This window comes from Mycolicibacter sinensis, from assembly GCF_001667945.1.
Classification (GTDB): domain Bacteria; phylum Actinomycetota; class Actinomycetes; order Mycobacteriales; family Mycobacteriaceae; genus Mycobacterium; species Mycobacterium sinense_B.
Map to the genome: position 1 here is coordinate 1 of NZ_LZJK01000009.1, position 42,256 is coordinate 42,256.

36 protein-coding genes and 3 tRNA genes are annotated in these 42,256 nt (G+C 70.9%); 20 read left to right on the forward strand and 19 right to left on the reverse strand.

Annotation, left to right across the window (positions count from 1 at the left end; genetic code table 11):
- A partial coding sequence (locus A5694_RS24860; RefSeq protein ID WP_064919879.1) for a hypothetical protein occupies positions 1-7,377 on the forward strand: 7,377 nt, incomplete at its 5' end.
- 123 nt (positions 7,378-7,500) lie between these two features.
- On the opposite strand, the gene A5694_RS00355 is transcribed toward A5694_RS24860, so the two are convergent.
- Both A5694_RS00355 and A5694_RS00360 read right to left on the reverse strand, forming a co-directional pair.
- Positions 7,501-8,115, reverse strand: coding sequence for a GNAT family N-acetyltransferase (locus A5694_RS00355; protein ID WP_234786437.1), 615 nt, complete (start codon positions 8,113-8,115; stop codon positions 7,501-7,503).
- 182 nt (positions 8,116-8,297) lie between these two features.
- Positions 8,298-9,266, reverse strand: coding sequence for an NAD(P)H-quinone oxidoreductase (locus tag A5694_RS00360; protein WP_064919907.1), 969 nt, complete (start codon positions 9,264-9,266; stop codon positions 8,298-8,300).
- 43 nt (positions 9,267-9,309) lie between these two features.
- On the opposite strand from A5694_RS00360, the gene A5694_RS25130 reads away from it, so the two are divergent.
- The 8 genes from A5694_RS25130 (at position 9,310) to A5694_RS25030 (ending at position 22,213) form a co-directional block, all read left to right on the forward strand.
- Entirely contained in the window at positions 9,310-10,317 is a 1,008-nt protein-coding gene (locus tag A5694_RS25130) for a MarR family transcriptional regulator (RefSeq protein ID WP_165604321.1), read from the forward strand.
- A 449-nt stretch (positions 10,318-10,766) separates the two neighbouring features.
- Positions 10,767-11,861, forward strand: coding sequence for an outer membrane porin GjpA (gene gjpA / locus A5694_RS00370; protein ID WP_064919881.1), 1,095 nt, complete (start codon positions 10,767-10,769; stop codon positions 11,859-11,861).
- A 129-nt stretch (positions 11,862-11,990) separates the two neighbouring features.
- Positions 11,991-14,426, forward strand: coding sequence for a PGRS repeat-containing protein (locus A5694_RS24865; protein ID WP_064919882.1), 2,436 nt, complete (start codon positions 11,991-11,993; stop codon positions 14,424-14,426).
- A gap of 99 nt (positions 14,427-14,525) precedes the next feature.
- Positions 14,526-14,612, forward strand: a tRNA-Ser gene (locus A5694_RS00380).
- Positions 14,613-14,814: 202 nt separating this feature from the next.
- A complete protein-coding gene (locus tag A5694_RS00385; protein ID WP_064919883.1) occupies positions 14,815-15,333 on the forward strand; it encodes a MarR family winged helix-turn-helix transcriptional regulator in 519 nt (172 codons plus the stop codon).
- Between the two features lie 230 nt (positions 15,334-15,563).
- Positions 15,564-16,190, forward strand: a complete 627-nt coding sequence (locus tag A5694_RS00390) for a MarR family winged helix-turn-helix transcriptional regulator (protein WP_342707963.1) — start codon at positions 15,564-15,566, stop codon at positions 16,188-16,190.
- A 588-nt stretch (positions 16,191-16,778) separates the two neighbouring features.
- Complete coding sequence (gene gjpA / locus A5694_RS00395; RefSeq protein ID WP_064919885.1) at positions 16,779-17,927, forward strand: outer membrane porin GjpA; 1,149 nt, start codon at positions 16,779-16,781, stop codon at positions 17,925-17,927.
- A gap of 59 nt (positions 17,928-17,986) precedes the next feature.
- Positions 17,987-22,213 carry a PGRS repeat-containing protein gene (locus A5694_RS25030; RefSeq protein WP_064919886.1) on the forward strand — a complete coding sequence of 1,409 codons (4,227 nt, stop codon included), beginning with the start codon at positions 17,987-17,989 and terminating at the stop codon, positions 22,211-22,213.
- Between the two features lie 65 nt (positions 22,214-22,278).
- On the opposite strand, the gene lipE is transcribed toward A5694_RS25030, so the two are convergent.
- Genes lipE through A5694_RS00420 form a run of 4 tightly spaced genes read right to left on the reverse strand, consistent with a single transcriptional unit; the run spans position 22,279 to position 25,551 of the window.
- Positions 22,279-23,520, reverse strand: coding sequence for a lipase LipE (lipE, locus tag A5694_RS00405; RefSeq protein ID WP_064919909.1), 1,242 nt, complete (start codon positions 23,518-23,520; stop codon positions 22,279-22,281).
- A 14-nt stretch (positions 23,521-23,534) separates the two neighbouring features.
- Positions 23,535-24,407 (reverse strand): acyl-CoA thioesterase, encoded by an 873-nt coding sequence (locus tag A5694_RS00410; protein ID WP_064919887.1) that lies wholly within the window; start codon positions 24,405-24,407, stop codon positions 23,535-23,537.
- A complete protein-coding gene (locus A5694_RS00415) occupies positions 24,404-24,727 on the reverse strand; it encodes a DMT family transporter (RefSeq protein WP_064919888.1) in 324 nt (107 codons plus the stop codon). The genes A5694_RS00410 and A5694_RS00415 overlap by 4 nt, the downstream gene beginning before the upstream one ends.
- Entirely contained in the window at positions 24,727-25,551 is an 825-nt protein-coding gene (locus A5694_RS00420) for a crotonase/enoyl-CoA hydratase family protein (RefSeq protein ID WP_064919889.1), read from the reverse strand. Before A5694_RS00420 ends, A5694_RS00415 begins: the two co-directional genes overlap by 1 nt.
- Positions 25,552-25,573: 22 nt before the next feature.
- Between A5694_RS00420 and A5694_RS00425 the strand changes: the two genes are divergently transcribed.
- Positions 25,574-26,149, forward strand: coding sequence for a TIGR03086 family metal-binding protein (locus A5694_RS00425; RefSeq protein WP_064919890.1), 576 nt, complete (start codon positions 25,574-25,576; stop codon positions 26,147-26,149).
- Positions 26,150-26,205: 56 nt separating this feature from the next.
- Positions 26,206-27,120, forward strand: coding sequence for a TerC family protein (locus A5694_RS00430; protein WP_064919891.1), 915 nt, complete (start codon positions 26,206-26,208; stop codon positions 27,118-27,120).
- Here the strand turns inward: A5694_RS00430 and A5694_RS00435 are convergent.
- The 4 genes from A5694_RS00435 to hisC all read right to left on the reverse strand — a co-directional run bounded on the left by A5694_RS00435 (position 27,117) and on the right by hisC (position 29,375).
- Positions 27,117-27,305: a hypothetical protein gene (locus A5694_RS00435; RefSeq protein ID WP_064919892.1), complete on the reverse strand. Its 189-nt coding sequence runs from the start codon at positions 27,303-27,305 to the stop codon at positions 27,117-27,119. The genes A5694_RS00430 and A5694_RS00435 overlap by 4 nt on opposite strands.
- Before the next feature lie 30 nt (positions 27,306-27,335).
- Positions 27,336-27,815 (reverse strand): DUF4334 domain-containing protein, encoded by a 480-nt coding sequence (locus A5694_RS00440; protein WP_064919893.1) that lies wholly within the window; start codon positions 27,813-27,815, stop codon positions 27,336-27,338.
- 88 nt (positions 27,816-27,903) lie between these two features.
- Positions 27,904-28,317 (reverse strand): SRPBCC family protein, encoded by a 414-nt coding sequence (locus tag A5694_RS00445; RefSeq protein ID WP_064919894.1) that lies wholly within the window; start codon positions 28,315-28,317, stop codon positions 27,904-27,906.
- Between the two features lie 11 nt (positions 28,318-28,328).
- Positions 28,329-29,375 carry a histidinol-phosphate transaminase gene (gene hisC, locus A5694_RS00450; RefSeq protein ID WP_064919910.1) on the reverse strand — a complete coding sequence of 349 codons (1,047 nt, stop codon included), beginning with the start codon at positions 29,373-29,375 and terminating at the stop codon, positions 28,329-28,331.
- Positions 29,376-29,463: 88 nt separating this feature from the next.
- On the opposite strand from hisC, the gene A5694_RS00455 reads away from it, so the two are divergent.
- Both A5694_RS00455 and A5694_RS00460 read left to right on the forward strand, forming a co-directional pair.
- A tRNA-Ser gene (locus A5694_RS00455) sits at positions 29,464-29,554 on the forward strand.
- A 40-nt stretch (positions 29,555-29,594) separates the two neighbouring features.
- Positions 29,595-29,667: transfer RNA gene (locus tag A5694_RS00460), tRNA-Arg, on the forward strand.
- Positions 29,668-29,752: 85 nt separating this feature from the next.
- Here the strand turns inward: A5694_RS00460 and A5694_RS00465 are convergent.
- The 7 genes from A5694_RS00465 to A5694_RS00495 form a co-directional block, all read right to left on the reverse strand.
- On the reverse strand, positions 29,753-30,478 hold the full coding sequence (locus tag A5694_RS00465) for a hypothetical protein (RefSeq protein WP_064919895.1): 726 nt from the start codon (positions 30,476-30,478) through the stop codon (positions 29,753-29,755).
- A complete protein-coding gene (locus A5694_RS00470) occupies positions 30,475-31,212 on the reverse strand; it encodes a hypothetical protein (RefSeq protein ID WP_064919896.1) in 738 nt (245 codons plus the stop codon). Before A5694_RS00470 ends, A5694_RS00465 begins: the two co-directional genes overlap by 4 nt.
- Before the next feature lie 9 nt (positions 31,213-31,221).
- Positions 31,222-31,977, reverse strand: coding sequence for a hypothetical protein (locus A5694_RS00475; protein ID WP_064919897.1), 756 nt, complete (start codon positions 31,975-31,977; stop codon positions 31,222-31,224).
- A 28-nt stretch (positions 31,978-32,005) separates the two neighbouring features.
- Positions 32,006-32,314: a hypothetical protein gene (locus A5694_RS00480; protein WP_064919898.1), complete on the reverse strand. Its 309-nt coding sequence runs from the start codon at positions 32,312-32,314 to the stop codon at positions 32,006-32,008.
- 77 nt (positions 32,315-32,391) lie between these two features.
- Complete coding sequence (locus A5694_RS00485) at positions 32,392-33,765, reverse strand: amidohydrolase (protein WP_082952436.1); 1,374 nt, start codon at positions 33,763-33,765, stop codon at positions 32,392-32,394.
- 3 nt (positions 33,766-33,768) lie between these two features.
- A complete protein-coding gene (locus tag A5694_RS00490; RefSeq protein WP_064919899.1) occupies positions 33,769-34,788 on the reverse strand; it encodes a phosphotransferase family protein in 1,020 nt (339 codons plus the stop codon).
- A gap of 7 nt (positions 34,789-34,795) precedes the next feature.
- A complete protein-coding gene (locus tag A5694_RS00495) occupies positions 34,796-35,140 on the reverse strand; it encodes a nuclear transport factor 2 family protein (RefSeq protein WP_064919900.1) in 345 nt (114 codons plus the stop codon).
- Between the two features lie 115 nt (positions 35,141-35,255).
- Between A5694_RS00495 and A5694_RS00500 the strand changes: the two genes are divergently transcribed.
- Genes A5694_RS00500 through A5694_RS00515 form a run of 6 tightly spaced genes read left to right on the forward strand, consistent with a single transcriptional unit; the run spans position 35,256 to position 40,375 of the window.
- Complete coding sequence (locus A5694_RS00500; RefSeq protein WP_064919901.1) at positions 35,256-35,960, forward strand: response regulator transcription factor; 705 nt, start codon at positions 35,256-35,258, stop codon at positions 35,958-35,960.
- Positions 35,938-37,434 carry a sensor histidine kinase gene (locus A5694_RS00505; RefSeq protein ID WP_064919902.1) on the forward strand — a complete coding sequence of 499 codons (1,497 nt, stop codon included), beginning with the start codon at positions 35,938-35,940 and terminating at the stop codon, positions 37,432-37,434. Before A5694_RS00500 ends, A5694_RS00505 begins: the two co-directional genes overlap by 23 nt.
- 39 nt (positions 37,435-37,473) lie before the next feature.
- Positions 37,474-37,638, forward strand: a complete 165-nt coding sequence (locus tag A5694_RS23855) for a hypothetical protein (RefSeq protein WP_165604323.1) — start codon at positions 37,474-37,476, stop codon at positions 37,636-37,638.
- Between the two features lie 6 nt (positions 37,639-37,644).
- On the forward strand, positions 37,645-37,782 hold the full coding sequence (locus A5694_RS23860) for a hypothetical protein (RefSeq protein WP_165604324.1): 138 nt from the start codon (positions 37,645-37,647) through the stop codon (positions 37,780-37,782).
- A 49-nt stretch (positions 37,783-37,831) separates the two neighbouring features.
- Positions 37,832-39,700, forward strand: coding sequence for an alkyl/aryl-sulfatase (locus A5694_RS00510; protein ID WP_064919903.1), 1,869 nt, complete (start codon positions 37,832-37,834; stop codon positions 39,698-39,700).
- 33 nt (positions 39,701-39,733) lie between these two features.
- Entirely contained in the window at positions 39,734-40,375 is a 642-nt protein-coding gene (locus A5694_RS00515; protein WP_064919904.1) for a histidine phosphatase family protein, read from the forward strand.
- 9 nt (positions 40,376-40,384) lie between these two features.
- On the opposite strand, the gene A5694_RS00520 is transcribed toward A5694_RS00515, so the two are convergent.
- On the reverse strand, positions 40,385-40,708 hold the full coding sequence (locus tag A5694_RS00520) for a LapA family protein (RefSeq protein ID WP_064919905.1): 324 nt from the start codon (positions 40,706-40,708) through the stop codon (positions 40,385-40,387).
- A 106-nt stretch (positions 40,709-40,814) separates the two neighbouring features.
- Between A5694_RS00520 and A5694_RS00525 the strand changes: the two genes are divergently transcribed.
- Positions 40,815-41,405 carry a putative glycolipid-binding domain-containing protein gene (locus A5694_RS00525; RefSeq protein WP_064919906.1) on the forward strand — a complete coding sequence of 197 codons (591 nt, stop codon included), beginning with the start codon at positions 40,815-40,817 and terminating at the stop codon, positions 41,403-41,405.
- Here the strand turns inward: A5694_RS00525 and A5694_RS00530 are convergent.
- On the reverse strand, positions 41,371-42,256 hold an 886-nt coding region (locus A5694_RS00530), incomplete at its 5' end, for a prephenate dehydrogenase (RefSeq protein WP_064919912.1). The two genes, A5694_RS00525 and A5694_RS00530, sit on opposite strands and share 35 nt — an antisense overlap.

The window sequence follows — 42,256 nt, forward strand, 5'->3', positions numbered from 1 at the left end:
GGTGGTGTTGGTGGCGCGTCGGCGCACGGCATCGCCGGTGCGCACGGTGCCGGTGGCATCGGTGGCGACGGTGGCGCGGGCGGCAACGCGGGCAACGGCGGCAACGGCGGTGCCGGTGCCGGCGGTGGCAGCGCCGCGCAGGCCGGCGCCGGTGGCAAGGGTGGTGCCGGCGGTGCGGTCGGAACCGGCGGGGCCGGTGGCGCCGGTGGCTCCAGCGGTGATTCGCAAGCGGCTTCGGGTGCCACGGGTGCCGACGGCACAGGCGGCAACGGTGGCAACGGCGGCGTCGGCGGCAAGGGCGAGGTCCTCGGTGATGGCACCGTGCAGGCCGGTGGCCGCGGCGGCGACGGCGGGGATGCCGGCGCGGTCGGCAACGGCGGCACCGGCGGCACCGGCGGCCAAGGCGCCACCGGGGTTCACGGTGAAACCGATGCCAATGGCGACGGCACCGCGGGCGGCACCGGTGGCGCCGGTGGGGCCGGCGGTACCGGTGGTGCGGGCGGCACCACCTCGGGCAACGGCGGCGCCGGTGGCGCGGGCGGCGTAGGCGGCACCGGTGGGGCCGGCGGCGGCGGCCTCGACGGCCAGGCGGGCACCGATGCGGCGGCCGGTAGCGGCGGCGACGGCGGCACCGGTGTCGGCGGCGGCCACGGCGGCGATGGTGGTCAAGGTGGCGTCGGCGGCCAGGGCGGCGCCGGGGGCACCGCCTCCGCGGGCAACGCCGGCGCCGACGGTCTCGGTGGCCAAGGCGGCATCGGCGGTGCGGCCGGAGACGCCGGCAACGGCGGGCGCGGCGGCGACGGCGCGGGCGGTGGCAATAACGCCACGGCGGGGTCCGGCGGCCAGGGCGGTCAGGGTGGTAACCGCGGCACGGCCGGGGCCGGCGGTGCGGGTGGCTGGAACGCGGACAACACCGCCCAGGCTGACGACGGTGCGACCGGCGCGGAGGGCGCCGGCGGTCACGGCGGCGCTGGCGGCCGCGGCGGCGACGGTGAGCTCCTCGCGGGCAACATCCCCCAGGCGGGCGGCAACGGCGGTGCCGGTGGCGCCGCGGGCAACGATGGCGATGGTGGCGTCGGCGGTGCCGGCGGCAACGGCGTAGCGGGAGTCGACGGCACCACCGTCGGCCTCAACGGCACGACCGGTGGCGCCGGCTCGGCGGGCGGTAACGGTGGCCAGGGTGGCGCCGGCGGCACGAACTCCGGCAACGGCGGCGACGGTGGTGCCGGTGGGCACGGTGGCGCCGGGGGTAACGGTGGCGCGGCCCTGCAAGCCGACAACTTCGACACCGCCGGCGGCAACGGTGGCGGCGCCGGTGCCGGCGGCGCGGGCGGCGACGGTGGTGCCGGCGGGACGGCGGTCCACGGGACCGGCGGAACCGGCGGCGCGGCAGGCAACGGCGGCAATGCCGGCACCGCAGCCGAAGGCGGTCAGGGCGCGGGCGGCGGCGGTGGCGCCAATGCCGGTAGCGGCGGCAACGGCGGCGACGGCGCCGTCGGTGGCGCGGCAGGCAACGCCGGGGTCGGGGGCAACGGCGCCAGCCCGGGCGCCGACGGTGCTGCGGGCAGCGCCGGCATCAACGCCGACGGCGCCGACGGCGGTCGCGGCGGCGACGGCTACGGCTTCATCCTCAACACCGACATCGGGCAGGGCGGCGGCGCCGGTGGCCAGGGCGGCAACGCCGGCGCAGTCGGAAACGGCGGTGTCGGTGGTACCGGTGGCACCGGTGCAACCAACCACGGCTTCACCGACACCGACGGCAACGGCACCAACGGGTACGTCGGCGGTGCCGGTGGCGTCGGCGGCCAGGGCGGCGCCGGTGGCACCGTCTCCGGTGACGGTGGGGCGGGCGGCGTCGGCGGTATCGGCGGTAACGGTGGTAACGGCGGAGCCGGCGCGGACGCCACGGTCGCCGACACCGACGGTGGCAACGGCGGCAACGCCGGAGCCGGCGGCGTGGGCGGCAACGGTGGCCAGGGCGGCGCGGCAACCAACGGCACGGGCGGCGCCGGCGGCAACTCCGGCTACGGCGGCAACGGCGGCGTCGCCGGCACCGGCGGCAAGGGACTGGGTGGCGGCGGCGGCGAGACCGCCGGTAACGGCGGTGACGGCGGTGACGGCGCCGACGGTGGCCTGGCCGGCACCGTCGGGACCGGTGGAGCGGGCACCACTAACGGCGCCGACGGTCTCGCCGGTCAGGACGGCGTCGCCAGCGATGGCGGTGCCGGTGGCCAGGGCGGCGCCGGCGCGGGTCTGATCGACGACGGAACCAACACCGGCCAAGGCGGCGGCAACGGTGGTTCCGGCGGCAACGCGGCATCGGTTGGCAACGGTGGTACCGGTGGTAGCGGCGGTATCGGTGCGACCGTCGACGGCATTACCGGCGCTGACGGTAACGGCACCGCCGGCGCGGTCGGCGGTGCCGGCGGCGACGGCGGCGCCGGTGGCCTCGGTGGCGCCACCTCCGGTAACGGTGGCGCCGGCGGCAACGGCGGGGCCGGTGGTAAGGGCGGCGCCGGCGGCGCGGGCGCGGACGCGACCGTGGCGGACACCGCGGGCGGTAATGGCGGCAACGCCGGCGCGGGCGGCGCGGGCGGTAACGGTGGCCAGGGCGGTGCGGCCGGGGCCGGCATCGGCGGGGCCGGCGGTGACGCCGGCGATGGTGGCGCCGGTGGTGCGGCAGGGGCTGGCGGTACGGGCCTCGGCGGTGGCGGCGGCAGCAACGCGGGCGCCGGTGGCGCGGGCGGTAACGGTGCCGACGGCGCCGCGGCCGGCGTCGCGGGCCTCGGCGGCACCGGCACGGATGCAGACGGCGTGGCCGGCAACGACGGCGCCGCCGGTCTCGGCAGCGATGGTGGCGCCGGCGGCAACGGCGGGCTCGGCGCCGGCGTGATCAGCGGCACCGACACCGGCCAGGGCGGTGGTGCCGGCGGCGCCGGCGGCAACGCGGCATCGGCCGGCAACGGTGGTGTCGGTGGAACCGGTGGAGCCGGTGCGGCCGGCATAGCCGGGGTCACCGGCGCGGACGGCAACGGCACCGACGGCACCCACGGCGGCGCCGGCGGCGTCGGCGGTGTGGGCGGTGCCGGCGGAACCGAGTCCGGCAACGGTGGCGCGGGCGGTCAAGGCGGCGCCGGTGGTGCCGGTGGGAACGCCGGCCACGGCGCGGACGGCATCGGCGGCACCCCGGTCACTCCCGGGAGCGGCGCGTCCGGCGCCGACGGAACCGACGGTGGCAATGGCGGCATCGGCGGTAACGGCGGTGTAGGTGGCGACGGGGGTGCCGGTGGCACCGCCAGCCACGGCAGCGCGGGCGCGGAGGGAGCCGGCGGGGTCGGTGGCAACGCCGGCAACGCCGGAAACGCCGGAAACGGCGGCCGCGGCGCCGACGGTACCGGCGGCGGCACCGGTGCGGTCGCGGGCTCCGGCGGCAACGGCGGCGACGGCGGCAATCGCGGCGCCGCGGGCACGGCCGGCGCAGGCGGCTGGAACGCCGGTCACACCAGCCAGGCGGCCGGCGGGCACGCCGGTACCGCCGCGACCGGCGGCAACGGTGGCGCCGGCGGTAAGGGCGGCAACGGCGTGCTCCTCGAAGACGGCACGGCGCAGGCCGGCGGCGCGGGCGGCCACGGCGGTGACGCCGGAACGATCGGCAACGGTGGTGCGGGCGGCAACGGCGGCGCCGGCGCAGCCGGTGCGGTGGGATCGACGGCTACCGCCAACGGCGGCACCGGGGGCAACGGCGCCGCCGGTGGTAACGCCGGCAGCGGCGGCAAGGGCGGCTCGATCTCCGGTAACGGCGGTCAGGGCGGTGTCGGCGGGGCCGGCGGCAACGGTGGTGCGGGCGGCTCCGGCGTGCAGGGTCTGGCCGGGGCCGACGCGGCGGCCGGCAGCGGCGGCAACGGCGGCGATGGCACCGACGGCGGCAACGGCGGTAACGGTGGTGTCGGCGGTAACGGCGGTAACGGCGGCCAGGGCGGCAGCGCCACCAACGGCACCGCCGGCCTCAACGGCTCCGGTGGTATCGGCGGCACCGGTGGGGCAGGCGGAGACGCCGGCAACGGCGGCCGCGGCGGGGCCGGTGCCGGCGGGGGCGCCGACGACACGGCCGGGCACGGCGGCAATGGTGGTGCCGGTGGCGACCGTGGCACCGCCGGGGCCGGCGGCAAGGGCGGCCTGAACGGCGACGGCGTCACCTACCGCAACGACGGCGCGGCCGGCGCGGCCGCGGGCGGCGGCAATGGTGGCGCCGGTGGCGCCGGGGGTAATGGCGCGCTCCTGGCCGACGGGATGACCGGCCAGGCCGGTGGTTACGGCGGTAACGGTGGCGCGGCCGGCGCGATCGGCACCGGTGGCGTCGGTGGTGCCGGTGGCCACGGCGGTAACGGCGTGATCGGCGTGACCGGCGGCGACGGCAACGGAACCACCGGCGGCAGCGGTGGTGTCGGCGGTGCCGGCGGCAACGGTGGTGCCGGTGGCACCACGTCAGGCGCCGCAGGAGCCGGTGGTGCCGGTGGTAACGGCGGCAGCGGCGGCAACGGTGGCGACGGCGTCCTCGGGGCCGCGGGAAGCAGCGGCGGCAACGGAGGTCTGGGCGGCAACGCAGCCGCTGGCGGCGCCGGTGGCCTGGGTGGCGATGCCGCCCACGGTGCCGGTGGTGTCGGCGGTGCGGGCGGCAACGCCGGCAATGCCGGCAACGGTGGCGCCGGCGGCAATGGCGGCAACGGCGGCACCGGAGCCGCCGCCGGTAACGGTGGTGTCGGTGGCACCGGCGGCGACCGCAGTCTGGGCGGTGCCGGCGGGGCCGGCGGTACCGGCCAGGGTGGCGCCCAGGCTGCCAACGGCCAGGGCGGTAGCAACGGCGCGGGCGGCGACGGCGGCGCCGGCGGTAACGGCGGTCACGGCCAGGCCTTGGCGGACGGCACCGCTCAAGACGGTGGTGTCGGCGGCCAGGGCGGTAACGCCGGCGCGATCGGCAACGGTGGCGCGGGCGGTGACGGCGGCGTCGGTTCGGCCGGTCTCAACGGAATCACCGATGGTTCCGGCGACGGCACCCACGGCACCGCGGGCGGTAACGGCGGTAACGGCGGCCAGGGCGGCGCCGGCGGTACCACCTCGGGTAACGGTGGCGCCGGCGGTGTCGGTGGTACCGGTGGAGCCGGTGGCCACGGCGGTGCCGGCGTCAACGCCGCCGACGGTGCCAATGCCGCGGCCAACAGCGGCGGCAACGGCGGCAACGGTGGCGACGCCACCAGCACCAACGGCAACGGTGGCGCCGGTGGCCACGGTGGTAACGGCGGGGCCGGCGGTGAAGCCCTCAACGGCGACGCCGGGGTGTCCGGGGCCGGCGGTATCGGTGGTGCCGGCGGCAACACCGGTGACGGCGCCAATGGCGGCAATGGCGGTGCCGGGGCCGGCGGCGGCGCCAACGACACCGCCGGTAACGGCGGTAACGGCGGCCACGGCGGCACGGCGGGCACGGCCGGCCAGGGTGGTGCCGGCGGTCTCAGCGGTGCCGGTGTTGCGGCCGGAAACGGCCAGGACGGCGCCATACTCGGCGGCGCCGGCGGCGACGGCGGCGCCGGTGGCAACGGTCAGATCGTGGGTGGCGTGAGCCAGGCCGGCGGCAACGGTGGTTCCGGCGGCGCGGCCGGGACGATCGGCCACGGTGGCGCCGGCGGTGACGGTGGGGCCGGTGCGGCCGGCTTGGCCGGAACCACCGACGCCTCCGGCAACGGCACCGACGGCGCGGCCGGCGCCGCCGGCGGTAACGGCGGCCAGGGTGGTGCCGGCGGCACCGTCTCCGGCGACGGCGGTGCCGGCGGCAAGGGCGGTCTCGGTGGTGCCGGTGGTGTCGGCGGTAATGCCGCCAACGGCACCGCGGGAGCCAACGCGGCGGCCGGCAGCGGCGCCAACGGCGGCAACGGCGGTGACGCCACCGGCGCGGCCGGTAACGGCGGGGCCGGCGGTACCGGTGGTACGGGTGGCGCCGGCGGTGTGGCCAACGTCGGCAACAACGGTGCCGACGGTGACGGCGGCCATGGCGGCGACGGCGGCGCAGGCGGCAACGCCGGTGTCGGCGGCCGCGGCGGCGACGGCGCCGGTGGCGGCACCAATGCCATTGCCGGAAGCGGCGGCCGCGGCGGCAATAGCAGCAGCACCGCGGGTGCCGGCGGCGCGGCCGGGGCCGGCGGTCTCGCCGGCGACGGCGTCACCCAGGCCGACAGTGGCGCCACCGGTGCCGGCGGCGCGATCGCCGTCGGTGGCACCGGCGGCAACGGCGGCAACGGTGTGACGCTGGGCAGCGGCCTCGCGCAGGCCGGCGGCAACGGCGGCGTCGGCGGCAATGCCACCGGCGAGTTCGGTAACGGCGGCGCAGGTGGTAACGGCGGCAACGGCGCCGCCGGCACCTCCGGAACCAATGCCGCCAACGGCGCCGGCGCGGCCGGCGGCAACGGCGGCAACGGCGGTGCGGCCGCCCAGCACGGCACCGGCGGCAACGGCGGCAACGCCGGTAGCGGCGGGGCAGCCGGGGCGAACACCTCGGTCGGCGCAAACGGCGCGGCCGGCGTCAATGCCCCCAAGGACCCGCAGGGCCAGGTCATGGCCGGCGGGACCGGCGGCAATGGCGCCAAGGGTGCCACCGGGTTCGCCGGTGGCGCCGGCGGCACCGGCGGTGTCGGTGGTGCCGGCGGCACCGTCTCCGGCGACGGCGGCCAGGGCGGCCTCGGCGGCAACGGTGGTGCCGGCGGTAAGGGCGGCACTGGCGGCAACGGCGGCGTCGGCGGTACCGGTGGTGCTGGCTCCCTCGGCTTGCCCGGGCGCCAAGGCGGTACCGGCGGTGAGGGCGGCCAGGGCGGCGACGGTGGTGTCGGCGGCAACGCCGGCCAGGGCGGCGCCGGTGGTGTTGCGCTGGGTGACGGTCAGTCCGGTGCGCACGGCGCCGGCGGTGTGGCCGGCAAGGGCGGCCTGGGCGGTAACGCCGGGGTCGGCGGCGCGGGCGGCGCCGGTGGCGCCGGCTACAACGGCCTCGTCGGCCAGGGCACCGGTGGCGGTGGCGCTGGCGGTGCCGGCGGCAACGGCGGCACCGGCGGCACCGGCGGTCAGGGCGGCGTCAACACCGACGGCACCCATGGTCAGGGCGGCTCCGGCGGTCAGGGCGGTGCCGGTGGCAAGGGCTCCAACGGTGCCAGCAAGCCCAGCAAGGCCGGCTTTGCCGGCCGGGGCGGCAACGGCGGCAACGGTGGTGCCGGTGGTGCCAATGGCGACGGCGTCCTCGGGTCGCCAGGCACGGCCGGTGTCCCGGGCGGCAATTCCAGCGGTAGCACCGTCGGTACTGGCGGCGCCGGCGGCGCCGGCGGTACGGGGGCCCCGTAAGGGCCTGCGCCGCAGGGACTTCCCGCAAACGAGCGAGGGCCCGGACCGACGAGTGTGTCGGGCCGGGCCCTCGCCCGTTCACAGACGTTGCCGTGGGCGTGCGGAAATGTCCCGTCGGCCGCGCTACGACGTACGGCGATAGGCCGGAACGTCCTGGGGGTCTCTCGGCCAGGCGAACAGCGCGATCTGCTGATCCCACTTGGCCATGTAGTGTTCGCCGAGGAAAACCCCACCCCGCCGCTCCCAGAACCGACGTCCATACGAGCCGGCGGCGTGAGCATCTCCGATGATCCGTCGGCACTGCGGTTCAGCCCGGAAGATGCTGGAGACCAACGGGCCAAAGATGTTCGCCCCGTGGCCTTTTTCAACCATGTCGGGGTCAGCCATGGCGCCGTGCAACCCCACGTCGTAGGGATGGGCGTCGTACACGGTAGAGATGTCGTCCTGTGCGGCGCGGAACAATTCCATGTATCCCAGCGGCCGCCCGTCGACGCTGTAGACGTAGGGACGCGAGTAGCTGCCTTCGAATTGGATCTCCAAGTGGCGCCGCCATTCGTCGGCCGGATAAGCGTAGTCCCACGTTGCTTCCAGGTGCGGCCGGTTCATCCATTCGGAGATCATCTCGGCGTCGCCGGCCGGGTCTGCGAAGCGGATGCTGTACGGCTCTGCCAGTACCGGCAGCGGGGGCGGCGGAACCGTGCGAACCTCGTCAGTGACGTCGGGCCGTTGCCGCGGCATGAGTGAACTCATCGTGCACCGGAACTCGGTGTAGCCGAAGCGGTTTCGGTAGCCATGGCAAGTGCCTCCTGGGAATCCGTTGACGGCAGCGCCGTCGCCAATGGGTTCGCCACTGATGCTACGTTGACCTACCGGTATCGGCTCCGCAATCCCGGTCGAAATGACACCCCGCACATTCGACGCTAGAGCGTCAGCACAACCTTGCCGGTCACCTCACCCGAGGACAGCAGCCGGTGCGCCTCGCCGACCTGCTCGATGGGCACCCGCGCGCCGATCACCGGCTTGATCCGGCCGTCGGCGAGCATCGGCCACACCTTGCCGGTCACCGCGGCCACGACGGCGCCCTTACCGTGCGGGCCCTCCACCGGCCGGCCGCGCAAGGCGGTGCCGATCACTCCGGCGCGTTTGCCGATCAGCTTGCCCAAGTTCACTTCGGCTTTGACCCCGCCCTGCATTCCGATGACGATCAGGCGCCCGTCATCGGCCAGCGCGTCGATATTGCGGTCCAGGTAGGCCGCGCCCATGATGTCCAGGATCACGTCGGCGCCGCCGGCCTCGCGGATCCTCGCGACGAAGTCTTCGTCGTGATAGTTGATGGTGACGTCGGCGCCCAGCTCGCGGCAGAACGCCAGCTTGGCCTCCGAGCCGGCGGTGACGGCCACCCACGCCCCGAGCTGTCGGGCCACTTGAATGGCGTGGCTGCCCACCCCGCTCGCCCCGCCGTGCACCAGCAGCTGTTGTCCCTCGGTCAGCCCCGCCGTTTGTACCAGATTCGACCACACCGTGCAGGCCACCTCCGGCAGGCCGGCGGCATCGACCAGGTCCACGCCGCCTGGAATCGGCAGCACCTGCGGGGCCGGCACCGCGACGTACTCCGCGTAGCCTCCGCCGGCCAGCAACGCGCAAACCTCTTGCCCGACAACCCAATCGGATACCCCATCGCCGACGGCGGCGACCACCCCAGAGACCTCCAACCCGATGGTGTCACTGGCCCCCGGCGGGGGCGGATACTTGCCGGCCGCCTGTAGCAGGTCGGCCCGGTTCACCCCGGCCGCGGCGACCCGGATCAGCACCTCGCCGGCCGCTGGCCGCACGTCGGCGACCTCTTGCCAGGACAACACCTCGGGGGACTCAGCGACGATGGCACGCATGCCGAACACGCTACTACCAGCCGGAATCGCTTAGCATGACGCTGTGCAGCGCCGCGAACGCCCCCGGACCGGGAGTGACCTGCCCGGCTTGGACCTCGCCGAACGACAAGCCTGGCAACACTATTTGGATGCCGTGCTGCGCTTCGATGCGCTGCTGAACCGGTTGCTCAACGCGGAGCATCAGTTGTCGGTGATCGACCTGCGGGTGCTGGACATCTTGACCAAGTCCGCCGACGGATCGGGTCGGATGGGCGATCTGGCCGGCGCGTTGGCGGCGACCCGGCGCCAGATGACCAAGCGGATCGACCGCCTGGAGGCGCGCGGGCTGGTGCAGCGTGAAGGAGACCCGCAGGACCGGCGCGGGGTGGTCGCGCTCGTCACCGATGACGGCCGCGCCATGGTCGACCGGGCGCGAATCAGCTACACGCGAGGTGTGGCGACCCACCTGCTCGGTCCACTGTCGGCCCGGCAGATGAATACGATCGCGGAGAACTGTTGGCGCATCAGGCAAGCCCTGAGCGCCCCGGATCGGCAACATGGCGTCGTCGCATCCGATCAGACCTTTCCGGAGGCCCCGAGCTGCTACATGCCGGGGGTCGACGATGCGGGTAAGCGGTGTTGGCACGAGTTCCTCGAATCGGCGGAGGCGCTGTTTCCGGCGATGCATGACCGCCTGCATGCCGCCCATCGGCTCGCGTTGATCGACGTGCTGTTGCTGGACCGAATCGCCAAATCGCCGGGCGGCGCCGTGCCGATGAGCACGTTGGGCGAGGCGTTCGCGCTGACGCCCAGTGGCGTCACCCAGCACATCGCCCGGCTGGAATCCGATGACCTGGTGCGCCGAGGACCGGGGCAGGGCGATCGGCGCCGTGTGGTCGCCGGGATCACCGCTCCGGGGCGGGCACGATTGGGGTCTGCGCTTGCCTGCTACGCCAAGGAGATTCGCAGGATGTACTTGGATCCGATGTCGCGCCCGCAGGCGATCGCCCTCGGCGACGCGTGTCGCCGGATCAGTGTTCCGCTGAAATCCGGGGCAGGGCGCCCGGCCTGACCCGTTCGCCGGAAGGCGGCGGCGCAAGGCGCTCCACGGCTGTCAGATGCCCCATCGCCCGCTCCGCCCGTTGACATGACAAGCACTGTGCGCCAACGGTATTCACCGTTCGTCCCAGGCCACGGCCGGCGCGGCGCGATGATTTCTACGAGAACCGTTCTCATTATTTGCTGCATCATCGGTCGCTGCTTCGCCTGGGGGGCAACCGGAACCGGTTACCCGCGAGTAGTTACCACTTGAAGTAGTTTCCGCGTGGTCCCGCCGTTACATCGGCTGCCCCAATTACGGCGCTGACGTGGGCATTCGCGGGGGCCAGCCGGACGTACAGACGATCGCGCCACCAAACGTGTTCGCGAATAACAACGTTCGATTAGAGACACTCAGCCCCCGCTTAGTTACGTTCAGCGCTGTTCAGAGCGTCACCACATTCACCTGTCGAGGAGTTCCCCTTGCACGCCACCATTCGCCCCTACGCCACCGCTGGTGTGGCACTGGTCGGAGCCAGTCTCGTCGCGGTTACCCCGCTGTCCGCGCCGCTGCCCGCGCTGCGTGACGTCCAATCCCGGGCGGTGGCGTTGACCAGTGCGTGGGATGACGTGCTCAATGCCGCCTCGGCCAACATGACCAGCCTGTTGAACAACTGGTACCTGGCGCCTGGGGTCGGCATGCAGCAGTTCTGGGCCAACCAGCTGGACTACTGGGACCAGTTGGCCAATGACCCATCGGGTTCGACCAATGCGGTCAACGAGGAGATTCAGACGCATCTCAACGCGGTGATCTCGGGCTGGGCGCTGCAGAACGAGACCGACGCCACCCACGCCACCGTGCTCAACCACACCATGGATGGCACCCATCAGCTGATGTTCGGTCAGGTGGCGGGCTATATCCCGGCCGATGTGGACAAGTCGATGATCATGCCGATCATCGACTACCTGGGCTCCCCGGCCAGCGCGGTCCTGATGGGCATGCTCGGCCCGGCGATCAGCCCGTGGATCGCGTTGTACAACAGCATCACCGACCACGACAGTTTCGGCGACACCCTGGCCAATATGTGGGGGGCCACCCTTAACGGCGCCACCCTGAATCTGGATGCGTTGTTGCCGATGATCAACGAGTCCGGATACTTCCCGGCCGGGATGAACATGGACCACCTCGACATCGCCTTCGGCGGGCTGCTGTCCCCGGGTGCCGTCGCGGTGGGCCCGTATCAGGTTCTTGGTCCCGGCGGTGAGGTCGCCGCCTCGGTGCCCGCGGTCGGCGGATCGATCTTCCAAAGCGTGGGCATCGAATTCAGCGGCGTGCCAGTCCTGGGCACCCTCGACCTCAACAGCGCCGGCATCGGGCCGATCGCCGCGTGGCAGGCCTGGGGCCAAACCGTCGGCGCGTTGTTGGGGTCGGGTTGGGATGGCAAGGGCGCGGTGGTGGTGACCCCGCCGCTGGCCGGCGCCGGTCTGCCGCTGCTGCCTACTGATGCCCTCGACGACGGCGGCAGCGGCGCCGCGACCGACGCGTTCGGCTGGCTCGGCGACCTGCTCGGCCTCTGATCTCCCAAAACCCTGTCCCCTTAGTTGCTTAGAGAGGCAACCCACAACATGATTCGTCACCACACCAGCCGCCGTCACCAGCGAGCGATCGGCTTCGCCAGTACCGTGGGCGCTTTCCTGACTATCGGAATGGCGCCACTGACCGCGGCACCGCCGGCCCAGGCTGATGAATTCGATTGGTTTGCTGATCTTTTCGATTCCTCGGCGTGGCTGGCCGCTGGCCCGGCCGATGCGGGCGCCTTCGACTGGACCTCGATGATCGATCAGTGGTTCTACGACCCGATTCACGCCTCGATGGAGGCCTGGATCAACAGTGATTTCGGGTCGATGGTCAACGGCTGGATCAACACCGCTGCGGGTCAATACCTGATCGGGGATGGGATCGACGGCACCGCCGAGAATCCCGATGGCGGCAACGGCGGCTTGTGGTTTGGCGACGGTGGAAACGGTTGGGACAGCACTGAAGCCGGCGTAGCCGGCGGCGCTGGCGGCAATGCGGCTGGCTGGTTCGGCGACGGTGGCGCCGGCGGTGATGGTGGCGCGGGCGCGAACGGCGGCGACGGTGGGGCCGGCGGGATCTGGATGGGCAACGGCGGCGCCGGCGGCAACGGTGGGATAGCCCTGGATCCTGCTGTTGCTGGCGGCAACGGCGGCGACGGCGGCAACGCGTCGGGGTGGTTCTTCGGCAACGGCGGGATCGGCGGTAACGGGGCCGATGGGCTGGCCGGCGCCGCAGGAACATTCGCCAACGGCGGCGACGGCAACGGCATAGCCGGCGGTTACGGCGGCAACGGCGGCGCCGGTGGGCGCAGCAGCTTCATGTTCGGCAACGGCGGCAACGGTGGCAACGCCGGAGCCGGCGGTAAGGGGGGCGACGGCGCCACCGGCACCGTCGATCACGTCGACGGCGGGAACGGTGGCTGGTCCTGGGGTGGCGGCGCCGGCGGTGCGGCCGGCGGGCGCGGCTCCTCCATCTACACCAGCCCCATGTACGGGCACGTCGGGCAGCTCGGCAACGGCGGCGACGGTGGCGACGCTGGTAACGGCGGCGACGCCTACCAAGACGTGAATGGCCACTACCTGGGCAACGGTGGTTCCGGCAGCGACGGCGGGATCGCCGGCAACGGCAACGTCGGCGGCAACGGCGGCCTTGGTGGCCACGGCGGCAACGGCCTCAACGGTGGCGCCGGCGGCTGGGGCGGAAACGGCGGCCAGTCCGCCGGCAACAACACCGGCGGCGCCGGCGGAAATGCCGGAGCCGGCGGAGATGCCACCGCGGGCACTGGCGGAAACGGCGGCTGGGGCGGCTGGGGCGCTCCATCCCAAGACGGTGCCGGTGGTGCGGGCGGTAATGGTGGCGCTGGAGGCAATGGGGCTACCGGCGACAACACCGTCAAGACCATTGGCGGCGACGGCGGCGGTGGCGGTATGGGCGGAAGCAGCCAAACGGGGGTCGGTGGGGCCAGCGGCGACAGTGGGGACGGCGGTGCCGGAACCTATGCCGGCGGTAATGGTGGTGACAGCTTCTTCGGTGCCGGATCGGGTGCCACCGGCGGGGCCGGCGGCCGCGGTGGCAACGGCGGCGACAGCACCGGCTGGGACGACGGAACCGGAACCATCTGGAGCCACGGCGGTAACGGCGGTAGCGGCTCGTCCGGCGGTGGTTCTTACGCCGGTGATGCTGCGGCCGGTGGCAGCGGCGGCAACGGCGGTGCCGGGGCGACCGGGCCGGGTGTCATCAGCGTGGGTGGCAACGGCGGCAGCGGCGGCGCCGGCGGCACCGCGTACGGCGGCGGCAACGCCGGTACCGGCGGTGTAGGCGGCAACGGCGGAAGCGGCACGGCATCGGGCGGCAATGGCGGCACCGGTGGCAGTGGCGGCGCGGGCATGGTCCTACTCGGCGGTAGTGGGTCGGGCGGCACTGCGGGCGACGGCGGTGCCGGCGGCACCGGCGGCGACAGCGGCGGCGTCATGATGCCCGCCAACAACCCCTATGGCACCGGCCCCAGCCACGCCGGCGACGGCGGCGACGGCGGCATGGGTGGCACCGGCACCGTCGGCGTCGGCGGCGAGGGCGGGTCCGGCGGGACCGGTGGTAGTGCCCTCGGGAGCGTCGACGCCGGCAATGGCGGTAACGGCGGCGTCGGCGGAACCGGCTACACGGGCGCGCCGGCAACCAATCCCGCACACGCACCCGGCGGCAACGGCCACGACGGTGGCGTCGCAGGCAATGGAGGCCAAGGCGGCGCCGGCGGCAGCGCAGTCGACGGCAACGGCGGGAACGGCGGTGCCGGCGGCAAGGGCGGCACCGGAGGCGCCGGCAGCCGCGGCGGCAACGGCGGCACCGATGCCGAGGGCAACACCCTGCCCGGCGGCAACGGTGGCGACGGCGGCACCGGCGGCAACGGCGCGGCCGGCGGCGCGGGCGGCACCAGCACCAGCGGCACCAGCGGGGCGCACGGCGCAGCCGGGGCGGCCGGAGCAGGCGGCGCCGGCGGCGTGGCGGGCACCGGCACCCCGCCGGGTCAGCCCGGTACCGACGGCGGCAGTGGGCAGCCCGGCTGAATCGGCCACGAGCAGTCGCAAACTCGCACCAAAACGCCCGTATGCGTACGAGTTTGCGACAGTTCGGGTGCACCGGCATGGCCAAGGTACGATTCCCGCGGTGGCGTGGCAGAGCGGCCTAATGCACTCGCCTTGAAAGCGAGAGACGGCTAAAACCGTCCGGGGGTTCAAATCCCTCCGCCACCGCCGTTGTGATGAGTCGCGTCATCGGTGACAGATCACCCCGGTCTTTGGTCGGGTGCGCTGCCGTGGCTAGCGTGCCGGAACTGTGCGCCGTAGTGCCCGGCTCCCGGCGACAACCATTGCCCTCGAACGGGACAACCCGACGCGAAAAATTTCCGACAAAACGGAACCCAGTCGGCCAGCGGGGCTCGATTAGCATGACGGCATGCAGCGTCCTTACCGTCGTCGTACCGCCAGTGACCTGCCTGGATTGGACATCGCCGAACGCAAGTCCTGGCAGCACTTCTTGGATGCCGCACTGCGGTTTCACACCGCGATGGACCGGCAGCTCGCAGGGGCGCATCAGCTCTCAGTGATCGACATACGAGTGTTGGACATCCTGGCCAGATCCGCCGACGGCACCGCACGCATGGGTGACCTGGCTGAGGCGTTGGCCGCCAACCCGCATCACATGACCAAGCGGATCAAGCGGTTGGAGGAACGCCAGTTCGTACACCGCGAGCCGAATTCTCTGGATCGGCGCGGCGTGGTGGCCAGGATCACCGACGAGGGCCGGCAGGTGGTGGCGGTGGCCAGCCACAGCTACGCCCACGGTGTCCGGACCCATCTCATCGGCTCGTTGTCGCGGCGGCAGCTTTCTACCCTTGAAGAGAACTGCCGACGGATCACCTCCGGGCTGAAGCCGGACAGCTCTGCCTCGCCGATCCCCGAGGCGTTGGGATAGACCTTGCCCAGCCCGCGGGCCGTGCTGTCGGTGGTTAACGAAGACCCGGCTTCACAACACCTCGGTGCAGTAATGAACCGCGGGTCCCGGGGCGTCGGTTACGCTGCGGAATGCGCTAGGACCAGATTGGAAGAAAGTTACCCAGGAGTTATTTTCCGGTTGAATTAACCAGGATACTTTGGATTATTTGCGGGGACGGCGACGCCAGGCACCGTCAGCAGCGCTGACGAGTGTTCCACAAGTTTGCGGCCCCCTCGGAGTTACGCCAGATCTTTGCGGAAAGCGTTGCTGCCACGTCGATTTCCGCAACCGCTGCGGGATCTCGTTCGGTACCGTCGCCCGGCGTGGAGCGGACAGGTATTGAGCCGTCGATGATTCGGCTGCCGGGCCTCGATGACGTCGAGCAAGAAACATGGCAGCAGTTTGTCGAGGCGTCGATGGGCCTGTTGGCCGTGCTGAACCGGCACCTGATGGAACAGCACCGGCTCAATCTGTTCGAACTCCGGTTGCTGGACTTTCTGACCAAATCTGACAACGGGTCTGCCCGGATGAGCGAACTGGCCGAGGAGTTGATGCTGTTGCGCAGTCGGGTGACCTGGCTGACCGGCCGCCTGGAAGTCCGCGGGCTCCTCCACCGCGTTCGCAGCCCCGGAGATGGTCGGGGAGTGCTGGCCGAGATCACTCCCGATGGACGGATGCGGGTCAGGGAGGCCACCAAGACTTACGCCCAGCAGGTTCGGTTGCTCTACGTGAATCGGATGTCTCGACAACAGATGCTCGCCCTCGGCGCCAGCTGCGATCAGATCAACACGTCGTTGAAGGCAGCAGGTCTCCCGGCCAAGCCCGGGCACCGCTGAGCGCGCCTGCCCTGGCTTCACGGCCGGCGGTGCCGCCGCACGCGTCGCCCGGCTCACGGCTGGGACATGGCTGGCAAAATCCTGCGAGTTTCTCAGTACGTTCGCACTGCCATCCATCCCAGCATCCGATGTTCCTCCCCTTAAGCCGGTCGATCCACGGCGAGGAGTGCATCTTCGGGCCCGGGTAGCCCGGGTTCCCGCGGTTATCGATAGTTTGCCCGTATCAGCGGGCGCGCTGCGATTTCAATACTTGACACCTGTTTCCGAAATCCTCGCAGGGCGGTGGTCTACCGCCACTACATCCCCAGTTCAGCGGCAATTACGCGCCGACGAGACGCGAAATCCGGCGGGATGAACGTGTTCCAGTTACTACCGCCCGGTAATTTCCAGTCGAACCATCCGGCCTTCGGGAATCATTTGCTGTCGCCGCGAGCGATCCGCATTACCTGCGGATTTGCCGCAGTGGTCACATTGCCGAAGAAGTAGGCGGCGGCACAGTTTCGAGAACTGACCCGTCAGCGACGTGTTTTTCAGGTTCGCCTCAGTTACTTTTCGTGTGCTGAGTCACAAGACTGAAGGAGTCCCCCCTTGCACGCCATTCTTCGCCCCTACGCCACGGCCGGTGTCGTCATCGCCGGGACCGGCCTGATCGCGGCCACACCGGTAGTGTCGCCGGCGCCCGCGGTCCCCACGGTCGTTGACGTCGCGCTCACCGCGGGTGGGGGCCTGCCTGAGCTGGCCGACCCGTGGGTGGACGTGTTCAACACCGCCTCCGCCAACGCCACGACCCTGCTCAACAACTACATGCTTGCGCCCGGAGTGGCGTTCCAGCAGCTGTACGCCAACGTCATGGGTTACGCGCAGCAGTTCCTGGACGACCCGAGCAGCAGCACGCTCGCCGCCATCAACACGGGGATCCAGGAGCACTGGGTGGCGGTGCGCGACGGCTACACGCTGCTGGGGGACGTCGACAAGGCGACTTCGGACATCGTCAGTCACCACACCCTCAACGGGGGCTCGGCCCCGACGGGCCATCTCTTCCTGTTCGGTCAGGTCCCGGGCTTTCTGCCGCCCGACGTGGACAAGGACATGGTGTCGCAGGTTCTCAACTTCCTGGCTTCACCGCTGTCCGGAATCATCATGGGTTCGCTGGGGCCGGGCATCAGCCCCTGGATCGCCATGATGAACAGCATCAACGACGGCGACAGCTTCAACGAAGTCCTCGCCGCGACCTACGGCGGCTTCCTCAACGGCGCCACGCTCAACCTCGACTCGATCCTGCCGATGATCAATGACGCGGGGTTCCTCCCGAACGGCATGAGCCTGGACCACTTGGAGGTGGCCTTCGGTGGCCTGCTCAGCCCGGGCGCGGTGACCGTCGGCCCCTATCAGGTGCTCGGCGCCGGCGGCGAAATCGAGGCCGCTGTTCCCGCGGTGGGCGGCTCCATCTTCAACTCGCTCGGACTGGAGATGGTGGGTGTCCCGGTTCTCGGCAAGATCGCGGTGGACGGCGTGGGCGTTGGCCCGATCGGCGCCATGCAGGCATGGGGACAGATCGTCGGGGCGCTGCTGGGCTCGGGCTGGGACGGTAAGGGCCCCGTTGTTGTGACGCCGCCCGGGGTCGGTGTCGAGCTGCCCACCATCCCGGACGACTTCCTTGACGACGGCGGACTGAGCGCACAGGCCACCGACGCGTTCAGCGGGCTGCAGGACCTGCTCAACGGCATCTTCGGCTGACCCGCCTCCCCAAAACTCCACTACCCCACGGTTTTACATCTGATGAAAGGTGTTCCTCAATGAGTCGTCGTCACAGCAGCACCCGGCGCCGCGGTCATCAGCAGGCCGGTCAATCGCGTCACAGGCGGGCGATCGGTGCCGGTGGTGCGGCCACCGCCTTCTTGGCGTTCGGAATGATGCCGCTGGCGGGCCTTCCGTCGGCGCAGGCCGACGACGGGATGGACTGGCTGATGGACCTGTTCGGCCCCGCCGCATCGGTAGATACCCCACTGGCCGCCGACAGCAGCCAATTCGACATGACCAGCATTATCGACCAATGGTTCTACCAACCGATCCACCTCGGTGTGGAGGCTTGGATCAACAGCGATCTCGGTGAGCTGGTCAACGGATGGATCAATGAGTCCTCCGGGCTGTTCTTGATCGGCGACGGCGCGGCCGGGACGGCCGAGAACCCCGATGGCGGCGACGGCGGTCTGTGGTTCGGTGACGGCGGTGCCGGCTGGGACAGCAATGACGCGGCGCTGGCCGGCGGAAACGGCGGTGCCGCAGGATGGTTCGGCAACGGCGGTGCCGGCGGTGACGGCTTCGAGACCGGTGCGGGCGGCAACGGCGGTGCCGGCGGCTCCTTCATGGGCATCGGCGGTGACGGTGGTGCCGGCGGTATGGGTGTCGGTGTGAGCGGCAGCGGCGGTGCCGGCGGCAACGGTGGCGACGCGGTCGGCTGGTTCTTTGGCAACGGCGGCAACGGCGGCGCCGGCGGCAATGGCACCGCGGGCGCCAACGGCAGCTACGCCAACGGCGGTACCGGCATCGGCGGCACCGGCGGCACCGGTGGGGCCGGTGGTGCCGGCGGCCGTAGCGGCTTCCTCTACGGCAATGGCGGCAACGGTGGGGCCGGCGGCGCCGCCGGTGGCACCGGCACCTCCGCCAACGGCGTCGACGACGGCATCGCAGCGCACCTCAACGGTGCCAACGGCGGCGCGGGTGCCGCTGGCGGCGCCGGCGGCGCGGGCGGCGAAAAGTTCGACGGTTCCTACGGAAGCGCCGGTGCGGCCGGGGTCGGTGGCACCGGGGCGGCCGGGACCGACGGCGGGGACGCTTTCAAGGACGCCAACGGGGACTACCTCGGCAACGGCGGTGCCGGCGGTACCGGTGGCACCGGCGGCGCCGGACCTCTGGGCGGTAACGGTGGGGCGGCCGGCAATGGCGGTGCCGGCCTGACCGGTGGGGCCGGCGGCGCCGGCGGCAACGGCGGGGCCGGGGTCGGCGTCGGCGGCGTGGGCGGCAACGGTGCCGATGGCGGCGCCGGTGGGTTCGGTGCACTCCACGGCGGCAACGGTGGCAACGGGGGTAATGGCGGCAACAACACCGCCGAAGACGGCCACGGCGGTAACGGCGGCGCCGGTGGCGCCGCCGGTGACGCCGCGACCGACGACAACACCGTCCAGACCATCGGCGGCAACGGCGGCAACGGCGGCAACGGCGGGGTCGGCGGCAACGTCCCGCTCGTCCTGGGCGGTGTCAACGGCTGGGGTGGTCAGGGCGGCGATGGCGGCGCGGCCGGCACCGGTACCTACGTCGGCGGCAACGGAGGCAACGGCGGCAACGGTGGTGCCGGCACCTTCAGCAGCGGCGGGAACGGTGGCACCGGCGCCGACGGCGCGCAGAGCACCGGCTGGAAGTCCGAAGACGGCACCGTCTTCAGCAAGGGCGGCAACGGTGGCAACGGCGGAACAGGCGGCGGCGCCAAGGCCAACGGCATCGCCGGGGTCGGTGGTGACGGCGGCAACGGCGCCGACGGGGCGACCGGCGCCGGCGTCATCAGCACCGGCGGTAACGGCGGTGCCGGCGGCACCGGCGGCGCCGCCGCGGCGGGCCTGTCGTCGGGCGGTGGCTTCGCCGGCGTCGGCGGTAACGGCGGATCCGGTGGCGACGGCACCGCGTCCGGTGGGACCGGCGGCAACGGTGGCTCCGGTGGCAGCGGGCAGTTGGCCGGCGGCGACGGGGGCGACGGCGGTACCGGTGGCAACAGTGCTGGCGCCACCAACCCCAACAACCCCTTCGGCGCCAGCCATGCCGGCAACGGCGGCAACGCCGGAAACGGGGGCTCCTCGGCGGGCGGCAGCTTCCCGCCGGGCCCCGGCGGTAACGGCGGCACCGGTGGCACCGGCGGCACCGGGGCCGGCGCGGTCAACGGCGGTAACGGCGGGACCGGTGGCTTCGGTGGCGGTGGCGTCACGGGCGGCAATGCCGGAGACGGTGGAAACGGCGGCGCGGCGACCGGTACCGGTAACGGCGGAAACGGCGGCAATGCCGGCCTCTTCGGCGGCTCCGCGAGTGCCGGGACCGCGGGAATTCCGCACCCACGGGCGGCCGGTGGCGACGGCTACGACGCCGGAAACGGCGGCAACGGCGGAAACGGCGGCGCCGGCGGCAGCGCGGTCACCGGTAACGGTGGCGCCGGCGGCAACGGCAGCGTCGGCGGAAGCGGTGGCGTCGGCGGTAAGGGCGGCGTCGGCGGTGTCGATGCCAACGGCAACGGCCTTGACGGCGGCAACGGCGGCAAGGGCGGCGCTGGTGGAACCGGAGGCCACGGCGGGGCCGGTGGCATCAGCACCAGCGGCACCAACGGGACCGCGGGCACCGACGCACTCGACGGCGCCGGTGGCGCGGGTGGCGCCGGCGGCGCCGGTGGCGTCGGCGTCAACGGCGGGTCCTCCGGTAACGGTGGCGCTGGTGGCGCCGGCGGGACCTCTGGCAGCGGCGCCGGTGGTGCCGGCGGCGTGGGCGGCGCCGGTGGCGCCGGCCATGCGGGTGTGGTCGGAAGCGACACCGTCACCGGGACCGTCGGCGGGGACGGCGGCAATGGCGGTAAGGGCGGTACCGGCGGGGCATCCACCAGCGGCACCTGGGGCGCCGCCGGCGTCGGTGGTGCCGGTGGTGCCGGCGGCGTGGGCGGCGTCGACGCCGACGGCAACGGCCTGAACGGTGGTAACGGCGGCAACGGTGGTGCCGGCGGGGCCGGCGTCAACGGTGGCCTGGACGGCACCGGTGGCGTCGGTGGCGCCGGTGGAGCCGGCGGCGTCGGAACCAACGGCGGGGACTCCGGTGACGGTGGCAACGGTGGCACCGGTGGCACCTCCGGCACCGGTAATGGTGGCGTCGGTGGCGCCGGCGGTGCCGGCGGTGCCGGAGTCATCGGCGGATCGGCCGGCAATGGCGGAAACGCCGGTAACGGTGGTACCTCCGGCAGCGGCACCGGCGGTAACGGTGGCGTCGGTGGCACCGGCGGCGCCGGTCTCAATGGCGCTGCGTCCGGAACCGCTGGTGGCGACGGCGGAAACGGCGGAAAGGGCGGTTCGGGAGGTGCCTCCGGCACCGGCGCCGATGGACTTGCCGGCGCCGGTGGCGCCGGTGGGGCCGGTGGCACCGGTGGGGTCAATGCCGCCGGGAACGGCCTGCGCGGTGGCGACGGTGGCACCGGTGGCGCCGGCGGTGCCGGCATCAACGGCGGTCTCGACGGCAACGGTGGCAACGGTGGCAACGGTGGTTCCGGTGGTATCGGAACCAGCGGCGGGGCCTCCGGTAACGGCGGCGACGGCGGCTCCGGCGGTATCTCCGGCAGCGGTAACGGCGGCAACGGCGGCAACGGTGGCGCCGGCGGGATGAGCGGCGTCCCTGCCAGTGGCGGGCCTGCCGGCACCGGTGGCAACGGCGGTAACGGTGGCACCGGTGGCGCCTCGACCAGCGGCAACGGCGGCAACGGCGGGACCGGCGGGAGCGGTGGCGCCGGCCGAGCGGGCACGGCCGGAACCGCGGGAACCACCACGGCCGGCGGCGACGCAACCGATGGCGGCAACGGCGGCAACGGTGGTGTCGGTGGTACCGGCGGCACGTCGGTAACCGGCGATGGCGGCAAGGGCGGTGTCGGTGGTGCCGGCGGCGCGGGCGGCACCGGTGGCACCGGTGGCAAGGGCGGCGTCAACGCCGGTGTCGGCCAGGCTGGCGGCAACGGCGGCGACGGCGGCAACAGCGGTACCGGTGGTAAGGGTGGCACCGGCGGCGACAGCACCAGCGGGAACGACGGCGCCAACGGCAACGGCGGCAACGGACCGGCCGGCGGCAAGGGTGGTAACGGCGGCAACGGCGGCACCCCCGGTGGCGCAGGCGGCACTCGCGGTACCGGCGGGACCGGCGGGACCGGCGGTGCCGCCGGTGGTCCCGGCGCCGGCCCCGGCACCAACGGCGCCAACGGGGCCAACGGCAACAACGGCCTCCCCGGCTGACAGCACCCCGTTCACACTGCACTCAGGGCGCAACCCACTCGCACTTTTGCGCCCTGAGTGCAGTGTCACCGCACGGAGCGGGGCAGCTCCGCGGCGATGGTGTCCATCAGCGCGGCGTAGCGCTTGGCCTCCGGATCGCGACCGGGCTTGCCGCTGGAGATCAGCCCGGCGGCCAGCCCCCGCGCCGGGTCCGCCCAGATCGCGACGTTGACCAGTCCCAGATGTCCGAACGCCGATGGTGCACCACGGCCGAAGGGGCCGAACCGCTCCGAGCCCAGCATGTAGCCGGTGCCCCAGCGCAACGGCACCAAGCCGGTGGCCACATCCGGGCGCAGCCGCCGGCACTGCGCTGTTGCGGCGGCCATGGTCTCCGGCGAGACCACCCGCACGCCATCGAGTTCGCCTCCGCGGCGCCAGATCTCGGCGAACTTAGACAGCTCGAACGCCGTCGAGATGGTGTTCGACGACGGGATGACGCTGGTCAGATACAGCGGGGTGTTGGTGAACGGAATGATCTCGTGCATGGTGCCGCCGATCGCCCGGCGAAACACCGCAGCCACCGGCCCGGGCAGCGGCTGGCCGGTGGCGTGACTGGGCGCCACCAGCGCGACGTCCTCTTGGGCCACACCGAAATTCGTCCACCGGAAGCCCAGCGGATCGAGAATCTCTTCAGCGAGGATGTCCCGGATCTGCCGCCCGGTGGCCGCTGAGACGATCTCGCGCATCAAGGGTCCCCAGGTCAGCGCGTGGTACATGTGCGCCCACCCCGGTGGGTAGATCGCGCGCAGGTTCGCCAACTGCTGCCGGGTGTACTCGCTGTCGTCGACCCGTGTCACGTCCGGCCGCGGCCCGGTGGCGAACGGCACCCCGGCACTGTGCGTCAGCACCTGACGAATCGTGGTGCGCCCCTTGCCGTACCGGCCGTAGCCGGGCAGATAGTCTGCCACCCGGTCATCCAGTGAGAAGCAGCCGCGCTCGACGAGCATGTGCACCACGGTGGAGGTGATCGCCTTGGCCGCCGAGTACGCGCAGAACGGGGTATCGATGCGCACCGCCACCTTCTCGGCGTCGGCGGGATCGGTGGGCGCATTGCCCCACCCGTGCCCGATCGCGCGGTTGAGCACGACGCGGCCGTTGTGGCGCAGGCACAGCTGGATCGCCGGGTGCATACCGGCCGAATACCAGTGCCGCGCGGCCTGCCAGATCCGTTCCACCGCAACAGGATCGATACCGGAATGATCCTCCTCGCCGACCGCCGTCACCGCGTCCAGGTCGGCCGGAACCCGGATCCGCCCATCGGGTGTCAAGATCTCGGGAATCTTCACCGCCGCTCCCTGCCCTTGCCCCGGCCGAAATAGAGTTCCTGGGTCGCGACGCAGACCAGCTGCCCCGCCCGGTTGTACATCGTGGATGTCGCCAGCCCGCGCCCGGCGACACCGCTGGGCGAGAACTGGTCGGACAGCACCCAATCCGACAGGTCCACGGGCCGCTGAAACCACAGTGCGTGATCGATCAGCGCGTTGAACGCGCTGGCCGGGGTGCCCCGGCGCATGGCCACCGCCGTCTCGACCATCTTGGTGCCGGACAGATAGGTCAAAAGCGCACTGTGCAACGCAGCGTCAGCAGGCACTGCTTGAGAAGGCTTCCACCACAACCGGATCCGCGGCGACGACTCGCCGAGCTCAAGGGCCGCCCGCGGGTGCGGGTCGATGTAGCGCTGCTCGAACGGGTGCGGCTGCACCCAGTAGCCGTCCAGCTCGTCGGCGTAGTCGGCGAGTTGGTCTTGCACCGGCGGCAGCGAATCCGGGTCGGGCACCTCGGGCATCGGCTGCTGGTACTCCGGCGCGTCGACCTCCGCACTGAACGACGAGAGCACTTCCAGCAGGATCTCACCGTCCTGGCGGGCGGTGACCTGCCGCGTCGACAGCGTGCCGCCGTCGCGGGCCACATCCACGTGCAGGTCGACGGGGCGGCGGGCATCCCCGGCCCGCACGTAGTAGACGTGCATGCTGTGCGGGCTGCGGCCCGGGGCGGTGCGGCTGGCCGCCATCAGCGCCTGGCCCGCGATGTGCCCGCCGACGATGTGATGGTGTGGGTTGTCCAGTTGGGTGGCGACGAAGTGCTCGTCGTCGACACGCTCGACGTCGAGGGTGGCGACCAGGTCGGCCAGGCCCGGCTGCCGGAAGGCCGTCACGCGTGCGCCCCGTACTCCAGCAGGTACACCCCGGCGTCGATCACCAGCACCCCGCCGGCCATCACCGGCGTGAACGGGTCGGCGAAGAAAAACCGGGCCAGCGCCGCGGTCAGGGCCACCCCGACGCCCGACCACACCCCGTAGGCCACCCCGACCGGCATGCCGCGCTTCAACACCAAAGCCAGCAACACGAACGACACCAGGTAGCCGACGGCCACCGGGATCGCCCACTGCCATCGGCTGAAGCCGTCGGAGGCGCGCATCGACAGCGTCCCGGCTACCTCGAAGCCGATCGCTCCGAACAGCAGGAGCCAGGCCATCACTCGCCGGTGAACTTCGGCGTGCGCTTGCCCATGATGGCGCCGATGCCCTCCAGCAGGTCCTTGGACGCCAAAAACGCCGAGTTCCACGCCGCGACGTAGCGCAGGCTGGCCGCCACCCGGTCGGTGCGCTGCTCGTCGAGGACGTCTTTGACCCCGGCCACGGTCAGCGGCGGGTTGGCGGCGATTTCGGCGGCGGTGGCGTGTGCGGCGGCCAGGCAGGCCTCGGCGTCGTCGTAAACGTCGTTGACCAGGCCGATCTTCTCCGCCCGGGCGGCGTCGATGTCCTTGCCGGTCAGCGCCAGCTCGCGCAGGTGCCCGTCGGACAGGATCAGTGGCAGCCGGGCCAGGCTGCCGACGTCGGCGACGATGGCCAGCTTGACCTCGCGCACGCTGAACTTGGCGTCGGCCGAGGCGTAGCGGATGTCGACCGCTGAGATCAGGTCGACGCCACCGCCGATGCACCAGCCCTGAATCGCCGCGATGGTCGGGGTCCGGCAGTCGGCGACCGCGGTGATCGCACCCTGCATGCGCTGCAGTTCGCGGTGGAAGTCCGCCCGCGGCCGGGCCAGCGCCCCCTCGGCCAGCATCGGCGTCATCGTCCCGCCCATTGCGGCCAGATCCAGCCCGTAGCTGAAGTTCTTGCCGGAGCCGGTCAGCACGATCGCTCGCACGTCGCGGTCGGCGTCGAGCGTGGCGAACACCTCCGGCAGCTCCGACCAGAACGCCGGACCCATCGCGTTGCCCTTGCCCGGGCCGATCAGGGTCACCTGGGCGACGTGGTCTTTGATCTCGACGGTGACGGATTCATACGACTCTGTCATAGGTGAACCGTAGCCTGGGAACATGGCCCATGATCTGCGACCCGGTCCCGACGCGCCCCCCACCGACGAGCTGGCGGGTGCCGAAGCCACCCTTGCGGTGCTGGCGCAGGTGCTGCACCACATCGGCAGTGACGAACTGTCCAATCCGACGCCGTGCTCGGAATTCGACGTCGCGCAGCTGACCGAGCATCTGCTGGGCTCCATCACCCTCCTCGGCGGCGCGGCCGGCGCGCAGTTTCCGGCCCGCGAGGCCACCGAGTCGCCGGAACGGCAGGTCATCGCCGCGGCCCGGCCCGCGCTGGACGCCTGGCACGGCCGTGGCCTGGACGGCACCGTCACCATCGGCTCGAATGAGTTCCCGGCGAGGGTGGCTGCGGGCATTCTGGCGGTCGAATTCCTGGTGCACGCCTGGGACTATGCGACGGCGACCGGCCGCACCGTGCAGGTGCCCGAACCGCTGGCCGAGTATGTGTTGGGGCTGGCGCAGGCGATCATCACGCCGGAGGGCCGGGTCCGGGCGGGATTCGACGAGCCCGTCGCGGTGCCCGACTCCGCGCCGGCCCTGCAGCGGTTGATCGCATTCACCGGGCGGTCATAGCCCCGCAACCTGCACGCCAATCCGGCTTTGCCTAGGCCGCCTACCGTGGGTGGCACATGGACATTGCCGGTTGGGTATGGGGGCTGACGGTCGTCGGCCTGGCCGGGCTGGTGGTTTTCGACTTCGTCTTCCACGTCCGCGAGCCGCACGTGCCGACGCTGAAGGAAGCCGCGGTCTGGTCCGGCGCCTACGTCGGCGTCGCGGTGCTGTTCGGGGTCGGCATGCTCGTGTTCGGCGGGGCCGACGCCGGCTCGGAGTACTTCGCCGGCTACGTCACCGAGAAGGCGCTCTCGGTGGACAACCTGTTCGTCTTCTTGGTCATCATGGCCAGCTTCCGGGTGCCGCGCGAGGATCAGCAGAAGGTGCTGCTGTTCGGGATCACCCTTGCCTTGGCCGCCCGGACCGGCTTCATCTTTCTCGGCGCGGCGCTGATCAACACGTTCTCCTGGGTCTTCTACTTCTTCGGGCTGATCCTGCTGGTGACGGCCCGCAACATGTTGAAGGCTCCCCGCGGGGAAGCGTCCCACCTCGCCGCCGATGGCGTCGTCCGGCTGGCGAAGAAGGTCGTCGCGGCCCCGATGCTGGTGGTGATGACCGCGATCGCCGGCACCGACGTGCTGTTCGCCCTCGACTCGATCCCGGCGATCTTCGGTCTCACCCAGAACACCTACATCGTGTTCACCGCGACGGCGTTCTCCCTGCTGGGCCTGCGCCAGCTGTACTTCCTGATCGACGGCCTGCTCGACCGGCTGGTCTACCTGTCCTACGGCCTGGCGGCGATCCTCGGATTCATCGGGGTGAAGCTGATCCTGCACGCGCTGCACGAAGACGGCGTCGGCGTCATCGAGGTCGGCACGGGCCCGTCGCTGCTGGTGATCATCGGCGTGCTGGTGGTCACCGTGGTCGCCTCATTGCGCAGCGGTTCCAAGGAGGCCGCCCAGAGTGAACGCGAGCGGGTTCCAGTGGCTTAAGCGCGGTCGCCTTCGGTGTCGTCGAAGAACCGCCACTGGCCGTCGAGATCGACCTCCATCCGCCACCCCAGTTCGGAGTTATCGGCCTTGACGTCGACGAACCAGGCGTGCGCGTCTTCGGCACTGGCGATGTCTTTGGTGGCCACGACGTCGCCGTGGGGGTCCAGCACTCGGTAGGTAGACATGCGTGGCAGGGTTCCCGCCGTTTGCCACGCTTAAGCGTGGCGCTCCACCCGCTCCAGGTAGAAGTAGAAGTAGCGGCCGTTATCGAGCACGCCCTTGCCGTTCATGATGCCGATCACGGTGTCGTCGTCGACGCGCTTGAAGTGGTCGTGGGTGGGCTGGCCGTCGTAGACCATGGTGGCCACCACCTCGCCGCGGAACTCCTCGGCCCACAGACTGGCCTCGCCCTTGCCGAGGCGGGTGTTGGAGAACTTGTTGCCGTTCTCGTCGAGGCAGACCAGCGGCTGCACGTCGGTGACCGAGTTGAACGTCTTGCCGAACCAGCGCGCCTTCTCCAGCAGCCCGTTCATCTTGTGGCCGGTGACGAACTCACCGCCGCGCCACTCGCCGATCATGCCCTCGACGGTGGCCGGGGGCAGCGTCGCCCAGAACTCGTCGAGCTCGGCGTCGGCGATGGTGTCGGTGCGCTGTTTGAGCGCGGTGAACGTCTTGCGGGCCAGTTCGTCGCTCATGTGCCTGCCTTTCTTTGCCGAACGTGAAGCCAACTTCACGCTCGCGGTCGAACGTGAAGCCAACTTCACACTCGGCGGTGGTATGGACTCACCCGGCCTTCTTCACGGCCCGCTTGAGACCGAACAGCAGCACGTTGGCCAGCACCGCGGCCACCCCCGGCAGCGGATTGTCGGCGCTGATGGTGTAGCTGATCTCGGTGCCCGATCCCGACGGCCGCAGCACCACATCGCCGACATAGTTGCGAAACGGGATGCCCGAGACGCCCCGGTAGCTCAGCCGCTGATCCGGCTCGAACGCGATGATCTCCTCAACCAGCGGCGCCATCCCCGGCACCGCCTTGATACGACGCTGGGCGCCGACACCATTGGGCTCGGGGGAGCCGGGCCGGGCCAGGGTGATCTGCAGGCCGGGCGCCCAGGCGGACATGCCCTCGTAGTCCGAGAGCACCGCCCACACCCGGGCCGCGGGCGCGGCGACGGTGGCGGTAGCGGTCGCGTGCATAGAGTTCCTCCTCAGCGGTACGCCTGAGCGAACCGTAACAGCGCGTCGTTTTCCTCCGGCGCGCCGATGGTCACCCGCACCCCGTCGGCGCCGTACGGGCGCACCACGATGCGGGCCTCCGCAGCCGCGGCCACGAAGTCAGCGGTGCGCTCGGCCAGCGGCAGCCACACGAAGTTGGCCTGCGAATCCGGCAACTCGAACCCGGCCTCCCGCAGCGCCGCGCCGACCCGGACCCGTTCAGCGACCACCGCATCGGTGCGGGCCAGCAGCTCGTCGGCGGCGTCCAGTGAGGCGATCCCGGCGACCTGCGCCACGGACGACACCGTGAACGGCACGTAGACCTTGCCCAGTGCGGTGATGATCTCCGGGTCTCCGACCGCATAGCCCAACCGCAGCCCAGCCAGCCCGTAGGCTTTCGAAAACGTCCGCAGCACAACCACGTTCGGGTATTTGCGGGCCAGTCCCAGACTGTCGGGCACCATGCCGTCGCGGATGTACTCGACATAGGCCTCGTCGATGGCGACCAGGATGTGCGGCGGCACCGCGGCCACGAACCGGGCCAGCGCGTCGGGGTCGACGACGGTCGAGGTCGGATTGTTCGGGTTGCAGACGAAGATCAGCCGGGTGCGGTCGGTGATGGCGGCCAGCATCGCGTCCAGGTCGTAGGTGTGCTCACGCAACGGCACCTGCACCGGCACGCCGCCGGCGGTGCGCACCTGCAGCGGGTAGATCTCGAAGCTGCGCCAGCCGAACACCACCTCCTCACCCGCGCCGGTGCTGATCTGGATCAACTGTTGGCACAGGCTCACCGACCCGGCGCCCGCGGCGACATGCTGCGGGGCGAATCCGACGTGTTCGGCCAGCCGGGCCCGCAGCGCGGCGTAGCCGTTGTCCGGGTAGCGGTTGGTCCCGGCCAGGGCTTTCTCGACGGCCTTGACGACGCTGGGCAGCGGCGGCAGCACCGTCTCGTTGCTGGCCAGCTTGATCGAGCCCGGCACCGTCTTGCCCTCGACGTAGGCCGGCAATGCGGCGATCTCCGGGCGCAGGCGGGCGGTCACGGACCACAGCATATGTGCGCCGGTGGCCGCCGCATGAACCCGCGGTTTCGAAGCCGGGGCATTGATCCGGTACCCTCAACGAGTTCGAGGAGGCGTGCCAGAGCGGCCGAATGGGACTCACTGCTAATGAGTTGTCCTCTTACCGGGGACCGGAGGTTCAAATCCTCTCGCCTCCGCCACGGTCGAGCTTGCTCGTCCGAGCAGTACAACTGAAGACCGGCGCCCGTAGCTCAACGGATAGAGCATCTGACTACGGATCAGAAGGTTGGGGGTTCGAATCCCTTCGGGCGCACAAAAGAATTTCGGCGTTCACTCTGCGCCTAGGGCGGGAAAGTGCGAGTGGGTTACGCCGTGGGCGCAGAGTCAACCGGCCGAGTTCACCGTGGCGCCGACGCATCCGGCGAGAACCAAGCCTGCTTGGCCTGCCAGGACCGGGCCAGCCCGTAGGCGAAGATCGTCACGGACAGGCAGATGCAGGCCCAGATCGCCGGCCCGGCGTAGCCGCCCCACCAGATCGAGATGATCGCGATCAGGCAGGCCACCACCGTCAGCAGCATCGACGCCAGATACAGGTTGACCGTCGTCCTGGCCCGCGGATCGTGCCGCAGGGCCAGCATCAGCCGACCGACGTAGCCGCTGAGGTAGAGCACGATGCCGCACGCGGCCACCTCGTAGGCGGTCAGCCACCCATCGCCGGTCAGGCTGGCGAACATATCGGGCTCATGGCCGCGTTCGATCTTGACGAAGCTGGCCAGCAACACCACGACGGCCAGCCCCACCGGCAGCTGTAGGTGTTTGCGCATGAGCGGGCGCACCTGATCGGGATCGGCCAGCCGCACCAGCATGTGATAGATGTTCGCGATCACCGCCACGATCAGACACAGGCCGCCGAGCAGATGCTGGACATTCCACATTCCCAGCCACTGGTGCAGCACGGGGCTGAGTTCGGCGCCGGCCCACGGCGACAGCAGCACCAGCGAACAGCCCTCCATCGCGATCGCGAAAGTGGCGGCGGCCTCCCAGCGCGACCACCAGGTGTCGCGGCGTACCCACAGGCTGTAGAGGATCACCGCGAGGGTGGCGGTGATGAATACCGATGTCATTGCGCACCGATCGCCGTGCCGCCCCCCGAGGTGAACCATGCGCTCTTCGCCTGCCAGGATCGCGCCGACCCGTAGGCGAAGGTCCCCACCGACAGGCAGATGCACGTCCAGATCGCCGGGCTGGCAGCACCGCCCTCAACCCACGCCGAGCCGATCACGATCAGACAGCCGGCGGAGGCGAACGTCATCGACACCAGGTACAGGTCGATGGTCGATTTGGCCCGCGGATCCTCTCGCAGCGTCAGCATCAGCCGGCTGACGTAGGCGCTGAGGTAGAGCAGCACGGCGCAGCCCACCACCTCATAGGCGATCAGCCAGGAATCGGTGTGTGCGGCAGCGAACAGGTCCAGGCGGTACTCCTGGTCGGCGAGCAGATAGGACGGCACCATCAGCGCGACGCCGAGCCATACCGGGACAGTCAGATGGCGGCGCATGATCGAGCGCACCTGTGCGGGATCAGCGAGGCGCACCAGCATGTGGTAGATGTTCGCCACGACGGCCGCGATCAGGCACAGGTGGCCGAGCATCTGCTGCACGTTCCACACTCCCAGCCCGCGGCGCAGGATCGGGCCGATTGCGGTAGCGCCCCACGGCGACATCAACAGCAGCGCACCGGCTTCCAGCACCAGTGCCAGTGAGGCGGCGGCCTCCCAGCGCGACCACCAGGTGTCGCGGCGAATCCACGAGCTGTAGGCGATCAGCGCCAGGGTGGCAACGATGAGTACCGACGTCATGGCGCGCTCTCAAGACAGCGCTTGCGGCGGGTTGGGCTCCTTGACCGATCGACCGCCCGAGGCGAACCACGCCGCTTTCGCTTGCCAGGAGCGGGCCGAGCCGTAGGCGAAGATCGCCACCGACACGCACCCGCACAACCAGACCAGCGAACTCACGTCGGTTCTGGTCCAGGTGGTGCTCAACTGTGCCACCAACGCCGCTAACGCAAACGCCGACGAGGCGGTGTAGAGCTCGACGGTCTCCTTGGCGCGGGGATCGGAGCGCACCAGCAGCAGCAGCCGGGTCGCGTAGCTGGACAGGAAGATCAGCAAACCGCAGAACAACACCCAGTACACGCTCGCCCACGCGCCGCCGCCGCCACTGGTCGAGAAACCGTCCGGGCGGTAGCCGGCGTCGGCGGTAATGAAGACGGCTACGAGCGCGACCACGCCGACGCGCACCGGCCACTCCACATGCCTGCGGTACCACGGCCGGATCCGGTCGAAGTCGGCCAGGCGCGGCAGCACGTGATAGATGTTGGCCGCGATCGCGATCACGAAGCAGATGTGGCCGGCCAGTTGCTGCAGGTTCCACATCCGGGTGGCGCGCTGCACCCACGGCCCGATCGTCTCGGCCGCCCACGGCGACATCAGCACCAGCGCGCAGGCCTCCAGCGCGATGGCGAGGGTGATGCCGATCTCCCAGCGCGACCACCATGTATCGCGGCGCACCCACAAGCTGTAGAGCGCCACGAGCACGGTGGCGCCGATGCAGGCCGACGTCATGCGTCGACGGTACTTCCCGCAGGTCCGCTTAGACCGGCGGTTTGTCCAGATCCGCCTTGAGATCTCCGATGCGCAGCGGCCGCGACGACGATTCCAGGTATTCCGCGACCGCTTCGTGCTCAATCAATCCGAACCGGACCTGCAAATCGACCGGGTTCAACCCGAAGTACCGGGCGACCCGGATCAGATTGTCGGCACTGATCAGCCGGCCCTCGTGGGCCGCCTTGTAGTAGGCCGACTTGCGGTATCCGAATGCCTCGTAGACCTCGGTGGCTCCGAGCGGCCTGCCGACGAGGTAAGGCAGCACGACGGTGGGGTCTTTGTGACGATCGTCCACAGCAATAAACCTTAGCTCCGCTTCGTAGACCACACAACTATTCGGCAATAACGACGGTGCGAAAATCGCCCGCCGAATCACCCTACAGACAACAGCTCCAGCATCGCCCGGCTCGCAATCCGGGTGCCCACCGCGATTGCGGCGAGGTCGACGACGTAATCCGGCGAGTGCGGCGAGTAAGGGAATATTTTGCCGCATGCAGCGGCATCGGCGTACACCTGCGGATCGGCCACGCCGACCATCAGGTAAGCCAATGGCACGTCGTGATGCGGGCCTTTGAGTAGGTGACAGTCTTCCGACGCGGTGACCGCCGGAAGATCGGTGATGACGTTGTGCTCGCCGAGCACACCGCGCAGCGTCTCGGCCAGCCGGGCGGTCAGGCCGGCGTCGTTGACCAGGGGGGTGGAGCCGCCGCCCATCGTGATGACCGGCATCAGCTCGTCGGGCAGGCCGAAGCCGCGGGCGATGCCCTCGCTGATCGCCCGGATTCCGGTGAGCAGCTGGTCGCGCACCTGGGAGCTGTACCAGCGCAGGTTCACCAATAGCCGGGCCCGGTCCGGGATCACGTTGTAGGTCGAGCCGGCCTGCACCGAGCCGACGGTCAGCACCGCGCTCTCGTGTGGGGCGATGCTGCGGCTGATGATGCTCTGGAAACCCACCACGGCCTGGGCGGCCATCAGCACGGGATCCTTGGACAGCTGCGGCAGCGACCCGTGCCCGCCGACGCCGTGGAAGGTGATCTCGAGCTGGTCAGTGCCGGCCATCCGCTCACCGCCGGCGGCGGCCACCATGCCCACCGGCACCGGCGCGGTGTGCATGGCGACGAATGAATCCGGCCGTGGGGCAACGGCGTAGAGCCCGTCGTCGACCATCGCCTGGGCGCCGGAGATCGGCTCTTCGGCAGGTTGGCCGATCAGCACCGCGGTGCCCGACCAGGTGGACTGCGCGAGGACCTTGGCCATCCCGAGCATCCAGGTGACGTGGGCGTCGTGGCCACAGACGTGCGCGACCGGTGTCTGGCTGCCGTCGTCGTTGGTGACCTGCACGGTGCTTGCATAGTCCAGGCCGGTTGCCTCGCGCACCGGCAGCGCATCCATGTCGGCCCGGTACATCACCACCGGGCCCTGGCCGCGCTCCAGGATCGCCACCACCCCGGTGCCGCCGATCCCGGTCGTCACGGTGAACCCGAGATCGGTGAGTGCCTGCGCGACGATCCGCGCGGTGCGCACCTCGGCGAAGCCCAGTTCGGGGTTGCGGTGCAGATCCTTGAACACCTCGATCAGCCGGGGCGTGTCGTCGGCGACGATCGCCTCGACTTCATCGCGGTGTTCATGCCGCGGTCCCAGCTTCGCCTCTCCTCCGTCGAGCCTCGCTGAACCGCGGTGTTCATGCCGCGGTCCCAGCTTCGCCTCTCCTCCGTCGAGCCTCGCTGAGCCGCGGTGCTCGGTCATCGCTCAGCCCTCCATCAACGTCAGCGCGCGTTGGAACAGCCACACCGCCGCATCGTGCAGCTGGTCGCCGACTTCCTTCTGCGCCTTGCCCGCCGACGCCCGGGCCAGCGTGCCTTCGATCACGATGCCCAATTTGAAGCAGGCCAAAACCGTGTACCAGCCGATCTGCGACAGGTCGCGGGAGCTGCCCGCGGCGTAGCGCTCCAACAGCTCACCGGTCGAAGCCAGGCCGTCCATGCCGGTCAGGGTGTGGCTGAACACGCTGGATCCGTCGTCTTGGCGCCAGGTCGCCAACAGCCAGCCCAGGTCCAGCAGCGGATCGCCGATCGTCGACATCTCCCAGTCCAGGATCGCCGCCACCTGCGGCCCGCTGCGGGAGAACATCACGTTGGCCACGTGGTAGTCGCCGTGCAGGATGCCCGGCTGCCAGGATTTCGGCACGTTGCGCTGCAGCCACGAGGCGACCTCGTCGATGCCGGGCAGCTCGGGACCCGGGTAGTTCTCGAACTGGCGGTAGGAGTCCAGCTCCGAAAGCCAGCGCGGCACTTGGCGTTCCAGGAATCCGTCCGGCTTGCCGTAGTCGGCCAGCCCCACCGCGACGTGGTCGACGGCGCCGAGGCGGGCCAGCGCGTCGGCCATCGACAGGCCCATCTGGTGCCGGATCGCCGGGTCGCCGGCGTGCAGCTCGGGAAGTTCCTCACCGGCGTTGAACCCGTCGATCGGCTCCATGAGGTAGAACACCGCGTCACCGAGCACCGCCGGGTCGTCGCAGACCGCGATCAACCGCGGGTGCGGCACGTCGGTGTCGGCCAGTGCGGCCAGCACCCGGGTCTCCCGCAGCATCACCTCGTTGCTGCGCGGGCGCAGATGCAGTGGCCCACGGCGCAACACATAGCTGCGGCCAGACCGGGTGAACCGCAGCATGACGTTCTGGGTTCCGCCGGACAATTCGGTGACGTCCTCCAGCGGACCGTCGCCGAGGCGCCGCTCAGACATCCACTGCGCGACCGGTTCGAGCTGCATGCGGTGCTCAGCCCTTGGGGCGTACCAGCTGGGAGATGGTCTGCACCCGGATCGAGTCGGCGCCGAACACGAAGGTGTCCACCCCGTCGACCTGGAACCCCGGCGAGTCGAGCGTCCACTCCAGCAGTAGGACATCGCCGTGGTAGGTCTTCGACTTGATGTCGAACACCGCAGAGGCCAGCGCGTCGGATAACTGACTGAACGCGGCCCGGATGCCGTCGCGGCCCTCCGCGACGCCGGCGGCGGTGATCAGCACCGAGTCGTCGGTGTAGTCGGTGAGCAGGTCGTCGACGTCGCGGGCGACCAAAGCGTGCAGGTGGTGGTCGAAGATCTCCTGTGGTGTACGGGCCATGACGTGACGATAACGGTTCACAGCGCGTCCATAGCGTCGATACACCGATGGCACAAGGGGTTGGACATACTGGAATGCGATGACTGCGCCACGGGGATCGGTGGAACGTGTCGTGATGGCGCGTGCCGACGGCAAGCCGATCACGGTGCTGGTGGTCGACGACGAGACGGTGCTGGCCGAGATGGTGTCGATGGCGCTGCGCTACGAGGGCTGGACCACTGCGACCGCGGGCGACGGCGCCTCGGCGATCGCCGCCGCGAAGGCCGAACGTCCCGACGTGGTGGTGCTCGACGTGATGCTGCCGGACATGAGCGGGCTGGATGTGCTGCGCAAGCTGCGCGAGGTCAACCCGCGGCTGCCGGTGCTGTTCTTGACCGCCAAGGATGCGCTGGAGGACCGCATCGCCGGATTGACCGCCGGCGGCGACGACTACGTCACCAAACCGTTCAGCATCGAAGAGGTGGTGTTGCGACTGCGGGCGCTGCTGCGCCGCACCGGCGTGAGCACCGCCGAGGCCGGAGCGCAGATCGTGGTGGGCGACCTGGTTCTCGACGAGGACTCCCATGAGGTCACCCGCGGCGGCGACCCGATCACGTTGACCTCCACCGAATTCGAGCTGCTGCGCTACCTGATGCACAACGCCAAACGGGTGCTGTCCAAGGCGCAGATCCTGGACCGGGTGTGGGACTACGACTTCGGCGGCCGGGCCAACATCGTCGAGTTGTACATCTCCTACCTGCGCAAGAAGATCGACAACGGCCGGGAACCGATGATCCACACGTTGCGCGGCGCCGGTTATGTGCTCAAACCGACCGTGTAAATCGTTGCGAGCCGGTGCTCGACGGCCCTGGTCGCTGCGGGCGCGGTTGCTGGCCGGTCAGATCGCGCTGCTGACGGTGGCCTGCCTGGGCATCGGCGCGGTGACCGAGCTGGCCTTGTATCAGTACCTGGTCAGCCAACTCGACCATCAGCTCTACGACGCCGCCCGCCGTTCGGCGCGGCTGCACGGCCAGCCCCCGCCACCGGCATGGCACCGCCGCCATCGCCCCCGGCCAGGCCCGGGGCCGGACTTTCTCGACGCCCCCGGTCAGCCGGTCGGCATGGTCGGTGCGGTGATGGACGGCTCGGGCCCGATGATCGACGCGGGCTGTCTGGGCACCTCCGGCCTGCGTGAGGGGCTGAGTCCTTCGGCGACAACGCAATTGGCCGGCGTCGCCGCTGAACCGGCACCGGTCACCCGGCGTCTGGACGGTGTCGGCCGCTACCGGCTGGTCGCGACCCCCGCCCGCCACGGTGAGGAGATCATCATCACCGGGCTGCCGTTGGCTGCCGTGGACGCCACCATGGTGCGGGTCCTACTCATCTTCGGGCTGGTCACCTTGGTCGCGGTGGCCGCCGCTGCCACCGCCGGCACTGTCGTCACCCGGCGGGCGCTGGCCCCGCTGCGCCGCGTTGCGCAGACCGCCGGCGAGGTCGCCGGTCTGCCGTTGGACCGCGGCGAGGCGACACTGCCGGTGCGGGTCGCCGAATCCGACACCAGCCCCCGCACCGAGGTCGGCCAATTGGGCGCCGCGGTCAACCGGATGCTCGACCACATCGCCGCCGCGCTGTCGACCCGGCAGGCCAGCGAGACCCGGGTGCGTCAGTTCGTCGCCGACGCCAGCCATGAGTTGCGTACTCCGCTGACCGCGATCCGCGGTTACACCGAACTGGCCCAACGCGTTCCGCATGACAGCGAAGCCGTGTCGCACGCGCTGAGCCGCGTGCAGTCCGAGACCGAGCGGATGACGCACCTGGTCGAGGATTTGCTGTTGTTGGCCCGGCTGGATTCCGGCCGGCCGCTGGAGCACGAGCCGGTGGACCTGTCGCGGCTGGCGGTCGACGCGGTCAGCGACGCCCACGTCGGCGGGCCCGACCACCAGTGGCAGCTTGACCTGCCCGAGGAGCCGGTGACGGTGCCCGGCGACGCCGCCCGGTTGCATCAGGTGCTGACCAACCTGCTCACCAATGCCCGGGTGCACACCGGCGCGGGAACGGTGGTGCGGACCCGATTGAGTGTCGAGGGCGCCGAGGCGGTGCTGACGGTGACCGACGACGGCCCGGGCATTCCAGAGGAGTTCCAACCGGAGATCTTCGAGCGGTTCGTCCGCGGTGACACCTCCAGGTCCCGTAAGGGCGGCAGCACCGGGCTGGGGCTGGCGATCGCGTCGGCGGTGGTCCGGGCCCATCGCGGCACGATCGCGGTGACCAGCAGGCCCGGCCACACCGAGTTCGCCGTCCGCCTGCCCATCTAACGCGTTTGCCTTCCCCCGGGTGCGGGGTAGGCGACATGGATGAATCCCGAAATGCCACCCGAACCGGGAACACCGGAAGAACCACCCCACCGGCGGGTTCCCGAGGACCCGCCGGAACGACTGGTACCCGAGGACCCGCCGGAACGATTGGCGCCCGAAGAGACGCCGGAGCGGCTGGTGCCCGAAGACCCACCGGAGGAGTGAGCGCTCATGCGTGCTGAAGAAGGCGACGAATCCATTGCCGATTACGCCCACGAGGCGCAGGAGACGCACGACCGGGTCAAGCCCCCGTCTTTGTGGACGCGGCTGCGCGACGCCCTGGGTGCCCTGACCCGGCGGCGCCACTGAGCGCGGCGACTGCCACCGCGCCGCGCGGATCGGTGGCAGTCTGATCGCCATGGAGCACCGACCGGTCAGCGCGGCAGTCGAGGCCGCCCACAATGCACACCGCAAGACCCTGCCCTTCGGGGACACAACGGATTTCGAGGACGCCGACCGCGGTTTCATTGCCGCGCTGGCGCCGTGTGTCATCACCGCCGCCGACGGCCGGGTGGTGTGGGACAACGACAGCTACGGCTTCTTGGCCGGTGACGCCCCGACCTCTGTGCATCCAGCGCTGTGGCGGCAGTCCCAGCTGGCGGCCAAACAGGGGCTCTACGAAGTCGTCGCAGGCATCTACCAGGTCCGCGGCTTCGACATCTCCAACATCACCTTCGTCGAGGGCGACACCGGCGTCATCGTCATCGATCCGCTGATCTCCACCGAGGTCGCCGCCGCCGCCCTGGCGCTGTACCGCCAACACCGCGGGAATCGTGCGGTCAGCGCGGTTATTTATACCCACAGCCACGTCGACCATTTCGGCGGCGTGCTGGGCGTCACCTCGCAGGCCGACGTCGACGCCGGCCGGGTCGCCATCCTCGCCCCCGAGGGCTTCATCGACCATGTGGTGGCCGAGAACGTCTACGCCGGCACCGCGATGCTGCGCCGCGCCAGCTACATGTACGGCACCACGCTGGCGCGAGGCCCGTACGGACAGGTCGGCTGCGGCCTGGGCCAGAACACCTCGACCGGAGAGGTGGCCGTCATCGTCCCGACCGACACCATCTGCCGCACCGGTGAGACCCGCGTCGTCGACGGGGTGCAGATCGAGTTCCAGATGGCGCCCGGCTCCGAAGCCCCGGCCGAGATGCATTTCTACTTTCCGCAATTCCGGGCGCTGTGCATGGCCGAGAACGCCACCCACACCCACCACAACCTGCTGACGCTGCGCGGCGCGCTGGTCCGCGACCCGCGCGCCTGGGCGGGCTACCTCACCGAGGCCATCGACACCTTCGCCGGCCGCTCCGACGTCGTCTTCGCCTCGCACCATTGGCCGATGTGGGGTACCGAGCGGATCGCGGAATACCTTGCGCTGCAACGCGATCTGTATGCCTATCTGCACGATCAGACGCTGCGGCTGCTGAACCAGGGCTACACCGGGACCGAGATCGCCGAACAGTTCCAGCTGCCCCCGGCGCTGGAAAGCGCCTGGCACGCCCGCGGCTATTACGGTTCGGTGAGCCACAACGTCAAGGCCGTCTACCAGCGCTACCTGGGCTGGTTCGACGGCAACCCGGCCCGGCTCTGGCCGCACCCACCGGAGGCGCTGGCCACCCGTTACACCGCGGCCCTGGGCGGGGTGGACCGCGTCGTCGACCTGGCGGCCGAAGCGTTCAAGGGCGGCGATTTCCGGTGGGCGGCAACACTGCTCGACCATGCGGTGTTCGCTGAACCCGAGCACGCCGGGGCGCGCCGGCTCTACGCCGACACCCTTGAGCAGCTGGCCTACGGCTCGGAAAACGCCACCTGGCGCAACTTCTTCCTGTCCGGTGCCACCGAATTGCGCAGCGGGGTGTTCGGCACCGCTGGGCAGGTCACCTCGATGGCGCTGCTGTCGCAGCTCAGCCCCGAGCAGCTCTTCGACAGCCTGGCCATCCGGGTGAACGGGCCCCGCGCCTGGGACCTGGACGTGGCCCTGGACGTCTCGTTCGCCGACACCGGCGTCAACTACCGCCTCACCCTGCGCAACGGCGTGCTGGTTCACCGCAAAGCGCCGGCCGCCCCCGACAGTGCGGATGCCACCGTCACGGCGGCCACCAAGCTGGCGCTGCTGGGGGCGCTGCTGGGGGAGGGCGCACCGGAGATTACCGGCGACCCGACAGCGTGGGCGAAACTGCGGGCCGTACTCGACACCGCCGACCCGGCTTTCAACATCGTCACCCCGTGACGCGGGGCCGGATGCGCCCCTTAGGGTGGCAGCGTGCAGTTGCTGCTTATCCGCCACGCGTTGCCGCTGCGCAGCGAGTACGGCCAGGGCTCAGACCCCGAGTTGAGTGAGACCGGCCACCAGCAGGCACTGCGCCTGCCCGACGCGTTGGCGCGGTACCCGATCACCCGGCTGGTCAGCAGCCCGCAGCGCCGGGCGGTACAGACCGCCGAACCGCTGGCGGGCAAGCGCAACCTGACCATCGACATCGACGAGCGGTTCGCCGAATACGACCGTGACCTGGCCGGCTATCTGCCCGTCGAGCAGCTGCGCACCGAGCGGCCGCAGGACTGGGCCCGGATGGCGCAGGGGCACCTGCCCGCCGACGTCGACGAAGCCGCCTTCTGTGCGCGGGTGGCCGCGGCCGTCGCTGATGTGGTGGCCGCCGCCGACGCCGACGACACCGTGGCGGTGTTCAGCCACGGCGGCGTGATCAATGTGGTGCTGCACCAGATTCTGGGCACCCCGCGGCTGCTGTCGTTTCCCATCGATTATGTGTCAGTCACGCGGTTGCTGTATTCCCGCTCCGGGCAGGCTGCGGTGGCCTCGACCAACGGCACCGAGCATGTCTGGGATCTGTTGCCGCGTAACCAATCGCGGTTGCCCGGTAACGACGCCGCCGACGCGGCGGGCTAGACCGGCCGGTTAGCGGCGCGCGGCCAGCGTTCTCTTGGCGGCGCGCCGCAGCTGGAAGATCCGCGCGGTGCCGGCCAACGCGGTGATCAGCCCCCCGCTGACGGCCGCCAGCAGGATCGCCACGCCCAGCGGCAGGCTCCACGTCCACCCCAAAAACGTCAGGTCGACCGGCCCGGTGTTCTGGGTGACGAACACCAATAGCACGATCAGCACCACAAAACCGGCGATCAGCGCGCTCCACAGCGCGCCGGCGCGAGTGAACGGCATCCCTGGCGGCGGCGCACCGGGTTGGCCATGCGACGGGTCGGCTGGCACGTTGGGATCGCTGCTCATGAGTGCCATCTTGCCGCTTCGCTGCGGGTTATAAACGCGTTCTGGTCAGTTTCTGCCGTCGGGTTATGAAGCTGCGGATCGCCGACCGGTCGCTTACGGTGGTCCGGTGAGCGCAGCCCCATCCGGCTCGTGGCCGGCGATCCTGACCTGGCGGGCGCCCGACGCCCCGCGGATGGAATCGGTGCGGGTGCAGCTGTCCGGCAACCGGATCAAAGCCAACGGCCGGATCGTGGCGGCGGCCACCGACACCCATCCGGCGTTCAGCGCCTACTACGACCTGCAGACCGACGAGTCCGGGGCCACCAAGCGGCTGGGATTGACCGTCACCGTGGCCGAACGCGACCGCCAGTTGGTGATCGCCCGCGACGAAGAGAACATGTGGCTGATCACCGATGCCCGCGGGCAGTCCCGCGCCAGCTATGACGGCGCCCTGGACGTCGACGTGGTGTTCAGCCCGTTCTTCAACACGCTGCCGATCCGGCGAGCCGGGCTGCATGAGCGGACGGCCACGGTCACCGTGCCGACGGTCTACCTATGGCTGCCGGAGATGACGGTGGTCGCAGCGGCCGCCAGCTACGGCAGCACCGAGACCGGCATCCGGGCCATCACCCCGGGCACCGACCCCGAAGGAACCACCATCACCGTGGACGACGACGGGTTCGTCATCGACTATCCCGGGTTGGCAGCGCGGATCTGATCACCCCGCCGGCCCGGCCGGCGGCGGCCAGGTCGCGGCGCCAGTCGTTCTCGCCGACGACCACGGTGACGATCTCGTGGCGCGGGAAGCTGTCGTAGCGGGTGCGAGCGGCGTGCCCATGGTTGACCAGCTCGGCCACCGAATCGGCGGCCGACAGCGAATCCCGGGCGTCGGCCAGCAGCGCGATGGCGCGCTCCAGCACCGGCAACAGTTGCAGCCAGTTGGCCTCGCACATCGCCCGGACCAGCTCCGGCGCCGTCCCGGCGACCCGGGTGCCGTCCCGGAACGATCCGGCGGCCAGCGCGAACGCCAGCGGCACGTCCGCAGCGGTGACAGCCAGCGCTTCGGCCAGCAGGTGCGGCAGGTGCGAGATTGCGGCCGCGGCCGCGTCGTGCTCCTCGGAGCGCGCCGGCACCGCCACCGAGCCGCAGTCCAGGATCAGCTCCAGCACCGTTGCGAACACCGTCGGGTCCACGTGGTCGTCGACGCTGATCACCCACGGTGCTCCCTGGAACAGCCCGGCGTGCCCGGCGGGCCAGCCGGAGTGCGCGGTACCGGCCATCGGATGGCCGCCGACGAATCGGGCCTGCAGTCCGGCGGCGGTGATGCTGTCGAGCACCGGCTGCTTGACGCTGGTGACGTCGGTCAACGGGCACTGCGGTGCCAGTCGGCGGATGTGGTCGAGCAGCATCGACAACGCCGGCACCGGGACGGCCAGCACGATCAGCGCGCCGGTCTCCGCGGCGCGGGTCAATGCCGCCTCCAGGTCGGTGGTCGCGTCGAACCCGTCGGCGACGGCGGCCTTCACCCCGTCCGCGGACCGGTTGTAGCCGAACGCCACCCGGCCGGCT

What these genes read in the sequence shown, in the direction of transcription:
- A5694_RS00355 (WP_234786437.1), bottom strand. Translation starts at nt 8,115, where the DNA reads ATGCCGCGGCAACGGCCCGACGTCACTGACGAGGTTCGCACGGTTCCG.
- A5694_RS00360 (WP_064919907.1), bottom strand. Translation starts at nt 9,266, where the DNA reads ATGCGTGCCATCGTCGCTGAGTCCCCCGAGGTGTTGTCCTGGCAAGAG.
- A5694_RS24865 (WP_064919882.1), top strand. Translation starts at nt 11,991, where the DNA reads ATGGCGCCACTGACCGCGGCACCGCCGGCCCAGGCTGATGAATTCGAT.
- A5694_RS00385 (WP_064919883.1), top strand. Translation starts at nt 14,815, where the DNA reads ATGCAGCGTCCTTACCGTCGTCGTACCGCCAGTGACCTGCCTGGATTG.
- A5694_RS25030 (WP_064919886.1), top strand. Translation starts at nt 17,987, where the DNA reads ATGAGTCGTCGTCACAGCAGCACCCGGCGCCGCGGTCATCAGCAGGCC.
- A5694_RS00415 (WP_064919888.1), bottom strand. Translation starts at nt 24,727, where the DNA reads ATGGCCTGGCTCCTGCTGTTCGGAGCGATCGGCTTCGAGGTAGCCGGG.
- A5694_RS00420 (WP_064919889.1), bottom strand. Translation starts at nt 25,551, where the DNA reads ATGACAGAGTCGTATGAATCCGTCACCGTCGAGATCAAAGACCACGTC.
- A5694_RS00425 (WP_064919890.1), top strand. Translation starts at nt 25,574, where the DNA reads ATGGCCCATGATCTGCGACCCGGTCCCGACGCGCCCCCCACCGACGAG.
- A5694_RS00430 (WP_064919891.1), top strand. Translation starts at nt 26,206, where the DNA reads ATGGACATTGCCGGTTGGGTATGGGGGCTGACGGTCGTCGGCCTGGCC.
- A5694_RS00435 (WP_064919892.1), bottom strand. Translation starts at nt 27,305, where the DNA reads ATGTCTACCTACCGAGTGCTGGACCCCCACGGCGACGTCGTGGCCACC.
- A5694_RS00440 (WP_064919893.1), bottom strand. Translation starts at nt 27,815, where the DNA reads ATGAGCGACGAACTGGCCCGCAAGACGTTCACCGCGCTCAAACAGCGC.
- A5694_RS00445 (WP_064919894.1), bottom strand. Translation starts at nt 28,317, where the DNA reads ATGCACGCGACCGCTACCGCCACCGTCGCCGCGCCCGCGGCCCGGGTG.
- A5694_RS00465 (WP_064919895.1), bottom strand. Translation starts at nt 30,478, where the DNA reads ATGACATCGGTATTCATCACCGCCACCCTCGCGGTGATCCTCTACAGC.
- A5694_RS00470 (WP_064919896.1), bottom strand. Translation starts at nt 31,212, where the DNA reads ATGACGTCGGTACTCATCGTTGCCACCCTGGCGCTGATCGCCTACAGC.
- A5694_RS00475 (WP_064919897.1), bottom strand. Translation starts at nt 31,977, where the DNA reads ATGACGTCGGCCTGCATCGGCGCCACCGTGCTCGTGGCGCTCTACAGC.
- A5694_RS00485 (WP_082952436.1), bottom strand. Translation starts at nt 33,765, where the DNA reads ATGACCGAGCACCGCGGCTCAGCGAGGCTCGACGGAGGAGAGGCGAAG.
- A5694_RS00490 (WP_064919899.1), bottom strand. Translation starts at nt 34,788, where the DNA reads ATGCAGCTCGAACCGGTCGCGCAGTGGATGTCTGAGCGGCGCCTCGGC.
- A5694_RS00495 (WP_064919900.1), bottom strand. Translation starts at nt 35,140, where the DNA reads ATGGCCCGTACACCACAGGAGATCTTCGACCACCACCTGCACGCTTTG.
- A5694_RS00500 (WP_064919901.1), top strand. Translation starts at nt 35,256, where the DNA reads ATGGCGCGTGCCGACGGCAAGCCGATCACGGTGCTGGTGGTCGACGAC.
- A5694_RS00505 (WP_064919902.1), top strand. Translation starts at nt 35,938, where the DNA reads ATGTGCTCAAACCGACCGTGTAAATCGTTGCGAGCCGGTGCTCGACGG.
- A5694_RS23855 (WP_165604323.1), top strand. Translation starts at nt 37,474, where the DNA reads ATGAATCCCGAAATGCCACCCGAACCGGGAACACCGGAAGAACCACCC.
- A5694_RS23860 (WP_165604324.1), top strand. Translation starts at nt 37,645, where the DNA reads ATGCGTGCTGAAGAAGGCGACGAATCCATTGCCGATTACGCCCACGAG.
- A5694_RS00510 (WP_064919903.1), top strand. Translation starts at nt 37,832, where the DNA reads ATGGAGCACCGACCGGTCAGCGCGGCAGTCGAGGCCGCCCACAATGCA.
- A5694_RS00520 (WP_064919905.1), bottom strand. Translation starts at nt 40,708, where the DNA reads ATGAGCAGCGATCCCAACGTGCCAGCCGACCCGTCGCATGGCCAACCC.